This window comes from Brucella tritici (assembly GCF_008932285.1).
GTDB lineage: Bacteria > Pseudomonadota > Alphaproteobacteria > Rhizobiales > Rhizobiaceae > Brucella > Brucella tritici.
On record NZ_WBVY01000002.1, the window covers coordinates 918,152 to 974,474 of the forward strand.

A 56,323-nucleotide genomic window follows, 5' to 3' on the forward strand; every position below is an offset into this window, starting at 1 on the left:
ACCATCGTCACGCTTGCCAATCATCAGTCGACAATTGGCCCGATGGCCGATGCGCTGACCGCCGCATCAGTCCGGCTGGCGCGGCAATTGACGTAAGCCCACACTTTCAATGCTTGGAATTGAGGACAGTTCGATGTTCGATACAAAGACCGCCGATACATCGCTTTCGATGACGCACTACATCGATATCTGCAAGGCCGTAAAGCCCGCCGTCTCGCCGGACGGTGAGCTTCTGGTCTATCTCAGCGATGAAAGCGGCACGGCGCAGGTCTGGGGGCGCCCGCTTGCGGGCGGCGTGCCACGCCAGATCACCAATCTGCCGGAACCGGTCGGCAATCTTGCCTTCAATCCGAAAAGCCGTGATCTGCTTATCACTACCGACTGGGGTGGTGATGAGCGTCATCAGCTCTGGTTGATCGAAAACGCCGAAGGTGAGCCACGTCTCCTCACCACCGATACTACGGTGGTGCATGCCTGGGGTTGCTGGTCGCCGGACGGCACGCAGATCGCCTATGGTGCCAATTATCGCGATCGTTCGCACATGGACATTCATGTGATGACCGTTGCAACTGGCGAGACCAAGTGCGTCTACAAGGGTATCGGTTGGCGCACTCCCGCCGCTTTTGGGCCCGATGGCAAGTCGCTTCTGGTCAATGATTGCCGGCGTGCCATGACGGATCAGGATTTTTGCCGTCTCGATCTCGAAACAGGCGTTTATGAAAACATTCTGCCGCATGAAGGCCGGGCGCGTTATCAGGCACCGAAATTCTTCAAGGATGGTTCCGGCATTCTTTTGATTGCCGATCAGGAGCGCGAGTATCTCTCGGTCATGGTCAAGCCTAATGACGCGGCATCGCTGACCGAACTCGCGGCTTTCGAAGGGCAGGATGTCGAAGCGCTTGCAATCTCACCCGATCAAAGCAGGATGGCACTCGTCCTGAACCGTCAAGGCTGGAACGATGTGGTTCTGATTGACCGCGGTGGGGCTGTATTGCAGCAGCTAGAGATGCCCGTTGCCGGGGTCGTTGCTTCGATTGCGTGGACGCCGGATGGCATGTCGCTGATCATGCCTGTGGAAGGTGCAGCGACATCGGGCGACATCTGGCGCTGCGACGTTGAAGGCGGCGTTTTTACACGCCTGACTGATGCGCCAAAAGCCACAGTGAAATTGCCAGCCTTTATGGAACCTACGGTAACGAGCGTTGCAAGCTTCGACGGTCTGGATGTTCCGTACTTCGTCTACAAGCCGGAGCGTGCACCGGGTCGTGACGGCTATCCAGTTATGATCATTGTGCATGGCGGTCCTGAAGCTCAGTGGAAGCCGGACTTCCGTACCGATATCCAGTATATGCTTGCGCGGGGCATCATGGTCATCGCGCCCAATATTCGCGGCAGCACTGGCTATGGCCGCGCCTATCAGCATCTCGACGACCGTGAATTGCGCATGGACAGCGTCGCTGATCTCAAGGCTGTACGCATGGCGGTCGCGGCACGCGGCGATGTGGATGAGAGCCGTATCGGCGTGTTTGGCCGTTCCTATGGCGGGTTCATGGTCCTGTCTGCTATGACGGAATATCCCGACCTGTGGAAGCTTGGCGTCGAATATTACGGGATCGCCAATTTCCTCACCCTGCTGCAGACTACAGGACCATGGCGCAAGGAACTGCGCGCTATCGAATATGGTGATACCGAAACCATGCGCGATGAGCTGGAGCGGTTCTCCCCAATCAATGGCATCGGTAATATCGCCGCACCATTGATGATCGCGCATGGTCTGGAAGACCCGCGTGTCACGCCTTGCGAAAGCGAGATGGTCTATTCGTGCCTGCGCGGGCTCGGTAAACCGATCGAATATCTGCGTGTACCGCATGAGGGCCATGGCTTCGCGCGTATCGAAAATCGCCGCCGTGTGTTTGGCGCGCTTGCCCGTTTCATCGACGAGAATCTTTAAAAGCATTGTTGGGAGAGTACGCCGTGAAGAATGGTGAAGAGATCTGGGATCTTGTGGACGCGAAGAAGGCTGATTTTGAAGCCTTGAGTGATCGAGTCTGGGGCATGCCGGAGATCGCTTATACCGAATATCGGTCCTGTGCTGAGCATACTAAAATGCTGAAGGAACAGGGGTTCCGTATTGCCGAGAACGTGGCTGGCATTCCCACTGCCGTGATGGGCGAGGCCGGTGAGGGCGGACCAGTCATCGCAATCTTGGGCGAATACGATGCTCTTCCGGGCCTCAGCCAGGAAGCGGGTATCGCGGAACCGCGTCCGATCCCTGGTGCGGGACATGGCCATGGCTGCGGCCACAACCTTCTGGGTTCCGCTGCCATTCTGGCCGCGACGGCGGTCAAGGACTGGCTGGAACAGACCGGCAAGAAAGGCCGTGTACGCTATTACGGTTGCCCAGCAGAAGAAGGCGGCGCGGCCAAGTCGTTCATGGCGCGCGCTGGCGCTTTCGACGATGTCGACATCGCCATCTGCTGGCATCCGGCTTCGTTCACGCAGGTGGATGACGCACAGTCGCTCGCCAATACGCGTATGGATTTCGAATTCACCGGACGAGCCTCCCACGCCGCCGCGGCACCGCATCTGGGGCGTTCGGCTCTGGATGCGGTGGAGTTGATGAGTGTCGGCTGCAATTATCTGCGAGAACACATCCCTTCTGATTGCCGTCTTCACTATGCCTATCTCAATGCGGGCGGTATCGCGCCAAATGTCGTTCAGGCCAAAGCCAAGGTGCGCTATGCCATCCGCGCCACCGACCTGTCGGGCATGTTCGCCCTCAATGAACGAGTGAAGAAGGTTGCCGAGGGCGCTGCGATGATGACGGAAACGGCCGTCGATATCTCCATTATGAGCGCGGTTTCGAACCTGCTCGGTAATACGCCACTGGAAATTGCGATGCATTCGAACATGGAACGTCTGGGTGGTGTGCCGTTCGATGATGCAGATCGTGCATTCGCAGCCGAGATCCAGGCAACCTTGTCGAAGGAAGATATAGAAACTGATTATCTGCGCGTCGGCCAGCCGCTGGCGGAAAATGAACCGCTTTGCGACTACGTCTTGCCGCGTGAGCAGAAAGGTGTGCCGATGATCGGTTCCACTGATCTGGGTGATGTGAGCTGGGTCGTGCCAACCGTTCAGGCGCGCGTAGCAACGCATGCGATCGGTTCGCCTGGTCATTCGTGGCAGATCACCGCTCAAGGCAAAATGCCGGCCGCGCATAAGGGCATGGTCTATGCCGCCAAGGTAATGGCGGGCACTGCGCTTGATGTTCTTCAGAACGAAAAAATCCTTAGCAACGCCAAAGCTGATCACAAGGCCCGTACGGCAAAGACGCCCTACACTTGCCCGATCCCGCCGGAGGTCAATCCGCCACTTCAGCCCCGCCCGGCAAATTAGAGCACAAACCGACCGGAGTGAAACGAGGATCGATAAGATTTTGCTTTGGAAAGAAAAACTTAGAGCGCCGATCTGATCCTATCGGATCGAAACGCGCTCTAACTGGCAGAATGATTGCATTTCGTGCTGCGCGTCCGCGCGCAGCACATTTCGAAAATGCCCAACCATAAAAAGGGGACAGCAATGCAAAGACAGAAGACATCCATCCTGCGTCGCACGACAGCACTAGCGTTTGCCGCCGGTATGGGCGCTGCGACGTTCGCGGCTGAAGCCGCCTCACCGCCGAATGCGCTTGTCATGGCATGGAACATCGACGCTATCAGCACTTTTGATCCGGCGCAGATCGGCGAGGCGGCTACCAACGAGATCATCCAGAATATCTGTGACCCGATGGTGGATTTCGATCCGGCTGACGAAACCAAGATCGTGCCGCAACTCGCCAAAAGCTGGGATGTCTCGCAGGACGGCCTGCAGATCACGTTCCACATGCGCGATGATCTGAAGTTCGACAATGGCGACAAGGCGACGGCGGGCGATATGGCCTGGTCGCTCCAGCGCGCGGTCAAGCTCGGTTTCGGAAATGCTGCGACGCTGACAGAATATGGTTTCACCAAGGAGAATGTGGATCAGACCATCTCGGCGCCGGATGACAACACTGTCGTTTTCAAGCTGGACAAGCCCTATCCGGTCAATCTCATCCTGGCGGCCATTGCCGCCAACCGGGTTGCCAGCCTTCTTAATCAGAAGGTGTTGATGGAGAACCAGGTCGACAATGACATGGGCAACAAATATCTGGCCACGCGGTCGGAATGCGTCGGCCCCTACAAGTTGATGCGATGGAACCCCGCCGAAGTGGTTATCCTTCAGGCGACCGACAATTACTGGGGAGAAGCACCGAAGCTCAAGCAGGTACTGATCCGCCATGTTTCGGAAGCTGGGACTCAACGGCTGCTGCTTGAAAAAGGTGACATAGACATCGCCCGCGATCTGACGCCGGAGGACCTGCGCGATCTGGAAACCCAGGACAAGGTCACCGCTTCGCGCTCGTTGAAGCCTTCACTGTTCTACTGGAACTTCAACAATGCCGATCCGATCTTCGCCAATGAGAAGGTGCGCCTCGCGATGCGCTATCTCATCGACTATGATGGTCTTGGCAAGACGGTCATCAACAATGTCGGCGTGCCACGTGCTAGCTTCGTGCAACTCGGTGCCTTCGGCGCACTGGATGAGAAGGAAGGCCAGCCCTTCCAGCTCGACGTTGAAAAGGCTCGCGAGTTGTTGAAGGAAGCCGGTTACGAGAAGGGCTTTGAGACGACGATGTTTATCAGCACCGCGCCTTATGCGGCTCCGATTGCCCAGAGCATTCAGGATGCCGCTGCCAAGGTGGGCGTGAAGATCAAGATCGAGCGCATGGCCAATGCGCAATTGTTCAGCCGTATTCGCGGTCGTGAATTCCAGACCTCCCTGATGGGCTGGCAGACCACCGTTCCGGATGCCCATGGCAATGCTTCGCGTCAGATATTCAATCCCGACAATCGGACCGAAGCAAAGCAGACGATGTATCCGAGCTGGCGTGCAAGCTATTTCAATGAAGCAGTGAACAAGGAAGTCGACGCGGCTTTGTTTGAGAAAGACGAGGCCAAGCGCAAGCAGATGTATATCGATCTGCAGAAAGAGATGATGGAGAAGGGGCCGCACGCCTTCATTTTCCAGATCTACAATGTCGCTGGCGTCAACAAGGCCATGAAGAACTGGAGCTGGAACGGCTTCCGCGTCTATTACGATCTAGCCGCGAAATAGCGAAAATAGCTCTGCTGGCGGCTTCCCTCGAAGTCGCCGGGCGTTCTTCGATTTGATGGATGACCATATGGCCGCTTGTGGTTTACAGCGCGATCCCGGCCCGGCATCCCGTTTTTCTCTTTCGGGAATTTGCAGATGACGACGCACGAAATCATGGAAGACGTGGAGGAGGCCGACCGCGACAGGGAAGCCGGTCCAGTGCTTCAGTTTCTCGCCGCCACAGCGCGCCTGATTATCTCAGTGGCGATTACGCTTCTGGGGCTGATCACGCTGACCTTTTTCATCAGCCGCCTTTTGCCGCTCGATCCGGTTATCGCCATGCTGGGGGACAATGTTTCTCAGGAAGCCTATGACACGATGTATCGTAAGCTGGGTCTTGATCAGCCGTTGATCGTGCAATACGGCCTTTACCTCAAGAATGCGCTTATGTTCGATTTCGGCAATGCGCTGACTTCTGGCCGTCCGGTACTGGAAGATATCGCACGTGTCTTCCCCGCCACCATCGAACTGGCGACTGTGGCTATTGTCATTGGCACCACGCTTGGCATTCCGCTTGGTGTCTTCTCTGCCATGTATCGTAATTCGCCGCTGGACCATGCCGTTCGCATGGTGAGTCTGCTCGGCTATTCAACACCAAACTTCTGGCTCGGCTTGATGGCGCTTTTGATATTTTACGCCACACTCGGCTGGATCGGTGGGCCGGGACGGATAGATTTCATCTACGAATACTCCATCGAGCCGACGACCGGATTTCTGCTTGTGGACAGTACAATGCAGGGGCAGTGGGACGCATTTTGGAACGCCGTAAGCCATATCATCATGCCAGCCCTGATCCTCGCGTTTGGTTCAATGGCTTACATTAGCCGCATGACGCGCGGCTTCATGATCGAGCAGCTCAATCAGGAATATATCATCACTGCGCGCGTCAAGGGATTGTCCTGGGCGCGCACCGTCTGGGGCCACGCATTTCGCAATGTCGCGGTTCAGGTCGTGACGGTCGTGGCGCTGTCCTATGCCTTCCTGCTGGAAGGTGCGGTGCTGACCGAGACGGTGTTTGCATGGCCAGGCTTTGGGCGTTACCTCACCAATGCGCTTCTGGCAGGCGACATGAACGCGGTGGTCGGCTGTACGCTCGTCGTCGGCATTCTGTTTGTCGGCATTAATTTGATCAGCGATCTCCTGTATCGCGTTTTCGATCCCCGCACACGATAGGAACCTGCCGATGAACACGCACACCAGCACATCACCGGCGCAAACTTCCGGTTCCCTGCGGGCCTGGCTGACTGCGCCGGTACCTACTTCTGCCTTTCAGGCCAATATACAGCAGTTGCGCCGGTCCTGGTTCAAGCTGATGGCCAATACATCCGCCGTCTTCGGCATGGCAGTGATCGTGCTTCTGGTATTGATAGCAATTTTTGCACCTTTGATCGCCACACACGATATCGGCGCCAACAATCTCGCGAACCGTCTCCAACCACCGTCTATCGACCATTTTTTTGGCACCGACGAGTTGGGGCGCGATATTTTCAGTCGTCTTGTCTATGGCTCGCGCATCACACTTTACATCGTGACGCTGACCGCCGTTATCGCTGCGCCCATCGGTCTCGTCGTTGGCACCACCGCAGGCTATATGGGCGGCTGGGTCGATACAGCGCTGATGCGCATAGTCGACATCTTCCTTGCCTTTCCCAGTCTGGTACTGGCGCTAGCCTTCGCTGCGGCACTTGGGCCGGGTATTGAGAATGCGGTTATCGCCATCTCCCTCGCGGCATGGCCACCGATAGCACGCCTTGCCCGTGCCGAAACATTGACCATTCGCTCGTCCGATTACGTGGCCGCAATACGTCTGCAAGGGGCTTCCACGATACGGGTGATCGCGAAGCATGTCGTGCCCATGTGCATTCCCTCGGTGGTGATCCGCATCACACTCAACATGTCTTCGATCATTCTCACGGCCGCTGGTCTTGGCTTTCTTGGCCTTGGTGCTCAGCCACCAAGCCCTGAATGGGGTGCGATGCTTTCTAGTGGTCGGGAATTCATGATGACCTCGTGGTGGCTTGCCGCCGTACCCGGCACCGCAATCCTGCTCGCAAGCCTCGCCTTCAACCTTTTCGGTGATGGTTTGCGCGACGTGCTCGACCCCAGAAACGGATAAGATCAATGACGAAACCGTTGCTTGAAGTTGACGATCTTTGGGTGTCTTTTCCCGGCGCAGACCGCAACATCGATGTTGTTCGAGGTATCAGCTTTTCTATCGGGCGTGAAAAGGTCGGTATTGTAGGCGAATCCGGCTCCGGCAAATCAATGACCGGGCGCTCGATCCTCAAGCTGACGCCAAAGGTTGCACAAATCCGTGCCAAGCGCCTGTGTTTCGGCGAGATTGACCTGCTGTCAGCCAGCGAGCGCCAGATGCGCAGCGTGCGGGGCAACCGCATTTCGATGATCCTCCAGGACCCGAAATATTCACTCAACCCGCTGATCCGTATCGGCGATCAGATCATGGAAGCCTATCGGCTACACCATCGGGTGAAATCGGCAGAGGCGCGACAGAAGACAATTGCCATGCTGGAGGCCGTGCATATTCGCGATCCCGAACGTGTCATGCGTCTGTTCCCGCACGAAATTTCCGGCGGCATGGGACAGCGTGTGATGATCGCGATGATGCTGATTCCCGAACCGGACATGATTATTGCCGACGAGCCGACTTCCGCGCTCGACGTGACCGTGCGGCGCCAGGTTTTGACAATTCTCGATGAGCTGGTCAGCCGTTCAGGCACCGGGCTGATGTTCATCAGCCATGATCTCAATCTGGTGGCCGATTTCTGTGATCGAGTGCTGGTCATGTATGCGGGGCGCATCATGGAAGATCTGCCAGCCAAGGAGCTGCATAAGGCGCGTCATCCTTATACGCAGGCGCTTCTGGCGAGTCTTCCTCGGTTGGACCAGCCGGTCGATATGCTGAAGGTGCCCGAACGCGAGAAGAGCTGGCTCACCGAGCCGACGCTGGTGGGAGAAAACTTATGACACATGTGGCCAACTCTCCCTTTGTGGATGTTTCGGACCTTTCCATCAGTTTCGGCAAAGGGCGAAAGCGCGCCAACGTCGTCAGGAAGGTAAAATTTCATATCGAGCGCGGTGAAGCCTATGGCCTGATCGGCGAATCCGGTTGTGGCAAGTCCACGATCTTGCGCGCGCTAGCAGGTCTCATCCCGCATTATCAGGGCAACTTTGTCTTTGACGAACAGAAAATGGGTGGCGCGCGCGACAAGGCGTTTTTCCGTCGTGTGCAGATGGTGTTTCAGGACCCTTATGCTTCGCTGCACCCGCGCAAGCAGGTGCACATGGTGCTGGCGGAATCGCTTGCTATTCACGGCATGGATCGCAAGGACGAACGCATTCGTGACATATTGCAAGCGGTCGGTCTTGGTCCAAGCTTCCTCTATCGCTATCCGCATGAACTGTCCGGCGGCCAGCGTCAGCGCGTTGCCTTAGCGCGTGCGCTTATCATAGAGCCGGACGTACTGCTTCTCGATGAACCGACTTCCGCTCTCGATGTTTCAGTGCAAGCGGAAATTCTCAATTTGCTCAAGGTGCTGCGCCGCGAGCGCAATCTCACCTACCTTATGGTTTCACACGATCTCGCCGTAGTGGCCCATATCTGCGAGCGTGTCGGGGTTATGCACAAGGGCATCATTCTGGAAGAACTGACGGCGGACGATCTTCGTCATTCACGCGCCAAGGCCGAATATACGCAGGAATTCCTGCAGGCCAGCGTGGAAGCCGTCGCACATAATCAGGCTGGGGAAATACGGGTATGAATTATCATTCGGTGGCCAATCCTGGACAGGAATGGGAACGTTTGAAGAGCCCTGCTGCGGCGGGCTGGTCGGAAGCTGGATTACGTGCCGTCGATGCTTGCGCGGACCAACAAGAAACCGATGCGTTGATGATCGTCCAAGGTAACAAGATCGTCCACACATATGGCGACATCACGCACAAATATCTCTGCCATTCCATTCGCAAGAGCATCCTTGCCGCATTGATGGGGCAGGATGTGACTGATGGCACCATTGATCTCAGCCTGACACTTGAGCAGCTAGGCATTGATGACAATGAAGGCTTGAGCGAAGTTGAGAGACAGGCGACGGTTTATGATCTCCTGACCGCGCGTTCCGGCATTTATCATGCCGCGGGCTACGAGACCCCGTGGATGCGGATGATCAAGGAAAAGCGTCATTCCCATGCACCGGGCACCTTCTGGTGCTATAACAACTGGGATTTCAACGCACTAGGCACTATTTTCGAGCAGTTGACCGGCAAGACCGTGCACCAGGCTTTCGATGAGCGTATCGCAAAGCCGCTTGGCCTTGAGGATTTTAGACTCGACGGTGACAAGCCGGACGGCTGGCATGACCGTTTTATGGAAAGCCGACACGCCGCTTACCCGTTCCGTCTGTCGACACGCGATCTGGCCCGCTTCAGTCAGCTTTATCTACGCAATGGTCGCTGGAATGGTGCGTCCGTCCTACCTGATGGGTGGACGCAGGAATGTGTGATGCCTTACTCTCATGCCGGTGCACGTGGCGCTTATGGCTATATGTGGTGGCTGGAGCGAGACGGCGTGTTTTTCCCCGGTGTGGTGACACCGAAAGGCAGCTATGCAGGTTTCGGTGCCGGCGGCCATTTCTGTATCGTATTGCCCGCGCTCGACATGGTGATCGTGCATCGTGTGGATACGGACATTGCTGGGCGTCAGCTGAACCGACACAAGTTCGGGCGTCTCTTGAAGCTCATTCTGGATGCTTTTCAGGGGTAATGTCATGCAGCGGGAAAAAGTGACAGTCGCACTCGCGATTGCTTCAGCATGTGCAAAACCAGTGGTTAGCACCAATGCGCGGACACTCGCGCGTGACGCCATTTTAGATACGTTGGCCTGTATGGTGGCAGGCCGCGACGATATCAGCACGAAAAGCGTTGCAAAAGCCTTTGCAGAATTCAGCGCTGGCGGAACTGCTTTGTTGGCTGCGGGAGGAACAGGCAGCCCGATGTTCGCTGCGCTGGTCAATGGTACAGCAGCGCATGCGCTCGATTTCGACGATAATTTCCTGCCCGGCATGAGCCATGCTTCGGCAGTGATCGTGCCCGCTATCTTGGCACTGACCGATCTGGATGAAACCGCAGGAGGGCGTCTGATTGACGCCTATCTGGCAGGACTGCAGGCACAGGCTCTGGTAGGCGAGGGCCTGGGACAGGTACATTATACAGCTGGCTGGCACGGCACCTCAACGGTGGGGAGTATTGGCACGGCTGTCGCCACGGCTCATATGCTCGGTCTCGACATCGCGACGATTACACAGGCGATCACCATCGCTGCCAGTTTCGCATCCGGCACGAAAGGTCAGTTCGGCACGCTGATCAAGCCGTTTCATGCAGGCATGGCCGCGCGCAATGCCGTTGAAGCTGCATTGCTCGCAAAAGCCGGAATGGAGGCCCGGCACGATATTCTGGAAGGGGGGCAGGGTATTCGTGAGCTGTTTGCAGGGGATCCACGTCTCGGTTGGGATATCGAAGATATCCTCGCTGATAAGCCGCATGTGATAGAAACGGCCGGTGTCATGCCGAAGCGGCATCCCTGCTGTGGGTCCACCCATATGATCATCGACTTATTGCTTGATCTTAAGGAAGAGCACGGGTTTGATGCAGAAGATGTCGTGGCTGTAGATACATTGGTTGGGATCGCGAACTATCGCAATCTTGCCTATATGCAGCCGATCGACCAGATGCAGGCACGCTTCTCCATGCAATATTGCGTCGCACGCGCCCTGCGGCAGGGATATCTGGCACTTGCAGATTTCACCCCGGAGGCCGTGGGTGCTTTCCGGGGCGATCCACTGCTCGATGTTATCGCCATGCGAAGTTATTCAATGGAGGAAGAACGGGCATCAGCGGAAAAGCTGCCGCATGTCGCAACCGCTACACTGAAAAACGGGCGTGTTTTACAGGCGTCGCGCAGCTTCGCCGTCGGTACTCTGCAGCAACCGTTCAGCGCCGATGACCGGACGCGGAAATTTCTTGATTGTTGTGCGGCGATTCCGTCCGCGGACCAGATCTATGGGGATTTGCGTGATCTTGACGATGCAGAGAACCTGAAAGCTGTTGCGGCACTTTTCACCCGGCCTTGATGTCTTAGTTCGGCGTAAGACTTCCGGCGTTTTGGCCATTTTTCTGGGAAACCAGTTGCGAGGCGCGACGCCAGAAGAGTTCCGCCTGCTTGTTCCTGAATTGAGGTGTTCGGTAAACGCGGATTTCAATCAACAGATCGGTGTTTGTTTCACCGGCGCGGACGAGCACGCCACGCTTGAGTTCATCGTCGACAAGGCTTTCCGGTATCCATGCAACACCATGTCCAGAGACCGCCATTGCCTTGAGCGCAACAGACATTCCGTTTTCGTAAACCGTGTTCAATTCGAAACCATGTTTCTCAAACAACCAGGGTAGTGCGAGGGAAAAGAACGAGTTGCCACGATAGCTGAGGAAGTCGATCGGTAGCGACTTTTCCTTCAGGCTATGCAAGGCCTGTCCATTCGGCGCAGGAGCGGATACAGGGATGACCCTTTCGGTGCCCAGTGCCAAAAACGGATAACCGCCAAGATCATCCATCTGTGGAACTGCCGGATGCGCATAAGTCAGGAAGAAGTCGCAGTGCCCGCTGACAAGCGTGGAAATATTTCCGACGAATGATGAATGCGGATCGGCAAAACGGGCGCGAAATGAGGCGCCGGAGGCTTCAATCTGCGCCATCCAGTGTGGAAAGAATGTGAGTGACAGCGTATTGAGTGTAGCAAAAGAAATGATTTCCCACGATGCGCTATAACCGTCGCTGACGGTCTTACGGGCGGTGAGCAGCATTTCAAGAGCATCGTGTGCTCGCGGAAGAAAACACTCTCCCGCCTTCGTCAAGCCAATAGGATTCGAAGAGCGGTCGATCAGGGGGAGGCCAATCCAGTCTTCCAGTTGCTTGATGCGCTTGCTGAGGGCAGACTGCGTGATATTGCGGTCACCTGCCGCGCGAGAATAGCTCCTGTGCTCTGCAAGACTGACGAAATCTTCAAGCCATTTCAGTTCCATAGTCTGCACCGATACATCAGATAAGCAAAAAAGTTCCCAGCCTATCTATAACGCGATCCGATTGGATTGAGGTAGACTTCATCTGACGTTTTCGATCAAACGATGATCTGGCCGATAGCGGCGGACAGACAAACGAGATGTCCGATGCCTTTACATCGAGTCGCGTACGCGCTCCCATGCTTTGGTCAAATGGCGTCCCAGTACTTCCGACAGTCGGGTCGCGTCGCGGGCTTCCAGCGCCTCGATCATTTCCTGGTGCTCTGATACAGCCGCCGCCCATTTTTCGGCGCCTTCGTGGCCGACGAAACGGATTCGTTTCAATCGTGTCTGCAGCATCTGGTGAATGTCTGCCAGCGTGGGGTTTTTGGCAAGGCGAACGATGGCAAGATGAATCTGCTGGTTCAGTTTGTAATATTGCAGTCGGTCAGCATGCTTGTAGCGCTCGATCATTTCATCGTGCAGTGAACGAACCTCAGCAATTTCCTTGTCGGTAGCAAGCTCGCAGGCGAGTTTACCAGCAAGTTCTTCCAGCGTGCGCAGGACGGTGAGCATGTCCCTGACATCAGCTGCACTGAACCGTTTCACAACCGCGCCGCGGCTTGGAACAAGCTCAACCAATCCCTCGCTGGCCAGATACTTGATAGCTTCACGCAGCGGCGTCCGGGACACGCCGAGTTGCTCTCCAAGCTGACCTTCATGCAGGCGCGTGCCCGGCTCCAGCTGCCCTTCAATAATCATGTCGCGCAGATGGTTGACGAGCATATCGTGCAAGGCAGTACGGCGGAACGCTTGTGAGCCGTTTTCGGCTTGTTCGTTTTTCTGAATTTCGTCCATCGGCCTTTTTCTCAAAGAGTGAGCTCGAATCCTCACCTCACCGTTTGAGGCGAAGATGGCTGGCCTGCTCTCAACCGTCAATATAAAATGCTGCATACAGAATACAAAATGCTTGCGTCGTATATGAGACTGTCATATGCATGCTGCATACAGAATGCAGACGAGGAGGATGCTAATGACCGTTACTGGCGCTGAACCGAGCGTAATTGCGCTTGCAATGGGGGATCCAGCCGGTGTCAGTCCCGAGCTGACGGCGCGTCTCCTCGCTTTGCCGGATGTCAGAAAAGAAGCGCATATCGTCGTCTTTGGTGATCGCCGCGTTCTGGACGAAGGTGCGCGTATAGCGGGTGTTGAGCTTGATCTGCAGGATTCCACTCTCGAAAATGCGCCTAACATGCCGGTCGGCAAACACGTCTTCGTTGACTTGAAAAATCTCGATCCGAAGGATGTTGTGCGTAGTGAAGCCACGTTGGTCGGTGGAACTTTTGCCACTCAGAACTTTCGTACTGCATTGAAATTTGCTGATACCGGACATGCGCAGGCTGTTTGCTTTACGCCGTTCAACAAGCAGGCCATGCGGTTTGCCTATCCTGGTTACGACGACGAAATCCGCTTTGTTGCGGATGTGCTGAGCTTCACAGGCAAGGTGCGTGAGTTCAACGTTCTGGAGAAAGTCTGGAACGCGCGCGTGACGTCGCATATTCCGCTCAAGGATGTGGCCTCAACCCTGACTGTTGAAGGAGTTCTCGCCGAGTTGGAACTGGCCTGGATGTGCTTGAAGAAGGCAGGATATGACAATCCGAAGATTGCAGTGGCTGGGCTCAATCCACATGCTGGCGACGGCGGCAGCTTTGGCATGGAAGAAATCGACATCATCGAACCTGCCGTCAAGGCAGCGAGGACCAAGGGGTTCGATGTCGATGGTCCGTTCCCGGCAGACACGGTGTTCCTGCGTGCTCTGAAGGATGGCTTTCAGGCGGTACTGACCATGTATCACGATCAGGGGCAGATCGCGATGAAGCTGATGGGGTTCGACAAAGGCGTGACGATGATGGGTGGATTGCCGTTTCCGCTCTGCACGCCCGCCCATGGCACTGCCTACGATATTGCCGGGAAGGGCATCGCCGACGTGGGGGCCACGCGCGAAGCAATCCTGCTCGCGGCACGAATGGCGAAAAGAGCAGCTGCACTTTCAGACGCTGCCTGATTTTCGACATTTTGACACTATCGGCATGGGGGGAGGCCCGTGCCGCTTAACTGGGAGGATAGACCATGAAGAAGTCTCTACATATCGCATGCCTGGCAGCGGGGGTGGCAGTGATCGCGTCATCTGCCCTGGCATTTGAGCCGACGCGGCCCGTGGAGTTTGTCGTGACAGCCGGGCCGGGCGGCGGTACGGATATTTTCGCGCGTACGATCCAGTCGATAATCGGTAAATATGACCTGATGAGTGCGCCAATCGTCGTCACAAACAAGGGCAGCGCAGGCGGGGCGGAAGGCTTTGTCTATACTGCTGGCTATAAGGGCGATCCATACAAGCTCGCATTCGGCACGAACAACGCCTACCTTTTGCCAGTACGCGCCAAAGTTCCTTATAAATCGGCAGATTTGCTTCCAGTCTCGGCACTTGCTTCGGACGAATTCATTCTTTGGGTCAACGGAAAGTCTGACTTCAAGACAGCCGCAGAGTTTATCGCCAAGGCGAAAGATGATGCGGGCATGAAGGTTGGCGGCAGTCAGTCCAAAGACGTTGACCAGATTTTGACATCCATGATCAACGATGCCACGGGTTCGAAACTCGGCTATATCCCGTTCAAAAGCGGTGGCGAAGCCGCTGTTCAGCTCGCGGGCGAGCACATTGCAGCCAATGTCAACAATCCGAGTGAGAACCTCGGTCAATGGCAGGCGGGCATGGTGAAGCCGCTTTGCGTCTTCAAGGGCGAAAAACTCAAGGGTGATGGCAAGGTTGCTGGCGATATGGGATGGGGCGACATCCCGACCTGCAAGGAAGCAGGGATCGCTATCGAAAATTACTCCATGCCACGCACCGTATGGCTTCCCGCAGGTGTCGATCAGGACGTCGTCGATTACTATGCAGGCGTACTCAAGAAGGTTGCCGAGACACCTGAATGGGCGAAGTATCTTGCCGATAGTTCGCAATCTGCCGCCTATATGAGCGGTAATGAACTCTCATCCTTTATCAAGAACGATGAAACAGCGGTAACGGCCGTGTTGAAGCGAGAAGGTTGGCTTGCCAACTGACGTTTTGTGCATTCATGCAGACGCCAATGGCGTCTGCATCATTCATCGAAGGAGCTCATCCCATGAGTGAGAAAGGTGAAGGCGGCGTTTCCCGATTCGTCATCGAAGCGGGCGTTGCGCTCCTGACAGGCGCGCTGGGAGCGGCGGTCTGTTACGGCTCACAACAGGCTGGTACAGGCTGGACGGAAATGGGGCCGGATGCGGGTTATTTCCCGTTCTACATCGGACTGCTGATCATGTTCGGAAGTGCGGTCAATCTCGTTGTGGCATTTATAAAACATCGTGGTAGCGGGGAAGTCTTTGTTGAACTCTCCCGGTTGAAGCCGGTTCTCGGCTTCGCCTTGCCGCTGGTTGCCTTCGCTGCCATATCCACGGTTCTCGGACTTTATGTTGGCACGGCACTCTACATCGCTGGAGCGATGATGTTTCAGGGACGCTACAAGTGGTGGGCTTCCGTGCCAGCCGGTATTGCCGTTTCCCTCTTCTTTTTCGTCATTTTTGAAATCGGCTTCAAGGTTCCGCTCCTTAAAGGCCCGGTCGAGGCTTTCTTCGGCATTTATTGATACCGGAAAGTCCGATGTCTTTGGAGGAAAGACATGGAAAATTTCAGTCTCCTGATGGATGGCTTCGCCCACATACTCAGTTTCAATCATGTTCTGCTGATGATGCTGGGTGTGACGCTAGGAATTCTGGTAGGTGTCCTGCCGGGATTGGGCGCGCCTAACGGTGTTTCCCTGCTTTTGCCGCTGACATTCACGATGGACCCCATCTCCGCGATTATTCTGCTTTCCTGTATGTATTGGGGGGCATTGTTCGGTGGATCGACTACGTCCATTCTGTTCAATATTCCAGGTGAGCCTTCGTCCGTTGCCACCACTTTCGATGGATATCCGATGGCGAAGGCCGGACATGCGAGCCGCGCCCTGACGCTGGCATTCGTTTCGGCTGGTATCGGCGCACTGGCTGGCGTGGTGATGATTACACTGCTCTCCAGCTGGGTCGCCAATTTCGCCCTGCGGTTTTCATCACCGGAATATTTCGCTGTCTATTTTCTGGCTTTTGCCAGCTTCATATCCATGGGCGCTCAATCGCCTTTCAAGACACTCGTTTCCATGATGATCGGTTTTGCTTTTGCTTCGGTGGGCATGGACACGATCTCCGGTAATTTGCGCCTGACATTCGAAATACCGGAACTCATCAAGGGTATTTCCTTTCTGATTGCCGTGATGGGCCTGTTCGGGATCGGCGAACTGTTGCTGACGACGGAGGAGGGGTTACGCTTTGATGGCATCAAGGCACGGGTGCGTCTCGGTGAGATTGGGCGTACGCTTCTTGAAATGCCGCGCTACTGGTTCACGCTCGCGCGCTCAACGCTGATCGGTATCTGGATGGGCATAACGCCCGCCGGACCAACGGCTGCATCCTTTATGAGCTACGGTGTGGCTCGTCGTTCCGCTCGCGATAAATCGAAGTTCGGCAAGGGAGACCCACGCGGTATTGTGGCGCCGGAAACTGCGGACCATTCGGCGGGTACATCTGCGCTTCTCCCCATGCTGGCACTTGGTGTGCCGGGTTCGGCTACGGCTGCTGTGATGATGGGCGGCCTGATGATCTGGGGTCTCACTCCTGGCCCGACATTGTTCACGGATCGCCCGGATTTCGTCTGGGGCCTGATTGCCTCCATGTATCTCGGCAACATTGTTGCCGTCATTCTGGTGATTGCGACTGTGCCGCTCTACGCATCTATCCTGCGCGTGCCGTTCTCGATCATCGGACCGATTATTGTCGCGGTCATTTTCTCCGGCGCCTATCAGGTCGCCAATTCGATAACCGACGTCTGGCTGGTGATCGCATTTGGCGTGCTGGGCTATATCTTCAAGAAGCTCGACTATCCACTGGCACCGTTGGTTCTCGCCATGGTTCTAGGCGATAAGGCAGAGGATGCCTTCCGTCAGTCGATGATGATGTCTAACGGTGAGCTTTCGATATTCTGGTCGAATGGTTTGGTTGCGTCGCTGATGACGCTCGGCGTCTTCCTGCTTGTTTCACCCGCGATCTTCTGGGGCATTGGCAAACTGCGTAGCCGGAAACCCGAAATGCCCTCCGGCAACGGTAACGTGGCCTGATTTCGATGGATTACGCAAAAGAACGGGAATGTAAGTTGAAACAGACGACTTCGAAATGGACACGCAAAAACTGGCCAATTGCGGCAGCGATGATCCAGTATCCCAATATTCTGCCGGATGGCAGTTCGGTGCAGGATCAGTCGGCAGAAGATTGGGCTCGCACTTTGTCCGACGTTGCGGATGCAGGGTTTACCGAACTCGATCCGACTGACAGCTGGTTGCGGCTGGCGGATTTGCCACCCGCTCGTCTTGATGATTTTGTGGCGGTCGCCAAATCGCTCGATTTCACTATTCCTGCGATTTCGACTTCGAGGCGTAGCGTGATCGATGCACAACACGGCGACGAATATCTGGCCTATGGGCACAGGGTTATCGACACAGCAAAGGAAATCGGTGCCAGTTGCGTTTCCTTCGGGCTTTTTGAACCGCTGACAGACGCGCAGAAACAGGCATTATGGTTCTGGACGGTCGACGGAGCGAAAAATCCGGACGATCCTGCTGTATGGAACAAGGCTGTTGAACGAATTCGCGAACTCGGTCGCCATGCAGAGGAGCTTGGCATAGAGCTGTCGCTTGAAATGTATGAGGATACTTATCTCGGCACTGCGGACAGTGCGGTTCGTTTTGTCGAGGAAGTCGGCTTCGATAATGTCGGGATCAATGCTGATCTGGGCAATCTCATTCGTCTGCACCGTCCGGTCGAGCATTGGCAGCAGATGATGGAGAAGGTCGCGCCTTATGCAAAATTCTGGCACGTCAAGAACTACACCCGTGCAGAAGATCCAGCCTCCGGTGTCATCGTCACACATCCTGCACCCCTTGAAAGCGGGATCATCAATTATCGCGCAGCGATCAAAATGGCGCTGGATCAAGGATTTGCCAGCCCGTTTTTATGTGAACATTATGGTGGCGACGGGCTTTCCGTTTCGGCTACAAATCGTGACTACTTGCGCCGCATCCTGCCACGCGACTAATGACCCAGACCAAGGACTGTTTCAATGACGACGATTTTTGACGCGCCGGAGGAGTTTGCCTCGACCGCTCTTGCCGGGTTTGCCAGCATCTATAACCGCTATGTTCGTCACGTGCGTGGCGGCGTTGTTCGTTCCACAAAGGTCCCTCAAGGCAAGGTCGCTGTGGTTGTCGGAGGCGGCTCCGGTCATTACCCTGCATTTGCCGGATATGTCGGGCCCGGCCTCGCGGACGCAGCCGTTGCTGGTGACGTATTTGCTTCGCCTTCCACGGCGGCAGTGGCGCGTGTCTGCCGGCAGGCGCATAAGGGCGGTGGTGTTCTCTTGGGCTTTGGCAATTACGCCGGGGATGTCCTCAATTTTGGCGTTGCTGCCGAACGTCTGCGTGCAGAAGGTATCGACGTCCGTATCGTGCCTGTAACCGACGATGTGGCCAGCGCTCCGGCGGATATGCACGAAAAGCGACGTGGTATTGCTGGTGATCTGGTCGTGTTCAAGATTGCTGGTGCTGCTGCTGAGGCCGGTCTGTCACTGGACGAAGTCGAACGGCTTTCACGTCATGCAAATGCCAACACCGTGTCTTTTGGCGTTGCCTTCAAAGGCTGCACCTTGCCTGGCGCTCCGCACCCACTCTTTACCGTACCAGAAGGCCAGATGGCGCTTGGTCTCGGCATTCATGGTGAACCGGGGATCAAGGAAGAGGCGATCTTGCCTGCCTCTGGTCTGGCAAACCTGCTGGTGGAAAAGCTTCTGGCGGAGCGTCCCAAAGGAACGAAGAAAGTTGGTGTTATCCTGAACGGCCTTGGTGCAACCAAGTACGAAGAACTGTTTGTTCTGTGGACGGCGATTGCGTCGTTGCTGGAAAAAGCTGGTCTTGACGTTGTAGCTCCTGAAGCTGGTGAGTTTGTTACCAGTCTCGACATGCAAGGCTGTTCGCTGACCCTTCTTTGGCTTGATGATGAACTCGAGCGCTATTGGACGGCAGCTTGCGACACTCCGGTCCTGCGTCGCGGCGAAGCGATCGCAGTCGAGCCCGCGGACGATGTTATTGCCAACGAGGACGCGGCGCTCGATTTTGTTCAGGCGGATGAGGCCGGGCGTGCCGGTGGCGTTTGCATGCAGGGTATTTTGCACGCCGTCGCCGACGTGCTGGTCGAGGCCGAAGAAGAACTGGGTCGCATTGATGCCTTCGCAGGCGACGGCGATCATGGGCAAGGCATGCGACGTGGCTCTACGGCTGCAAAAGATGCAGCTGACCAGGCCGTCAAGGCCGGGGCGGGGGCCGCAAGCGTATTGGCTGTTGCAGGCGACGCTTGGGCAGACCGGGCCGGAGGAACATCCGGAGCGCTATGGGGACTTCTGCTGCGCTCATGGAGCGCAGAGCTTTCGGACAATGGCAACATTGATGATGGTGCGGTCGTTCGCGGTGGCAGGCGCGCGCTTGATTCAGTGACAACCCTTGGTCGGGCGAAACCCGGCGACAAGACACTGGTGGATGCGTTTGTTCCTTTTGTGGAAACGCTTGAAAGCGAATTTGCATCTGGCAAGACGCTGGCCGATGCTTGGAATAAAGCGGCGGAGACTGCAAAACTCGCAGCCGACGCGACGGCACCACTTGCTCCGAAACTCGGTCGGGCGAGACCATTGGCGGAAAAGAGCATCGGTCATCCCGATGCGGGAGCCATTTCGCTGGCGCTGGTCGCGGAGACCTTCGGCAAAAAGCTTAAGAACTGAATGGCCGATCAGGGAAACTGGCTTGAAGTCAGTCCCTGACAGGCAAAAGGTAGTTATTTGATTAGCAATTAGGCTGGGAGGATTTGATAGAAATTATCAAGTTTTCCTGGCTTCGTGTGTGCTACCAGCATGACCAGTTTTTCCCTGTCGAAAACGCGAAACCAATCTTCCCATTCCACGACTTCAAGTCCGCCTGCATCCAAGGGCCGTTCGACATCGGCAACGAATTCCGGCTCGAAAACAATTCGCAATACCGGCGCTGCATCGGGATCAATGGATGTGCTGACAAATGCTGGGTTTCCGTTGCGAGCGGCCACCCAGTCCCGAATGGCTTCATGCGTATCGAGGGTGATAGTTTCACTCATCGGGGGTATTCCTCCGGTTGCTGTCATTAAGGACATCTTTGGCTCGGTTGGCAGGTGAGCCAAATGGAAGCTTTTGTTATTTGCTATAGTAATCAGATAGGTCCGCTGGGGTTTCTGAAAAGGCGCTGCCTCATTCACTTTCTCCGTGAATCTGCAATTGGGGTAAAATCTTTCAACACATCCTGTTGACGACGGCTTTGCGTTCATTCATGTCGTAAACCGACTATCTGCTGTTACAGCCTGGAAATCCCCAAAATGACTGAACGTCTCTCACTCGCACGCGACCGCATCAATGTTCTTCTACTGGAGGGCATCAATCAAACGGCCGTCGATTACTTCAAAGCTTCCGGTTACACCAATGTCACGCATCTGCCGAAGGCGCTGGATAAAGCCGATCTGATTGAAGCGATTTCGTCCGCGCATATCGTTGGCATTCGTTCCCGGACGCAACTGACTGAAGAGATTTTTGCTGCGGCCAACCGCCTGATCGCAGTCGGTTGCTTCTCGGTTGGGACTAATCAGGTTGAGCTGAAAGCTGCACGAAAGCGCGGCATTCCGGTCTTCAATGCACCATTTTCGAACACTCGTTCGGTTGCAGAACTGGTGATTGGCGAAATCATCATGCTGATGCGCCGGATTTTCCCATGCTCCGTCTCCGCACATGCAGGTGGTTGGGACAAGACGGCAACTGGCAGCCGCGAAGTGCGTGGCAAGACGCTCGGTATCATCGGTTATGGCAATATCGGTTCGCAAGTCGGTAATCTGGCCGAGAGCCTCGGCATGACCGTGCGTTATTTCGATACGTCCGACAAGCTGCAATATGGCAATGTCAAACCGACTGCGAGCCTCGACGAACTGTTGAAGATTTCAGACGTTGTCAGCCTGCACGTGCCGTCAAATAAATCGACTTCGAAGCTGATTACCGAAGCGAAACTGCGCAAGATGAAGAAGGGAGCCTTTCTCATCAACAATGCGCGCGGTACGGTTGTTGATCTAGAAGCTCTGGCAAAGGTTCTGCAGGAAGGTCACCTCGCAGGTGCTGCCATCGACGTGTTCCCGGTTGAACCAGCCTCCAACAACGACAGGTTTGTTTCTCCGATTCAGGGTCTGGAGAACGTCATTCTCACGCCTCACATCGGTGGATCGACGGAAGAAGCGCAGGAACGTATCGGTTTGGAAGTCACCAGAAAACTGGTCGAATATTCTGATGTCGGTTCCACGCTGGGCGCTGTCAACTTCCCGCCAGTCCAGCTGCCGCCGCGCCCGACGGGCACGCGCTTTATGCACGTGCATGAAAACCGTCCGGGCATCCTCAACAGCCTCGTGAATGTTTTCTCGACGCATAACATCAACATCGCCAGCCAGTTTCTGCAAACCGACGGCGAAGTGGGCTATCTTGTGATGGAAGCAGACGGCGTCGGTGAGGCCAGCGAAACGGTGTTGCAGGCCATTCGCGAAATTCCCGGCACTATCCGCGCCCGTCTACTCTATTGAGTGTATTTCGCAGTGCCAACTATCTCTGGCGCTGCGATTTCTCATAACGTTTGATAAGGCGGTCTCGGCGTAATCGCGAAAGACGCTGAATCCAGAAAATACCATCAAGCTGGTCGATTTCGTGCTGATGGCAAACGGCAAGCAGACCTTCCGATTCCTCGGTTTGTTCGTTGCCATTGATATCCTGATAGCGAATTGTGATGCGGGCGTGGCGCTCGACCTCATCGACAACGCCTGGCATCGAGACGCTGCCTTCCTGATGATGGATTTTTTCTTCTGACGCCCAGACGATTTCCGGATTTACATAGAATTTCGGGACTGGTTCGGTTGGCAGTTCTAAAACCACCAAGCGTGTTGATATGCCGATATGCGGTGCGGTTATACCGATGCCCGGTGCTGCGCGCATTGTATCGAGAAGATCGGTGCCGAGCTCCTGCAAAGCGCCGTCGAACAGGGTGACTGGCTCGGCTGCGACGCGAAGCCGTTTATCCGGATAATTTACAATCGGGCGAATAGTCATCAGGCCTCACATTTTGCGTGCAGATATACCTCGTATCCGCACACGATCTTTTGGCCGATTTTCACCGCGACTTGCAAACATTATCGCAAGTGGCCTTCACATTCCTCGCGCAATTACAAGACGCTGCACGTCGCTGGTGCCTTCGTAAATCTGGCAGACGCGAACATCGCGATAAATACGCTCAACTGGATAATCAGCCAGATAACCGTAACCGCCATGAATCTGGATCGCGGCAGAGCAGACCTGTTCAGCCATTTCAGAGGCAACAAGTTTGGCCATTGATGCTTCAGTCAGGCACGGTTTGCCTGCCTCGCGCAGCGCAGCTGCATGGAGAACCATCTGACGGGCTGTCTCAATCTTCGTTGCCATGTCGGCAAGCCTGAAAGCGACGGCCTGATGCTCGATAATTGGCTTGCCGAATGTGATGCGCTCTTTGGCGTAAACACATGCAGCTTCGAATGCTGCGCGGGCCATGCCGACTGATTGCGCAGCAATGCCGATGCGCCCGCCCTCCAGATTGGCAAGCGCAATTTTGTAGCCCTGGCCCTCATCGCCCAGTCGGTTTTCTACCGGAATGCGCATATCGGTAAAAGCGAGGGCACAGGTATCCGATGAATGCTGGCCGAGCTTGTGTTCCACGGAAACAACTTCGTAGCCCGGAGTATCGGTCGGCACGATGAACGCCGAAATGCCTTTTTTGCCAGCCGATGGATCGGTAACGGCGAACACGATCACCACGCTGCCATTCTTGCCCGACGTGATGAACTGCTTGGAACCGTCGATTACGTAATGATCGCCGTCGCGGCGTGCGCGGGTTTTGAGCGCAGACGCATCCGAACCGGCCTGTGGTTCGGTCAATGCGAATCCGCCAATCCATACACCGGAAGCCATCTTGGGCAGGAAACGCTGTTTCTGCTCTTCGGTACCGAAACGCAGGATCGGAACGCAGCCGACAGACGAGTGGACCGAAACAATGGTCGAACATGCCCCATCGCCTGCAGCAATTTCTTCCAGCGCCAGAGCGTAAGCAACCGCTCCCAGATCGGAACCGCCCCATTCTTCCGGTACCAGCATTCCCATAAAGCCAAGCTCACCCATTTCGGCAAGCTGTGCGCCCGGGAAAGAGTGCTCCCTGTCGCGTGCGGCAGCACCCGGCGCGAGCCGTTCCTGTGCGAACTGTCGGGCGGCTTCGCGAATCTGCTCCTGCGTATCGTTCAAGAGCATCAGACGATCCTCTCAATGCCGACGGCAGTTGCTTCGCCACCGCCCAGACAGATGCCAGCAACGCCGCGCTTCAGGCCATGGGTTTCGAGGGCTGAAAGCAGGGTGACAAGAATACGTGCGCCGGACGCGCCGATAGGATGGCCAAGGGCGCAGGCGCCACCATGAATATTAACCTTGTCATGCGGCAGATCGAGATCACGCATCGCCGCCATGGTTACGACCGCAAAAGCCTCATTGATCTCAAAGAGATCGACATCTTTCAGGTTCCAGCCGATTTTCGCCGAAAGTTTGCTTATCGCGCCGATGGGCGCAGTCGGGTAGAGATTCGGTTTGTCGGCATGGGTCGCATGGCCGACCAGAACCGCACGCGGGGTGAGGCCGCGTTTTTCCGCTTCGGAAGCACGCATGAGAACGAGGGCTGCCGCACCGTCCGAAATCGAGGAGGAGTTGGCAGCCGTCACGGTGCCGCCGTCACGAAATGCCGGGCGAAGGGTCGGAATTTTGTCCAGTTTCGCCTTACCGGGCTGCTCATCGGTGGAGATGTCAACTTCGCTACGTCCGGTCCTCACGGTAACGGGCGTAATTTCGGCGGCGAAAAGACCATTCTTGATGGCATTCTGGGCGCGTGTCAGCGAGGCAATAGCGAACTCATCCTGAGCTTCCCGCGTGAACTGATAAGCTTCCGCGCAGTCTTCGGCAAAGGTGCCCATGAGGCGGCCTTTGTCGTAGGCGTCTTCGAGACCATCAATAGACATATGATCGATAATCTGTCCGTGCCCCATACGATAGCCGCCACGTGCCTTAGGCAGCAGATAGGGGGAGTTTGTCATGCTCTCCATGCCGCCGGAAACAATGACATCGGCAGAACCCGCCAGCAGCAGATCATGCGCCAGCATGGTTGCCTTCATGCCCGAACCGCACATCTTGTTGACCGTCGTTGCGCCGGTGGAAACAGGTATCCCGGCCTTGATCGAAGCCTGACGCGCCGGAGCCTGTCCCTGACCAGCAGGCAGGACGCAACCCATATAGACATCTTCTACTGCTTCCGGGGCAATGCCTGCGCCTGCAAGTGCGCCGCGAATGGCTGCAGCACCGAGATCGGTCGCCTGAGCATTGGCGAAATCGCCCTGAAAGTCACCCATGGGAGTACGGGAAGCACCGACAATGACAATAGGATCGCTGTTGGACATGATTGTTCCTCGTTACTTTGCTGCCATGCGAAGTGCGCCGTCCAGACGGATGACTTCACCGTTAAGCATCTGGTTTTCCACGATGTGGCGGGCAAGAGCCGCATATTCATCCGGTCGACCGAGGCGGGGCGGGAATGGCACGGAAGCGCCGAGGGCATCCTGCACTTCCTGCGGCATGCCAGCCATCATAGGTGTGGCGAATATTCCGGGCGCGATGGTCATGACGCGGATACCGTGACGCGCAAGTTCGCGGGCCACTGGCAATGTCATGGCAGCAACGCCGCCCTTGGAAGCTGAATATGCCGCTTGGCCGATCTGGCCGTCGAATGCTGCAACGGACGCCGTATTGATGATGACGCCTCGTTCTCCACCTTCGCCGGGCTCGTTCTTTGCCATGGCTTCGGCAGCGAGGCGCAGCATGTTGAATGTGCCAATGAGATTGATCGAAATTGCGCGCGTGAAGCTTTCCAGCCTATGCGCGCCATCACGTCCGAGAATCTTCTCACCCGGTGCCACACCGGCACAGTTGACGAGTGCATCGACGCGCCCGAAAGCCTCCAGTGCAGCAGCGATAGCAGCCTTGCCATCCGTGTCGCTGGTGACGTCGGTGCGGTGAAATTTTGCCATCGCGCCAAGTGCTTTGACCTGTGCTTCACCGGCTTCTGCGTTCACATCGAGAAGCATGACTTTCCCGCCGGCATCGATGGCCATTTTTGCAACCGCAGCACCGAGGCCAGAGCTTGCACCGGTAATAAGAAATACCCGATCTTTAATCTGCATATGCTTGTCCTCAGGCCTTCGTCTGTTGCTGTTTGTCGATTTCCGCCTTGCGAAGGAGGAAACGCTGGATTTTTCCACTTGGCGTCTTGGGAAGTTCGCTCAGGAAGTCAATTTCACGCGGGTAGGAATGGGCGGAGAGCCGCTTCTTCACATGTAATGCCAGCTCATCCTTCAGTTCTTGCGTACCTTCGAAACCGGGCGCAAGGATAACGAATGCCTTCACAATTTCGGTTCGCTGCGGGTCCGGTACACCGACAACCGCCGCTTCGTTGACGGCGGCGTGCTCAAGAAGAGCACTTTCGACGTCGAATGGTCCGATGCGATAACCGGATGATGTTATAACGTCATCAGCGCGACCAATGAAGCTGATCGAACCATCCGGCTCGAACTCCACCGTGTCTCCGGTGCGATAGTAGCCGCCCGCAATGGCTGGCGTTTCCTGCTTGTAATAGCCGGAAAACCAGAGAAGCGGCGATTTTGCTATATCCACAGCGAGGATACCGGGCTGGTTAGGGCCAAGTTCATTGCTCTCTTCATCTAGAACCGCGACACGATAGCCGGGCATTGCATAGCCAGCCGAACCATGCCGAACGGAATGTTCAAGGCCGTGATGATTATTCACGACCATGCCAAGCTCGGTCTGGCCGTAGTGATCGTAGATTGGTGTACCAAGATATGCGTCGAACCAGCGAATGACTTCTGGATTAAGTGGCTCTCCGGCACTGGAGACTACACGCAGGCGACCCTTGATACGTTTCGCAGCTTCCGGTCCCTCTGCCATCAGCAGACGGAAAGCAGTCGGCGAACCGGCGAGGCTGGTGACACCAAGGCGTTCGATGATGTCATAGGTGCTTTCAGCGGTGAAACCACCTTCGTAAAGCGTGGTTGACATGCCAAGCTGCAATGGCCCAGTCACGGCATAATAAAGGCCATAGGCCCAGCCTGGATCAGCAATGTTCCAGAAAATGTCGTCGGAACGCAGACCGATGGCTTCGCGCATATAGGCGCCGAATGCCATCAGCGCATAAAGCGGAACCGGTACGCCTTTCGGTAGACCCGCCGTACCGGAGGTCGACATCATCATGAACAGATCGCTACTCTCGCGAAGTACAGGCGTGCAATCAACCGAAGCGGAAGCCGTTACAGCACGAAAATCGATGTCATCGGCTGGCAAGTCTTCGCCGGGCGCCAGCACGATTGCGACGTTGGGGCAGTTTTCAACTTCTGTCAGTTTGGAGCGATTGGCTGTATTGGTAACCACCAGTTTTGCACCACTGGTCTTCAGACGGTGCTCGATTGCTTTCGGGCCAAAGGCGGTGAAAAGTGGCTGATAGATCGCGCCGATACGCCATGCGCCGAGAATGGTTGCAATGAGTTCCGGTGTGCGTGGCAACAGGCCTGCGACTACGTCGCCAGCGCCGATACCTGCATCTTTCAGTACATTACCGACACGAGCGGCCATATCCCTCAGGTTCTCGAAGGTGAATTCGGAAAGTTCGCCATTGGCTGCAATTGCACGGAGGGCTACGCGGTTATCGCCAGTGTGCCGGTCGCAGCATTCAACACAGGCATTGATGCCGGTTTCAGGATTGCCGTGAAGCTTTGCAATGGCATCTTCGATGCGAAATTGCGCAACGGCATCATCATAACGCGCCAGTCGCGCTGAAACGGACGTTTCAGTCATCCAGTTTAACCTCCCTGACAGCCACCTCCTCGTGGCCAACCATTCCTGAAGGTTAACGCGTCATGCATTGCAAACAATGACATTAGATGCATTAATGTGTGATCGATTTTACAATATAGAGAAACCATGGAACGCCATAATATTGCGCCGGGCTTCGTCGAGGATGCGCTCGAAAGCGTGCGTGTTAGGGGGATGGATACGGCTCCCCTGATGGTGAAGATCGGCCTGCCGGAAACAGTGGTGGAACCGATCACCAATGTGGAATATGGCCGTTTGTGGTGGCTGATTGCTGAAACGATCAACGACGAATTCTTCGGGCTGGCTGCAAGGCCGATGCGCCCCGGCAGCTTTAATCTGCTTTGTCATGCTGTGCTGCATGCCGGCACGCTGGAACGGGCTTTGCGACGGGCGTTGCAGTTTCTCAATGTGGTACTGGATGATCCGCAAGGTGAATTGCGGATCCGCGATGGCATGGCCCATATCGTTTTGACCGATGCCGGATCTCCAAGACCAGCCTTTGCCTATCGTGCCTATTGGCTGATCCTGATGGGGGTGGTCTGCTGGCTGATCGGGCGGCGTATCCCGTTGCGGACGCTTGACTTTGCTTGTCCAGCGCCGGTCCACCGGCAGGATTATCACAAGTTCTTCGGAGCACCGGTATTATTCGATCAGCCGGTGACGCGACTGGTTTTTTCATCGTCCTATCTATCGCTGCCGATTATCCGCAGCGATGTGGCGTTGGAGAGTTTTTTACGAGAGGCTCCGGCCAATATTCTGATCCGCTATCGTCATGATAATGATCTTTCCGCAAGGGTACGCGCACAGCTGAATGCTTTGCCATTCACAGACTGGCCGTCTTTTGAAGGGCTGGCGAAGGGACTTGGCATGTCCGGGCCGACTTTACGACGCAGGCTGCGCGGGGAGGGACAGAATTTCGGGACGATCAAGGACGAGTTGCGTTTCGTGATAGCCGAAAGGCTTTTGCGGGAAGACAAGCTAAGTGTAGCGGAAGTGGCTGCCGAACTTGGCTACAGTGAGCCAAGTGCCTTCTATCGCGCATTTCATAAATGGATGGGGCAAAGCCCAGGGCAGTTTCGGACTGTACAGCAAGAGGAATAAAAAAATGCCGGACCTAAGCCCGGCATCTTGTCGCTTGGGAGGCGATGTCAATCTTCCTTGATCATACTGTCCTTACTCGTATCCCGCATACGCAGATAAACGATCAGGGAAATGCCGATCATGATGGTGACGTACCAGTAGAAGCCACGTTCCCATCCGCCATTCTTGAAGCTCAATGCAACATATTCGGCAGTACCACCGAAGAGAGTGTTGGCCAGTGCGTAGGGCAGCGCTACGCCGAGTGCACGGATATGCGCCGGGAAAAGCTCCGCCTTCACTACTGCATTAATGGAGGTGTAGCCGGTGACGATGATGAGCGCGCCCATGACCAGCAGACCGGCCGTGATCGGATCGCGAGTTTGTTCCAGCGTCGTGAAGATCGGATAGGTGAAAAGAACACCTGCGGCACCGAAAGCGATCATCAATGGCTTGCGGCCGATCTTGTCCGACAAGGCACCAGCGATCGGCTGCAGGCACATGAAGACGAACAGCGTCACCGCGTTGATCTGACTTGCCACTTCGCGGCTGAAGCCAGACGTGTTTACGAGAAACTTCTGCATGTAAATCGAGTACGCATAGAATGCGAGCGTACCGCCAGCAGTCAGAAGCATGACAAGAGCGGTTTCCTTTGGATGATGCTTGATAAGCGTCCAGAAACCGGATTTCGGAGCGTTCTTAGCCTTTGCATTCTTGAAGCTCTCAGTTTCTGCAAGACCGCGACGCAGCCAGAATACGACTACTGCAAGCAAGGCGCCGATGAAGAACGGAATACGCCAGCCCCAGGATTCCAGCGCAGGGGTTTCCATGGTCGACTGAAGCACGATCAGAAGCAGGATTGCGAGAAGCTGCCCAGAAATGAGCGTGACATACTGGAACGACGAGAAGAAGCCGCGACGATCTTTGCCTGCCATTTCCGACAGATAGGTGGCGCTGGCGCCATATTCACCGCCAACCGACAGGCCTTGCATCAAACGTGCGAGTACGAGGAGGGCTGGGGCTGCAAGGCCGATGGTCTGGTAATCCGGTGTCAGTGCGATGATGAGCGAACCTGCACACATCAGTGTCACGGACAGCGCGAGGCCTGCCTTGCGACCCTTGCGGTCGGCATAAATCCCCATGATCCACGCACCGATAGGGCGCATGACAAAGCCAACGGCAAAGACTGCGGCGGCACTCATGAGTTGCGCGGTCTGGCTTTCGGACGGGAAGAAGTGGGGTGCAAAGTAAAGCGCAAATGCTGCATAAACGTACCAGTCGAACCATTCGACCAGATTGCCGGTTGAGCCACCGATAATGGATTTCAGGCGGCTATTGGTGCTTTGCACTTCACTCCGTTCGTTCGTAATTGAGACCATGGGTTGCTCCTTCAAATCTCTCGACTTATGAACTTCACCCCTTGTTGTGGAACCGGATCGACGAAACGGTTTCAGGGTGTTTTTCCGTTGCCTTCAACTCGTCTCTCTGCACTTCCGTTTGGGTACGTGAGGGAAGGTCTGTTTGGCGCTGGTGAATAATCTCAGTCCGTGCTCCGCTTCAGCTTCGAGCACGTAATTTCAGTGATCCGGTCGATGAGAGCGGTCCCGGAATTGGGTGCGATGCTGGGGCTATGTTGATGTGGTTCACGGGTAAACTCCTCCCTTCGAAACTCCCTTTTTCGAATTGGCGCTAACATGCGGTAGAGGAACATTGATCGCCAGAGAGCTGGGTTAAAAAGATTAAAATATTGAAATGAAAAGACTTTCAGTAGATTTCGATATATTCCCTTGTGAGTCTTGTGCAGGATTCTGCGTGACTCTTTGTATGAGTTTGCATAAATCAGCACAAATGAAGGTTCCATCGAAGATTGCAAAACTCCTGTTGGTTGCCCTCGCTTCCTTGCTGGCAATCGGTGTGTGGTTTTCCGCCCGACTGTGGGCTGAAAGCGGGGCGCTTGATGGTCTTCGTCAGGATGCGACGTTGATAGCGCGTCAGCAAACCCGCCTCATCGACAGCGAACTGGCAAAGTTCCGGTTATTGCCAGTGGTGTTAAAGGAATATAGCGATCTGCGCGATGTGCTCGCAGGTGGTTCGAAGGGCGCGACCGCTCGTTTGAACCAAAAGCTTGAACTTCTTGCACATCAGATCGGTTCGCCAATCATCTATGTGATCGCTCGTGATGGTACGGTTATCGCGTCATCTAATGCCAACACCCCGGAGAGCTTTGTCGGACGAAATTACGATTTCCGGCCTTACTTCAAGGGCGCGATGGCGGCAGGTTCGGCAGAGTATTACGCCATAGGTGATTTGAGTGGTCGCTTCGGTCTTTTTCTGGCGCGGCGCATCGGTGATCAGACTGAGCCGGTTGGTGTGGTCGTGATCAAATTTGAATTCCACAGACTGGTGCAAACATGGGCAAACGACCCTGGCCAGACCTTCGTCGTTGATCCTCGCGGAATCATACTGGCCTCCACCGATAAGGCCGAAGACCTTCGCTCCTTTCAGCCGATATCAACTACCGAACGCTCCAAGATTATCGAGAGTGGGCAGTTCAATGCGGCGGATATGAAACCCAGCAATTATCGCTTTGCGCCGGACGGGATGATGATCGAGCCTACCGGGCAATATTCAGTTTCTGTCGATGAGCCTATTGCCGAAACGTCTCTGAAGCTGGTTCATATCGAACCTACGGGGCGAGCCTTGCGCGCTGCCAACGACCTTGCGCGCCTGATAACGGTGGCAGCTATGCTTGTCTTCATCGTGGTTGCTGGTGCTGTTTACTGGCGAGTGAGCCGGGCAGCGCGTGCGGCAGCTTATCGTGCCGAGCTCGAAACCGCAGTTGAAGAGCGCACGGCGGCATTGAGCGCAGAAATGGCGGAACGTGAACTGGCTGACAAACGCTTTCGCGATGCGCGGGAAGAGCTTGCCCAGGCGAATAGGCTCGCATCTCTCGGATCGATTACCGCAGGGCTGGTGCATGAAATTAACCAACCCGTCGCGACTATTCGGACACTCGCCGAAAACGCGCAGCATCATCTTGCAAACGGCAAGCTCGATAGGGTCGCCAGTAACCTCGATACATCCGTGGAACTGACGGCGCGTATAGGCTCTATCACACAGGAAATGCGCCGATTTGCGCGCCGTCGCAGCGGTGTCATTCGCCCGCTCCGGCTAAATGAGCTGGTGGATGGCACGATGCTGCTGATGGGAGACCGGTTCCGCAACGCCAAGGTTCAACTGGATATACCGGGACGTTCCGACATGGTGATCCTTGCCTGCCGCGTCAGATCGGAGCAGGTGCTGGTGAATTTGCTGCAGAACGCATTGGATGCGGTCGTGAATATCGAGAACCCACGTGTTTCGTTCAGCGTCCGCGATGAGGGCGACCAGATTTCCCTTGTCGTGGACGATAACGGACCTGGCATTGATCCCCTATCGGCCGACGAGATTTTCAGCCCATTCGTAACGGGAAAGGCGGATGGCCTCGGTCTGGGACTGGGTATCGCAAGAGATCTCATGGCCGAACTGGAAGGTACGCTGCGAGTCATTCCATCACAGCTTGGCGGTGCAGCTTTTGCGGCAACTTTGAAGAGGGCAGAGCGCAATGGAAATTGAGCCTTTGCGGGTGATGCTGGTCGATGACGATGCAGCATTTCGTGCGGCCTTGGCCGATTCATTTGAGATCGCAGGTCTCGATATTGAAACCCATGGGGACGGTCAGTCCGCCTTGAGCAGTTTGACGCCCGATTACCCCGGCATCGTTGTAACCGATATCCGCATGCCGCGGGTCGATGGACATGCAGTGATGGAAGCATTGTTGGCGCGTGATCCGGAGTTGCCGGTTATTTTGATGACCGGACATGGTGATATCGGAATGGCTGTCGCTTCTCTCAAAAAGGGCGCGTTTGACTTCATAGCCAAACCATTTGCAGCCGATCACCTGATATCGAGCGTGCGTCGTGCACTGGAAATGCGTCGGCTGGTACTGGAAAACCGCCGTCTTCGTCGTGCTGCGGCAGATGCGGAACAGGACTACCCCCTGCTTGGCGAGACGCCGGTGATGGTACGGCTGCGTGACACGATCCGCCAGCTTGCCAGTGTCGATGTCGATGTATTGATAGAAGGTGAGACTGGGACCGGAAAAGAACTGGTGGCTCGCCTCCTGCACCGCTGGAGCACGCGTCACGCCCGCAGTTTTGTTGCCATTGATTGTGCCGCCTTGCCGGATGCTATCGCTGACGAGGTTCTTTTCGGCAGTCGCATTCAACGCGGAAGAATAGCTGATGCGGATCGAGGTACATTGTTTCTCGATGAAATTGACAGCATGTCGCCGTCCGTTCAGGGCAAGCTGCTACGTGTTGTTGAAGAGCGTGAGCTGCCCTCACTTACTGGAGAGCCCCGTGCAGTTAATCTAAGGATCATTGCGGCTGCGAAAGGCAATCTCGAGGAAGCTGTGGCCAGCAGCCGCTTTCGTTCCGATTTGTTTTATCGCCTTGAAACGGTCAGGTTACGTGTTCCGCCTCTGCGCGAGCGGCGAAAGGATATAGGTCTACTTTTCTCCTATTTCCTTGATGAAGCAGCAGCCCAATTCGGCCAAACGCGACCTGCAATCGACGCTGTAATGGAAGCGCGACTGAATTCCGATGAATGGTCGGGAAATGTCCGCGAATTGCGCAATTATGCAAAGCAAATGGTATTGGGCCTGCGTCACGACCAGATCACAGAGCCAAGCCCGTTTTCTCTGTCGGAACAGATGGATCGTTTTGAAGACGGTGTCATTCGCGCAACGCTGGATAGGTGCAACGGCGATGTTGGGGCGGCCTCGGCGTTGTTACAATTGCCGCGCCGAAGCCTCTACGCCCGCCTGCAAAAGCTGGCTATTGATGCATCGACCTTCAGGAAGCGTGATTAGTGTTTTCATTCCAGGTCCGATCTGGTAGCGATGTCAGCCAGTTCGCTGATATTGACGCCAATTTTTTGCCAGACGGCGGCTTGGCAATGAGGACGTAATGGCACTCCCCCTTAATAAAACGCATATCCGTTCGCTGTCAGTTTTCGCCGGTATGGATGATGCGAGTTTTGACCAGTTTCTTGGTCAGGCCACACAACGTATTGTGTCCAAAGGTACTGCTGTCTTCAATCAAGGTGACGATGCCCGCCATTTTTTTGTGTTATTGCACGGACGGTTAAAAGTTATGCAAGTTACCGCTGACGGGCAGCAGATTATAGTGCGGGTCGTCAATCCGGGAGAACTTTTCGGTTTTGCAGTGGCGCTTGGACGCAAGGACTACCCGGGTACGCCCCTGGCTGCCGTCGATAGCGCAGTACTTGCCTGGCCGATGGAAATGATGACTGATTTTATGGCGCGTAGTCCCGCACTCGCAGTCAATACGATGCAGATGATCGGGCGCAGGTTGGATGCCGCACACAATCGCATCAGAGAGATTTCAACACAGGAAGTCGAGCCACGTGTGGCACATGCAGTATTGAGGCTCGTTCGTGAAGCAGGGGTAAAAGAAGGCGGCGGCGTGCGTATCGATTTTCCGGTTTCCCGGCAGGATATTGCTGAATTGACCGGGACAACCCTGCATACAGTTTCGCGCATCATAAGCCAGTGGCAGGCTAAAGGCTGGGTGGAAGGTGGCAGGCAGTCGTTACTCGTTCGCGACCTTCGGCATTTGCAATCGATAGCCGACGGCGACAGCTAGAGAACGTCTGCTGAAAGTAGGAATTGCCTCATCTAGTGGTCTGATTCCGACATTTACGTCCCTCGGATATGAGCGCTGAGCAAATGTCGGAAGCAAAAGACCACTGGTAACTTTATGAATTTAGTGGATTTTTCGAATTTGACGTTTGAAACGAGATTCATATCGGATGGGTATCAAACGTCAAATTCAATCCACTAGTTTGCTGCGGCTGAACGTTGACGACTGATCCAAGCCGCACCGATACTACCGTGCAAAAAGCCATTCGAGAGCGGTACGCCCGGATAGACCTTTCGCAACCGTACGACCCCTTCGTCAGGACTGATAAATCGGTTCAGCACCTCGTCGTGGATGCGGGCTACTTCCACCATATCGCAATCCTGCGGTGACAGTCTGAAACGCCTGATGCCCGCTTCATGCAGGTCAGGCAGGTCCTCAATCAGTGACTGACAGGTATGCGAGAGTGTCTGCACGCCGTTAAGAGCCAGGAAGGGTTGGCTATCGAGTGTCTTGACAGGCAGCCCATCCGGTTCTTCGCCGCATACAAACTGGCAATTATCTTTTATGTGGCCCTTGGATCGCGCATGCGCACACCGGGCCGAAATGGCGAGCGGCACCCGTCCGAACGTGAATATCTCGAAAGCAATATCCGGAGCAGCTTTGACAATCTCGCGGATTGAACTGATCGGTAACTCCGGCGGAAGGCAGATCGACTGTGCGCCACGGGCCGCAAGAACCTTGGCGGTCGCAGCATTATAGACATTGACCAGTGGACCGACTATGTGCGGCACACCGGACAACAGCCCCAATGCCGACAGATCGTTTGCCTCCACCGGTAATGTCGCTTCCTTGATCGTTTGACGGACCTGTTTTGCTTCCCGCTCAAGCATGACGAGTGCCAGTGAACCGAGGCTCACTGTCTTTCCTGCGCGTTGCAGACGCTCGATTACAGCGTCTATATACGGTGTTAGGAAATGGAACCGTTTGGAGCAGACGATTTCACCGACCGTGACACGGTCGATTGGGGCTTCATCGGCGATACGGAAATAAAAATCCCGCCATTTCGGACCGTCCCACAGGAAGAGGACAGGACCAAGGCTGAGGCTGGGTGCTGACATATTTATCTCCAGCGTTTATCATAAGCGCCCGAGGTTGTCTGCTGGCCTTCGCTCAGCAGCCGGAGGCGGGACAAAAGAGCAGCGCGGCTTTCGGGGCTTGCGGAGAGTGTCTGACGAAGTGTCGAGACGACTTCGCCAACGTATGCCTTCCCGCGCTGGCGGCCTTCAATCTTGAGTGCCGAGACGCCCGCCGCTCGCAACTCGTCGATGTGATTCATGACATCAAGCGAAACTGGATCTTCAAACGCATAACCTTGATCGTCTGCGATATTAAACCGGCCTTTGCAGAGTGTCGGATAGCCGGTGGGCTCGCCCAAAGGAAAACGGTTGATCGTATAATCACCAAGTTCGGAAACGAGTTGCTCTCCGTCTTGACGGTAACGCACATGACTTGCTGGTGAGCAGACACCGTTCATGTTGGGTGATCTGCCGGTAGCGTAGGAAGACAAGGAGCATCGTCCTTCTGCCATCACGCATAGTCCACCGAATACGAATACTTCCATTTCGCAGCCGATCTTGCGGCCGAGTTTCGCAATATCGGCAATGGTCAGAACGCGTGGCAGTACGACTCGCTTTGCCTTGAACGCATCGACGAGAAACTGGATTGCATCTGCATTGGAGGCGGAGGCTTGTACGGATACATGAAGCCGCTGTGTTGGATGCTTCTCGGCGGTATAGGCCATCAGCCCGAAATCGGCGAGGATGACTGCGTCTGCACCAAGAGAGGATGCATCGTCTACGGCTTGGTACCAAATGTGCTCATCGCCTGCGCGCATGAACGTGTTAATGGCCACAAAAACCTGCGTTTTGCGAGCATGGGCAAACTTGATAGCATCGCGTAATTCGTCGCGGCTGAAGTTGAGGCCTGGAAAGTTGCGCGCATTCGTTTCGTCGCGAAAGCCGCAATAGACGGCATCCGCTCCCGCACCCACGGCTTCACGCAAGGCCGACGGGGTTCCTGCAGGACAAATCAGTTCCATCCGTTGGCTTCCTTGCCAAGAGCTTTGCTGCGTACGTAATTTGCGATGCCGCGAACCATCGGGGCAAATGGTCCTGCGCTTGTGCCGAGGTCGGATGGAAGGTCGATGTTGCAGTCATCCAGCGCATTGCGAAGCGCCAACATGGCTTCCATGTCCCCTGTCACGGTAATATCCCGGGAGAAGAACAGGGCATCTCCATCAAGCTTACCTTCGAGAAGCGCGAGCAGCATAATCAATGGCCCTTCAATGCCTGCGTCAACTTCCGCCGCTTCGTCTTCACGCACGATTGTGATGCGCGGCTTATCCGGCTCGATCACAAAAGCGAATGGTATGTCGGACGGGTGAAAGCGGAACCGCTTCGTCGCGTAGTCACCGAGACGCTCGAAAAGACCCGGATGGGAGCGCATTACCTGAAAGAAAATGCGCGAAACAAAAGGGGCGATCAGAAATGGCGGAACAAGCCGGGCTGGAACAGCCACGGCTGGAGGTATCTTCATCATCACTCAGCTCCGGTGAGCTTTATAAGGTGAATTCAGAAATAGGCGATTCAATACAAGGACAGTTTGATTCAGATCAAAGACGGCGAAAGAATTCGATATTCAAAGCTAGGGGCATGAAAATGGCCCAATCTCTTCCGTCACATTACGACTGCCTGCAAAGCTTTTTGTCGGAGCTTGAACGGCGTAATGATCTCATTCGGATCAAACGTCCGGTATCTCTTGTCCAGGAGATAACAGAGATCCATAAGCGTGTGCTTGAGGCGGATGGTCCGGCATTGATCTTCGAGCAACCGGTCGATGCAGACGGGCGGCTGCATTCAATCCCTCTCGTGGCCAATCTTTTCGGTTCCGAACGACGTATTGCATTGGGACTTGGTCGTGCTGTCGAGGAAATTCCTGACCTTGCCGAGATGCTTGCGGAACTGCGCGCACCAAAGCCGCCCCGTTCGGCAGGCGAAATATGGAACAAGCTGCCTTTGGCGAAGGCTGCGTTGAATATGCGCCCTCGGCAAGTCCGTCGCGCACCGGTGCAGGCGAATATACTGGAAGGCGAAGCCGTCAATCTCGATCTACTACCGATCCAATGGTGCTGGCCGGGAGAACCTGCGCCGCTTGTTACCTGGCCGTTGGTTATCACGCGGGCGCCAGACGATCCATCCGACGTAAATGTCGGAATTTACCGGATGCAGAAGCTTGGCCGGGATAAGTTGATCGTGCGCTGGCTCGCCCATCGCGGCGGTGCGCGTCATCACCGCATGTGGCAAAAGCGAGGCGAGGATATGCCTGTAGCCGTTGCTATCGGGGCTGATCCAGCGACAATCCTTGCAGCCGTTATGCCCTTGCCTGAAGGGATGAGCGAACTTGCCTTTTCGGGCCTGCTTGCTGGACGAAGGCCTTCCGTCGTTGATGCGGACACTGTGCCGCTCTCCGTACCCGCCAACGCTGAAATCATTTTGGAAGGGCGAGTTTCCGCATCAGTGACCGCGCCTGAAGGACCGTATGGCGATCATACCGGTTACTATAATAGCGTCGAGGAATTCCCGGTCATGCAGGTGACGGCGATCACCACGCGGAAAAACCCGGTCTATCTTTCGACCTATACCGGGCGCCCACCGGATGAACCCTCAAAACTTGGCGAAGTGATGAGCGAGCTGTTCGTGCCAATCGTGCGAAAGCAGTTTCCGGAAATTGCCGACTTATGGCTGCCTCCGGCGGCGTGTTCTTATCGTGCAATGGTGGTCTCGATCGACAAGCGCTATCCCGGTCAGGCGCGGCGGGTGATGATGGGGCTTTGGTCGATGCTGCCGCAGTTCAGTTATACGAAGCTCATAATCGCGGTCGATCCCGACATAAATGTTCGCAACTGGGATGATGTCATGTGGGCGCTCGCTACGCGTTTCGATGCGAGCCGCGACGTCATCACGCTTGCCGACACACCTGTGGATTATCTCGATTTCGCATCGCCGCGCTCAGGCTTGGGCGGAAAGCTTGGGCTTGATGCGACCAACAAGATCGGCTCCGAAACTGACCGGGAGTGGGGCGCCGTGCTGAAGATGAGCGAAGATGTGGTCGCCCGTGTAGATGCCATGTGGGGCGAGCTTGGGTTGAACAAGGAAAGCATGTGATGAAACGGGTTGTGGTCGGTATTTCCGGTGCATCGGGCGCCCTCATCCCGCTCAAGCTGCTGGAGCAGCTTTCCACTTTAAACGACGTTGAGACCCATTTGGTCGTGTCGGATGCTGCACAGCAGACCTTACGTCACGAGTTAGGCCCCGACGGTTATGCGCTTCTGCACAGGCTTGCGCACAGAAGCTATTCCGTCGGCGATATTGGTGCTTTGATTGCGAGCGGATCTGTCGCCACCGCCGGTATGATCGTTGCGCCGTGCTCCATGCGGACGCTCGCGGCGATCGCGACGGGGCACAGCGACAGTCTGTTAACCCGCGCCGCCGACGTTCATTTGAAGGAACGGCGCAGGCTGATCCTGATCGCACGAGAAACGCCACTGCATCTGGTCCATCTGCGCAATATGTGCACGGTGACAGAAATGGGCGCGATTGTGATGCCGCCGGTTCCAGCCTTTTACTTCAAACCGCAATCGGTCGATGAAGTGGCTGATCAGATCGCGGCGCGAGCCATCGATCTGATCGGTATTGGCGAAAAGCAATCGAAAAGTTGGGCGGGAATGCCCGGTAATTGATAGCAGCAGTGATGGCATTATGCGAAAGGTTCAGTTGGGCCTTTCGCTGGCTGGGTAAACCATTTCGGCCCGGTTGCCGTCATATGGATATGATCTTCCAGACGAATACCGAATTGGTCTGGAATCACAATCATCGGCTCGTTAGAGAAGCACATGCCTTCAGTCAGCGGGAGTGAATTTCCGCGAACGATGTATGGGGCCTCGTGAATTTCCAGACCAAGGCCATGACCGGCACGATGCGGAAGGCCTGGCAAAGCGTAATCTGGTCCCAGTCCATGCTTCACGAGTGTAGCGCGCGCCGCATCGTCAAGGGTTGAACAGGCCGCACCAAGCTTAGCCGCGTCGAAAACGGCCTGTTGCGCGTCACGTTCGATTGCCCAAATGCGTGAAAACTCTGCGCTTGGCTCTTCCAGCATGTAGGTGCGTGTAAGATCAGAATGGTAGCCATCGATACGGCATCCGGTATCGACAAGGATAACGTCACCGGGCTGATAAAACTGTTCTCCATCTGCACCATGCGGCAACGAGGTCGCTGCGCCGAAAGAGACAATGCAGAAAGTCGAACCGCCAGTAGCGCCGAGGGCACGGTGCTGTTCATCGATAAAGCGTACCACTTCGCTTGCGGCGATGCCGGGCTTTATCAATGCATGTGCGCGGCGATGGACTTCAAGCGTCAGATCCATTGCGTACTGGATGATCGCGATTTCATTGTCCGACTTGCAGATGCGCTGTTCACGGATCAGTTCGCCGCTGTCAAGCAAGCGCTCCGGCGAGATTTCGTGTTTAAGGGCATTATAGACGAACAGCGGCACGGCATCATCTACAGCAAGTGTAGCGCTTGCCGGAATGAGTGATGCTATCAGTTCAGCGCTACTTTCTTCTTCCTGCCATACGCGGATTTCCCCTGGCAGATGCGGCAGGCTCTCGACGCGGCTTTGTTCAAAGCCGGGGACGATATAAATGACTTCCGACGGTGTGACGAGGGCGCCCAGAAAACGTTCGCTGATGTGCCAGACAAGCCCGGTATAATAACGTAAACTTGCTGTTGGCCCGAGCAGAAGCCCGCCAATCCCGCGCTCTCTCAACTTGCCTTGCAACAATGCCAATCGTTCAAGACGTTCTGCCTGTTCGATGCGTGGAGGAGATGACGGTGAGGTCATTCTGCATACCTTTGTGACTGGTTTCTGGCAAAGCCTGCGTCCGAACGCAGCTTGCTTCCGGGCAGATATATCACGGCTTTAGCTATCTGAAAGCCATCTCTCCGCTATTGCGTTCAAAAGTTCAGGACGGTAAGGCTGATCTGCGAAACACGACACAAGGCACCATTCACTGGGACTTTTGTGGGATAACGGCGAGACCGTTGCCTGGACTGCCTGAGTTAGTGCACGATCACAAAGTGATGATAATCAGTCCGTTTTCTTCGTGGCACATTGCGAGCCGGAATTGAACTCATTAAGTGAGGTCACACTGCGGTAACAAAGTTTCGGTAAAAGGCCGTAGTTTCAAAAATGACTTTAGCGTCTGTGAGGTTTCATGCCTGAGTTGTGGCAGTGGGTTTCCGCTTTCGGTTTTTCGATTGTTATCATCGTTGCGGCGCTGGTCTATCTCAACATGTCTAACCGTGAAACGCCTGGTGATATGTTTAATCTCTTCACGAAAGTTGGTGCTGTCGCAGTAGCGTTCGTTGCGGCTTTCGCGAGCCTGGCCGCCGCCGCCATTATTGATTGATCTTGCGGCTCATATTTTCAGCGAAGACACTGCGGCTTCGCTCTTATGCACATAATCGTTCGCATCCTGTTGCCGTTGGAACAACAGGATAAAGAGTAAGTCCGTCAGAACCAGTTGTGCATCGCGTGCCGTGATTGACGACGAGCGAACCCGTTCTTCATCGGCAATTGTATATAGACGAATATCAGCGATCTTGTTGAGCGGGTTTTCGTTGAGGCCTGTAACAGCGATCACGGTCGCTCCCCACTTCTTGGCCTGCTCGGCGATGCGAAGGGTTTCGATGCTCGTTCCCGAATAGGAAAGGGCAAACAGAACGTCGCCCTCATGCAATGTGGAAACATTGGCCATCTGGATATGGCTATCGCTGTCGTGCATCACATTGCGCCCAAGCTTCATCAGCTTGTAGGAAAAATCGCGCGCAACGAGTGACGATGCGCCAACGCCGGCGAGATGAATGCGCCGGGCGCTGATCAGCGCTTGCAATGCGCCGTCGATACCTTGTTCATTGTTGACGGAAATCGTCTGCTGCATGGATTGCAGCTTGCTGCCGATCAGCTTTTGCAGAACCGTAATATAGCTGTCGCTGGTTTCGATGCTGCCGTGGACCATGCCTGCCGGAACCTGCCATTCCTTGGCCCGAGCCTCGCTGACTGCGAGTTTAAGTTCCTGATAGCCGTCAAAACCGAACTTCTGGCTGAATTTGACGACGCTCGATTGACTGCGGCCGGTCGCGACCGCGAGCGCGGAAGAGGAAAGCTTCAATACCTGTTCTGGATGATCGATGATGAACTGGCCGATTTTTCGGTCTGCAACGGTCAGCTCGTTCAGTTTAGCGTTGATCTTCTGTAGGATCGACATGCGCGATTAATCCCCATTCCGGCGCCGGAAGGCTCGATATTCGATTGCCTTGCCTCATAAGACAACCGAAATTGATTTGGAATATAAAATTCCAATCTTTTAAAATTTACGGAATGAGCTAACAATCCACAAGAGAGGACGTGGTGGAGAGACATGGAACGATTGCGAATTGTCGGTGGACGACCATTGCAGGGAGCGGTCAATATCTCCGGTGCGAAAAACGCTGCGCTGCCTCAGATCGCGGCTTCCTTGCTAAGTCCCCACCCCGTTGAATTTACCAACCTTCCAGCGGTGAGTGATGTTGAAAACATGCTCAATGTCGTGCAGACGCATGGGGCACAGGTCTCCCGCGTGCCGCATTCGACGACAATTGCCGCCACTGAACTTGTCGAAGGAGAAACGCCTTATGACACTGTGAGGCGAATGCGTGCGACGGTTCTGGTGCTGGCACCTTTATTGGCGAGACTGGGTAAAGTTCGTGTTTCCTTGCCGGGCGGATGCGCCATTGGCGCGCGGCCTGTCGATATGCACTTGAAAGCGCTCTCCACACTTGGCGCAGATGTTTCCATTGATCGCGGCTGGATCGTCGCTTCGACCGATAACGGCCTGATCGGAAGCCGGATTGTTTTGCCCGCACCGTCCGTTGGCGCGACGGCGACGGCGATGATGGCGGCAACCTCCGCTCGCGGTGAGACGGAAATATTGAACGCAGCTCGTGAACCGGAAATTGCTGACCTTGCAGCATGTCTTGGGGCCATGGGCGCGCAGATTGAAGGGGCGGGTACGCATCGCATTCTGATTCAGGGCGATACATCTTGGCGTCCTGCACGCCATCACAGCATACCGGATCGTATCGAAGCCGGAACTTATGCAGTTGCTGCGGCGATTACCGGCGGCACGCTCGAATTGACGCATGCTCGTCTTGAGCATCTCGCTTCTGTTGTGCAAATGCTTGAAACTATGGGCGTCAGTGTATGGCCGAGCGACCGCGGTCTGGTTATTTCGCGTAATGGCGCCTTGCGTGGCGCTGATTTGACGACCGAACCCTATCCCGGCTTCCCTACCGATTTGCAGGCCCAGTTCATGGCGTTGGCAACTTGTGCCGAAGGAGCATCGCTCATTCGCGAGACAGTGTTCGAAAGCCGGTTCATGCATGTGCCGGAACTGATGCGGCTTGGCGCTGACATCAAACTGCAGGGAACAACTGCCCTGGTACGCGGCGGGCGCCCGCTGCATGGCGCACAAGTCATGGCAACGGATTTGCGGGCGTCTGTGTCGCTTGTTCTCGCAGCACTGGTTGCAGAGGGAGAAACTGTCGTTAATCGCATCTACCATCTGGATCGCGGGTATGAACAGCTTGACCGCAAACTGAAGCTTTGCGGTGCAGATATAGAACGGCTGTCAGAATGATGTCGGACAGGGTTGGGAAAAATCAGTTCTATCTTGGGGTAGATGGCGGCGGTACGGGCTGTCGAGCCCGGTTGGAAGATGAGACCGGCGACGTGCTGGGACAAGGATTGTCTGGCCCGGCGACTACACGGCTCGGGATAGACAAGGCATGGGAATCCATTGCGCGCGCGTTTGACGCAGCGATCAGCGAGGCAGGTCTGGGGGCTGAAGAACTGGCCCGAACGCATGCCGGTATTGGGCTGGCGGGCATAGGCAGGCAAGGTGCGCTCGAAGCACTTCAGGCTATTCAGCATCCCTTTTCGAGCATTCATTTCATAAGCGACGGTAAAAGCGCCTGTCTCGGTGCACATTCGGGTAATGACGGGGCTATCGTTATTGCTGGGACCGGATCAATTGGCCTTGGCTTCGTGAATGGCACCGACATTCGTGTCGGCGGTTATGGCTTTCCAATTTCAGACGAGGGCAGTGGTGCCTTTCTGGGGCTGTCAGCAATTCAGCAGGCGCTTCAGGCCCATGATGACCGAATAGAGCGTACGTCGCTCCTCAACGAGGTCATGGACCGTTTTAATCAGACCCCGATGGAAGCTGTGGCGTGGATGGACCAAGCAACAGCTACGGAATATGCGTCGCTGGCACCCATGGTCATGCGTCATGCAGACCAGGGAGATGCGGCGGCACGTCGGATCGTCCAGACGGCTGCGAGCCACATCGATACGATTGTGCGTGCGCTTTTTGAAAAGGGAGCGCCGCGCGTCACCTTGCTTGGCGGGCTTGCTACCCCACTAGAACCGTGGTTGGCGCCCGATGTCCGCAGACGGTTGAAGCCTGCCGATGGCGATGCTGTTTCCGGTGCGATCATTCTTGCGCGAAACATGGCCTCTGCGAGTTGGGAATAAATTATTCCTTATTTTGATTGACGGTAGGAATTTATAATCCTAAAATTTATTAACCATAAGGCAGTGCGCTTTGAACGTTGCTCGACAAGCAGGTAGAAGCATGACGGAACAGGCGTTGTTATCTGAACTGGATAGGCTGGTTTCAGAAGAGCGAAATCCACGCACGATGGATATCGATCTCTTGTCGAGCCTTGCTATCGTGCGCCGCATCAATGATGAAGATCATCTAGTTCCCACCGCCGTCGAGCAAGTGCTGCCCCAGGTCGCGCGGGCCGTTGATAAGATTGTCGACTCATTTCGGGTCGGCGGTCGACTGGTTTATTTGGGCGCAGGAACAAGCGGGCGTCTTGGCGTTCTCGATGCATCGGAATGTCCGCCAACCTTCAGCGTGCCGGAAGGCATGGTGATCGGGCTGATTGCAGGCGGCGTGGATGCATTGCAACATGCAATCGAAGGGGCAGAAGATGATCCGTTGCTTGGGGAATCTGACCTACGCAACATAGGTCTGTCTTCACACGATGTTGTTGTGGGAATCGCGGTTAGTGGGCGCACGCCTTATGTGATAGGCGGTCTGGCTTACGCAGCCACCATCGGCGCCACGACCGTGGCGCTCTCCTGCAATCCCGATTCGACCATTGCAACCATGGCTGAAATCGCCATATCGCCGGTTGTCGGACCTGAAATACTGACAGGCTCAACACGCCTTAAGTCCGGTACAGCGCAGAAGCTCGTTCTTAATATGCTGACGACGGCGAGCATGATCCGAATCGGGAAAACTTACGAGAACCTCATGGTGGACGTCAGTGCCACCAACAATAAGCTTGTTGCGCGGGCATCGCGAATTGTCATGCAGGCAACCGGATGCGGGGCGGGGGAGGCGAAACGCGTTCTCGCTCTGACGGATAATGACGTCAAGCTTGCAATCCTCATCACGATCACTGGAATGCCAGTGGACGAGGCAAGAAAGGCATTAAAGGATGCTGGGGGATTTCTTAGACAGGCAATAAATGCCAATAAAGCGTGAGCCGAAGCGGGGAAGCAGTCGGACATCAGTGTTGCAGTAATTTGCGAGGGAAGAAAATGGGAGCGAGTTTCAAGAAAAGCCTTATTGCGGGCGCTGCCGCATTGGCGTTGAGCATTGGAAGCTTTGGCGGGTTAGGTGTTTCGTCGGCTTTTGCCGCGACGCTACGAATGGCTTGGTCGCAGGATGCCACCGGTCTCGATCCGCATAAGCAGCCGGCATTTTCATCGATTCGCCTGCTTGAGCTCATCTATGAACCGCTCGTTCGTCTTGATTCCAACCTTCAGATTGCGCCTGCCATTGCAAAAAGCTGGGAATTTTCCGATGGCGGAAAGGTTCTCACATTCAAGCTCGATAAGAATGCGAAATTTCAGAACGGTCAATCGGTGACGCCAGCCGATGTGAAAGCATCCTTCGAGCGCATTCTGGATGAAAAGACAGGCGCAGTGGCGCGTGCCAATTTCGGTTCTATTGCTGCTATTGAAACGCCGGACGCCGAAACGGTCGTCTTCAAACTCTCTCAGCCTGACGTTCCTCTATTGGCAGCCATTGCCAGCATCAATGCGGCAGTCGTTCCGGAAAGCGAGATCAAGGCTGGAAATATTGGGACGAAAGCAGTTGGATCAGGCCCATTCATCCTTGAGCGCTGGGAGCCGAACTCCAAGGAAGTGCTGAAAGCCAATCCCGATTGGGCGGGCGGTAAAGTAGCGATCGATGGGATCGACATCAGCGTCCTGCCGGACGAAACAGCAATTCTCGCGGCGCTTCGCGCCAAGCAGATCGACTTTGCATTTCTAAACGACCCGCTGGTTGCAACGATGGTTCCGCGTGAAAGCTCTCTGGAACTGGTGCGTACTCCAGCTCTTGCCTATCATGTCCTCCAGCTCAATCCTTCGCGCAAGCCAATGACAGAGCTGGCCGTGCGTCAGGCGATTTCCTGTGCCGTTGACCGTCAAGACGTGCTGGATACAGCATTGCTCGGCGAAGCCAAGGTGACAGGCCCGCTGACAATGCCTGCCTACGCAAGCGATCCGAACACGCTTTTCTGCTACAAGCGCGATGTCGAAAAAGCAAAGAAGTTGATGGCGGATGCCGGTTATGCGGATGGTTTTTCGGCGACGGTTATCGCTGCAAACGGAGAACCTGCAACCGCTGCTGCTGAAGCCCAGGTTCTCCAGTCGCAACTTGCCGAAATCGGCATCAAGCTCGATATCCGCATGATGGAACTCAACGTCTATGTCGATACGTGGTTGAAGGGCGACTTCGACATGGCGGTGGCGCTTAACGGTGGTTCGGCTGATCCCTATACAATGTATGGCCGTTACTGGACAAAGGCCGGTAATCTGCAGAAAGTCGCGCAGTATATTGACGATACGCTTGACGATCTGATGCAGAAGGGAAGAGCTGAGACAGACCCTGAAAAGCGCAAGGTTATCTTCTCCGACTTCGAAAAACATATAACGGAAATTTCTCCGTGGATATGGCTCTATACGGCCAACAACTATGTTGCCCACCAGAAGAACGTTCTCGGTTTTGAGCCTCGCGCTACCGGTTCGCTATTCGGCGTAACCAAGTTGCAGATCGGGCAGTGATGTCATGAAATCCGCCACGTCTTCAATATGGAGGCGTGGCTTTCCAGTGCCTGCCTCGATAGCAGGCCGTGAGTAATCTGACATGAATTATCTGACACGTCGGCTGCTGACATTTCCTCTGGTTATGCTGGGGGTGTCGATCCTTGTCTTCGTTGCGATCCGTATGGTTCCAGGCGATTCCATCACGGCTATGCTTGGAACTGAAGCAGGACTGCTGACGCCGGAACAGCGGCAGTCTCTGGCGCAATACTTTGGTATCGACCAAAGCTGGACCACTCAATACTGGCGCTGGCTCGGTGACGTGCTGCAAGGTAATCTGGGTGTCTCGGTCACGTTCGGAAAGCCGGTTTTGACGGTTATTCTGGAACGCTTCCCGCTGACACTGCAACTGGCATTGATGTCGATGATTATTGCGTTGCTCATTGGCCTTCCGGCTGGTGTTTATGCGGCAACGCGCAACGAGAAAATGTCCGATCTTGCCGTCCGTATTTTCGCAATGATCGGCCAATCGACCCCCAGCTTTGTTCTGGGCCTCCTCTTTATCTACATTCTGTCGGCCGGGTTTGGTGTGTTACCGACCATGGGCGAATTCACGCCTATATGGGTCAACCCGCGGCAGAATTTTTTGCAGATGATTTTGCCTGCCATAACACTCGGCTTTGCATTTGCTGCATCGGTCACACGCATATCGCGTTCGGCCATGCTGGATGTTCTCAGCGATGATTACGTTCGCACCGCTCGCAGCAAGGGAGCTTCGGCGCGCTCTGTCGTCTGGCGGCACGCATTGCCGAACGCACTTATCCCTGTGGTAACGCTGAGCGGCGTGGAATTCGGTTACCTTCTGGGCGGAGCTGTGCTGGTCGAGCAGATTTATGCTCTGCCGGGACTTGGACGCATGGTGCTCGACGCCATTTTGCAGCGGGATTATGCGTTGGTGCAGGGCAGTATTCTCTTCATCGCCTTCAACTTCATGATCGTCAATCTGCTTGTTGACCTCCTTTACGTAGCGCTCGATCCGCGTATTCGCCTGGGGGAAAACTGATGCAGATATTGCGTTCCGTTTTTGCTCATCCGAGCGGTCGTATCGGCGGGCTCATAGTATTGATCTATCTGATCGTCGCGTGTCTGGGGTATTTCGGTTTAACGCCGCATGACCCGCTGATGCAATACCGGATAGATAGGCTGCGTCCTCCAAGTGCTGCCCATTGGATGGGAACGGACCTCTTCGGACGGGACGTGATGAGCCGCCTGATGGCAGGCATAGCGCAATCATTTGTGGTGGGCTTTTCTGCTGTTGGAATTGCCGCCTTTAGTGGCACCATTATGGGATTGACCGCGGCATGGTTCGGGCGCTGGTGGGACGGCACGGTCATGCGCGTCATGGACGTGCTTTTGGCGTTTCCGGCTATCTTGCTTGCGCTTCTCATCATCGCCGTTGTTGGACCGGGCACTGGAACAAGTATCGCTGCCATCGCCATTGTTTACACCCCGATTTTTACGCGGGTTGTACGTGGCCCGGCCTTGTCGATTAAAACACGCGAATTCGTCGATGCGGCACGTACGTTCCACAGCAGCAACCATTATATCCTTTCGCGCCATCTGCTGCTTAATCTGGTCGCGCCTCTGACCGTGCAAATTACTTTGGCGCTGGCCTGGTCGCTGCTGACAGAGGCGGGCTTGAGCTTCCTCGGCCTCGGCACACAGCCACCTGCTTCGTCGCTTGGCCTCATGCTGGCAGATGCGCGCAATCTTATGGAAACCGCGCCATGGCTGCTGGCCTTTCCGGGGCTGGCAATCATGATCGGTATTCTTGGCTTTAATCTTCTGGGTGATGCCCTGCGCGACATTCTCGATCCCAGGATGCGGAGGGTAGCGGCATGAACAAGCTTCTGTCTGTCTCAAACCTTCGCGTTGGTTTCGGGCGGAATCCTGAAGCCAATGAGATCGTGCGCGGTGTGAGTTTCGATCTCGCCGCCGGGGAAACTCTGGCTATTGTCGGAGAAAGCGGTTCCGGTAAATCTGTAACGGCCTTGTCGATCAATCGCCTTGTGGATTTTGGCGGCGGGTGCATTATCGATGGAACGATCAAACTGAACCGCGCGAACGGCACTACCATTGATCTTGCAACTGCAAACGAAGCTGAGCTGACGAAAATCCGCGGTGCGGAAATCGGCATGATCTTTCAGGAGCCCATGACGTCGCTCAATCCAGTGCTCACAATCGGAACACAGATTGAGGAGTCGTTTCGTCTGCACCGTGGGCTTACCGGAAAGCAGGCAGCTTCCGCTGCCAAGGACGCACTTGATCGCGTACGCATTCCAGATGCTGCACGGCGTCTTAGATACTGCCCGAACCAGCTTTCGGGCGGTATGTTGCAGCGAGTGATGATTGCAACGGCGCTTGCCTGTAATCCGCGTCTCATGATCGCCGACGAGCCGAGCACGGCGCTCGATGTTACGGTACAGGCACAGATCATGGCGCTGCTGGCAGAGCTGAAGCGCGAAACTGGCATGGCGATGATCTTCATTACCCATGACATTGGCCTGGTCGCAGGGATGGCCGACAAGGTCATGGTGATGCAGCATGGTGAGGCGGTGGAGCAAGGTGAACTGAGTGCCGTCCTTGACCAGCCTCAGCATTCTTACACGCAACATCTTCTGAAAGCTGTGCCGCATTTTGAAAGCGGCAATGCGGTACGAACGGATAGCGTGCGAGCAGCCAAGCCCGGAACAAAGCCAATTCTGGCTGTTGAAGGGCTCACAGTCCGGTTTCCGGTTAGGGGAGGCATTCTGGGCCGCAGACTTGGTGCAGTTCATGCCGTGGAGAGTGTCGATTTCGATCTCGTTCCGGGCGAAACACTGGCGGTCGTAGGGGAGAGTGGTTCGGGTAAGTCGACGACTGCGCGGGCGATCCTCGGACTTGTCAAAGCTTCGGGCGGCAAGCTTGAAGTCGGCGTGGCAGATACAACTGATGCTCGAAACTCCTCCTCGGTGCAGATGGTTTTCCAGAATCCCTATGCATCGCTCAACCCGCGCCTGCGAATAGACAGCATCCTTGCCGAACCGGTTATCGCCGCTGGTGGGTGCGATGGGCCGGAAGCGCGGCACGAGATGCTGCAGTTGCTTGACCGTGTGGGCCTGCCCGCAAACAGTCTGGAGCGCTACCCTCACGAGTTTTCTGGCGGACAGCGCCAGCGACTTTGCATTGCCCGCGCGCTGATGTTGAACCCTTCGATTGTCGTTTTGGACGAAGCCGTTTCCGCACTGGATGTTTCCGTGCAGGCGAAAGTTCTGGAACTGCTGATTGATCTCCAGAAGGAACGCGGCCTCGCCTATCTGTTCGTGTCGCATGATATGGCGGTGGTGGAGCGTATCGCGCATCGCATCGCCGTCGTTTATGCTGGGCAGATCGTGGAAATAGGCGATGCCGCATCAATCCTGTCTGCGCCGAGACATTCTTATACGAAGCGGCTGATATCTGCTGTTCCAAGTATTGATCGGCGCAACGAGCATTTCACCCTCGACACGGGGCAGGTGCCGTCACTCGTACGCCCGTTGGGATATGAGCCCGCACCGGCAAACTGGCAGACATATGGTCATGATCACGTGGCCAGGACCGAGGTATAATCATGATGGCAGAACCAAATGTCCGCCACCCCGTGGATACCGCCTTTACGGCGCGTTTTGAAAGAGCTTTCAGCCTGTTAACAGGCGCGTGCGACTCAGGTCGAATTCCGGGAGGTGTGCTCGGAATGGTCGATCTCTCCGGCAACCGGGCTGTCCGGGCGACGGGCTATGCGCAGACTGTACCGGCCCGGCGCGCGATGACAACCGATACGTGGTTCGATCTCGCCTCGCTGACCAAAGTGATTTTCACGACACCTCGCATCCTTACGCTGGCTGAGGAAGGTGTCATTGACCTCGATGCACCATTGATCACGTTGCTTCCGGATCTTCGGCAATATGATAATGATGCTTGGGAGCGCAAAGTCACCTTTCGTGAATGTCTCGGCCACCAGACGCCATTTCCGTCGGTCGAACCGATCTACACATATGGACGGGATCCGGAATTGTTGCGCGCATTTGTATTGCAACGCGAATGGAGAGAATCCGCGCCGGTTTATTCAGACATCAATTTCATCCTGCTCGGTTTTGCGATGGAACGGCTTTACGGCAAGACCATTCGCGAGATGGACCCCGGCGAGGGCTTCGCCTTTTCCGCGGAGCCGGAGATCAGTGCCGCCACCGAAGATTGCACCTGGCGCAATCGCGTACTTTGCGGTGAGGTCCACGACGACAATTGTTCAGCGTTGCAGGGTGCTGCGCATGCGGGGCTGTTCGGCACGGCTGCATCCATACTCGATTTCGCAGTTGGTTTGCTCGACGGCACTGGCGCATCGCAACACGTTATAACGCAGATGCGCCAACCAATATCCGCGACCCGGACGCATGGCTGGGAACGGCCTTATGACAGCTGGTCGGGCGGCAATTTCAATTCGAAGGATACGATCGGCCATACCGGTTTCACGGGTACCGGTTTGTGGATCGATTTTGAAGCGGGCAGGGCGTGGACCTTGCTCACCAATCGCATTCATCCGACACGCCATTTCGACAGTGGTATTCTTTCGCTACGTCAGGGTGTCGGCGACGCAATTTCATTGGAATAGGAGACGTCTATGCAGCCAATATGGGCCGTTGGCCTGATGACCGGCACTGTTCTTGATGGGAACATCGATGTTGCCCTTTTGAAGACTGATGGCGAGACCATCACGGAATTCGGCGCTTATGCGCTGAAGCCTTATCCGCGCTGGATTCGTGATCTTCTGGAACGAGCGCAGGCGGAGGCTCGCGGCTGGAATTTTGAAGGCGCGGAACCTTCCGTGTTTAGCGAGGCTGAGGAAGCGCTGACGCGTGCACAGTCTGCGGCTGTGCGCGAACTGGTCGAGGAAAGCGGGCTGTCGATGGAGAATATCGGCGTTGTCGGTTTTCATGGACAGACGGTTTTGCATCGCGCGCCGCAGGCAGGCAAGCTTGGTGACACAAGGCAACTTGGTGACGGAAGGCTTATGAGCGAATTGCTCGGAACCAAGGTTGCTTATGATTTCCGGACAGCAGATATTCGCGCTGGCGGGCAGGGTGCTCCGCTTGCGGCCGTCTATCACGCTGCTTTGCTGCGCAGTGCCGATTCGAGTGGCAATACTGCGATTCTCAATCTTGGCGGCGTCGGCAATATCACATGGTGGGATGGCGATGATGCGCTTGTGGCATTCGATACGGGGCCAGCCAATGCACCCATCAACGATTTCATGAAGGCACATGGGTTGGGTGAGATGGATCGCGACGGAGCACTGGCGGCAAAGGGCAGGGTAGATGAAGCCCGGCTCGCGGAACTGCTCAAACACCCTTATCTGACTGCGCCATATCCGAAGTCATTGGATCGCTTCGATTTCACGGATGCAATGGCCGACGGTCTGAATGAGGCAGACGGCGCGGCAACATTGACCGCGTTCACCACTTCTGCTGTTGGGAAAGCCTTGGATATTTTGCCGCGTCGGCCAACGCGGCTGGCCGTCAGCGGTGGTGGTCGTCGCAATCCGACCATGATGCGCATGCTGGTCGAGCGCGCGAAAGTGGAACTCGTTCCCGTTGAAACACTTGGCTGGCGGGGCGATGCCGTGGAAGCTGAATGCTTTGCATTCCTCGCCGTACGGGTTCTGCGCGGACTACCCATAAGTTTTCCGAGCACGACCGGCGTTCCGGAAGCCATGACTGGTGGCAAACTAGCCGGTTGAAGACCTGATAATCATCCAACTTATCCAAAGGGCAGCGTCAACAACGTTGCCCTTTTTGCTTTAAAGGGCACGAATTGGGCCGGGTCACCACGTACTTAGCTGATATGGTGGATTAAAAGCGTTACTATCCGACAAAAGCGATCTAACATTAGGGCAATTCACTAACTGCGGTCGTTTGAAGTTACGTTGCGTCAAGATTGTCGTTGATATTTCATTTCTATTGCATATGAACACGAAAAAATACAAAACTCATGCAATCTTCACGTTGATTTAGGCAATTCTCTTTATTGGTCTAATTTATCATGGAGAAATGCAATGAAACTCGTTCGACTCTTTTTCTGTCTGATCGTGCCCTTTGTCTGGCTATCCGGGGCAGTGGCCGAACCTTTGGCCAAGCCAACGGGTAAACCCATTCTGGTCATATCCGGTAATATCTCGAATACAAATGTTGGCGATACGGCGCAATTCGACCGGGACATGCTGGAAGCCATCGGTTTGGTGACGGTGGAAACGGCCAATCCATGGTATGATGGCCGCGTGCGTTTCGAAGGCGTATCGCTGGACAAGCTTATGACGCTCGTCGGCGCCAAGGGAACGAAGGTGACTGCGGTAGCGTTGAATGATTACGTCAGCACGGTGCCGATGGAAGATTTCAAGAAGTTCAACGTTATTCTTGCCATGAAGCGAGATGGCAATTACATGCCGGTTCGCGACAAAGGACCATTGTTTATAATCTATCCGTATGACAGCGACCCACAGCTCCAAAGCCAGACCTATTACACACGTTCCGCGTGGCAGGTTGCCAAGCTGATAGTTGAATAGAGGCAAAGTGTGAGACGAATTCTAGGCGTTATAATCTGTTGTTTCGTGGTGGCAACGGCCTACATCGCCTATGTCATTGCTGAACGACAGACAGCGCTTCAGAAATTCTCCCGTTATAACGACTCTTGGGCTGTCGGTCAGACAGTGTCGGAATATATGCGGCTTGAGCATGTTCTGGCCGGATATGCCTTGAATATGAATGAGGATCGGCATGACGAAGTGCGACTTCGTCTCGATATCATGCTGGGGCGACTGGAACTGCTGCAGCAAGGTAATCTACGATCTTTCATCCAGAATGACCCGCAGCGACGCGATCTGTTTTTGAAGCTGAGCGATGTCCTGAAGGCACTCGATATTCAGCTTGATAAGCTGGACGCTGACAGTATCAAAACCGTTCTGCAATCAATGAGCGAGCTTGACGGGCCGATGACTGCGCTTGCATCGTCGGCTGTTGAGTATGACGTTGGGCTTATTGATGCTGCTCAGGCAGAAGTTCGTCAGCTGCATCTCATTTACACGGGATTGGCGGCCGGTCTCATCCTCTGCGGCGTGGTGCTGGTCATTCTCCTGCTCCGCCACAATAAGCTTCTCGACCGGGCGCATGGCAGCATGCAGCGCTTGACAAGTGATCTTCGGCAAGCAACGGGTGAATTGCAGTCGCAGAATTTTCGGCTTGAGCATGACGCACATCACGATGCCTTGACCGGTTTGCCCAATCGTGTTCTGTTCCGGCAGGATCTGGAGAAGAGGCTTGAAGCTGCACAGTCAGGAAGCCTGTCGGCGATCATTCTTCTTTTGGACCTCGATGGGTTCAAAGACGTCAATGACACACTCGGACATGATGTCGGCGACGCGCTTTTGCAGGCAGTCGCACGGCGCCTCACCAAACTTGGTGAGCGTGGCGATATGGTGTGTCGCTTAGGTGGCGACGAATTTGCTCTGCTTTCCACAGGACTGCAGGAAGAGGAAGCTTTAGAGCTTGCAGATCGTTTGATGGAAGCTATCAGCCAGCCTTATCATGTCGGCGAGCTGGAAATAAAAATTGGAACCTGTGTCGGCGTCGCGATCTCCGAGGGAGAACCGGATACGGAAGAGCTTTTCAAGCACGCAGATCTAGCACTATATGAAGCAAAGGCGCTCGGGCCTGGACATGCGAGCGTGTTCAAGTCTCAGATGCAGACGCGTTTGCGGGAGAAAAAGTCATTCGAAGCCGATCTTCAGAAGGCACTGGAGAACGGTGAGATGGAAGTTTACTACCAGCCGCAAGCCTGCACCATCACGCGCGAAATATGTGGCTATGAGGCATTGCTCCGCTGGACCCATCCTATCCGTGGGTCCGTTTCACCGGTTGAATTTATTCCGGTTGCCGAAAAGATCGGTTTTATTCATGCTCTTGGAGACTGGGTACTCAAGACTGCCTGTCTGGAAGCTGCCCATTGGAACAAGCCGCTCAAGATTGCGGTCAATCTCTCTCCTGTTCAGTTCCGTAGCCTTAACCTCATTCAGAGTGTGGTGGATGCACTTGAACAAAGCGGGCTTAATGCAGAGCGCCTCGAGCTCGAGATCACAGAATCAGTTCTGCTGGACAAGAATGAGCAGACCTTGAGTACGCTCCGGCAGTTGAAAGCATTAGGTATCCAGATCGCTATGGACGATTTCGGAACGGGCTATTCCTCGCTCGGCAGCCTCAGCGGATTTCCGTTTGACAAGATCAAGATCGACCGGTCTTTCGTGCGCGATGTGACGACGCGACCGGATGCTTTGGCGATTGTCGAACTCGTAACTGGGGTAGGGCGCAGCCTCAGAATGGTGACAATTGCAGAAGGCATTGAAACCGAGGAGCAGTTTGAGTGTCTGAAACGACTAGGGTGCGATCAGGTTCAAGGCTATCTCATAGGTAAGCCAATGCCTGCATCAAAGCTCAAACATCTGCATGCCCGCAGCGGACAGAACGCGAAGACGGTCGGTTTGGCTTCAGATCGTTGACGATATAGTGGCGTGACAACTGGCTTCAGAGACGCAAATCAGTTTATGTTCATACGCTAATCACATCGCAAAGTTACGTGTGATGCATTCAATAAGTTGGAGCGCATTTGAGTGTTCGTTCGGGCGTAATGCTCCGACATTGGGGAACTGGGGCGTAGGAATTGCTGAAAGTACATGAGATTAACGTGCCGATCGCATCTGATGAAGTTTCGCCGGTTATCTGGCAGGCTTTGACGAGCGGCAGCTATGAGGCCAAAGAAGCGCGTTCGATTTTCAAGGCAGTGAAGCCGGGGGACCGCGTGCTTGAACTCGGCTCAGGCATAGGAATTATCACATCTATTATTGCCAAGATTGCCGACGTGTCTGTCTGGGCTTTCGAGGCAAACCCCTCTACAGCGGCACTCGCCCGCCGAGTTATCGATGCTAACGGCCTGGATAATGTTGTCCTTTCGCAGGGGATTCTCACAGCCGGGGAACCTTGCTCGTTCCGCTTTTATGTGCGGCGCGATCTCTGGATGTCATCCATGGATGAGAATCAAGGACCGTACGAATACGCGATAGAGCTATCCTCCACGAATATTGACGAATTTATCGTTCAGCACGACATTAATGTTCTGGTCATGGATATTGAAGGTGCTGAACGCGACCTGTTGCAAAATGCCGATTTGACGGGTGTGCAGCGCATTTTCCTCGAACTGCATGATCATCTTTATGGCTTAGCGGGCATTCGAGACATGACGCATGCACTTGCGGTTAAGGGCTATGCCTATGATCCGCGTGGGTCCCAGGGGCCATGTGTGTTGTTTGCCAAGGACGACGGTGTTCGCGAATACGAACCCGAATAGAGTATTGCGCTCTTAATATAGGTGTTTTTGAAAAGAGTCGCTCAGAGCGGCTCTTTTCGGTTTTTGGCGTGTTGAAAGATTTTTTGGAAAAGTTTGGATTGGTCGTTGACAGATTTGTTTAGTGGGGTCTATATGGCGCCACAACGAGGGCGGCGACGCTGCTAGCGGCAGACTGGTTCGTCCCTTGAGTTGGTTGAAAGAGTTTGACAGCGATGTTTGGCTTGAGTAGATCGGCGGCATTGGCGGGATGAGAGTTCTGTTGATG

The 56,323-nt window shown here is 55.1% G+C and carries 50 protein-coding genes (1 of these 50 only partly in view); 36 read left to right on the forward strand and 14 right to left on the reverse strand.

What is annotated here, in order from left to right; translation table 11 throughout:
• From pip to F9K94_RS09645, 10 genes are all read left to right on the forward strand, one after another.
• Positions 1-96, forward strand: the 3' portion of a protein-coding gene (gene pip / locus F9K94_RS09600) for a prolyl aminopeptidase (RefSeq protein ID WP_151645223.1). The gene continues 942 nt to the left of window position 1, outside the view; 96 of the gene's 1,038 nt are visible here — the last part of the coding sequence; its start codon lies off the left edge, out of view; its stop codon occupies positions 94-96.
• 37 nt (positions 97-133) lie between these two features.
• Positions 134-1,951 carry a S9 family peptidase gene (locus F9K94_RS09605; protein WP_151645225.1) on the forward strand — a complete coding sequence of 606 codons (1,818 nt, stop codon included), beginning with the start codon at positions 134-136 and terminating at the stop codon, positions 1,949-1,951.
• A gap of 23 nt (positions 1,952-1,974) precedes the next feature.
• Entirely contained in the window at positions 1,975-3,399 is a 1,425-nt protein-coding gene (locus tag F9K94_RS09610) for a M20 family metallopeptidase (RefSeq protein ID WP_151645227.1), read from the forward strand.
• Between the two features lie 183 nt (positions 3,400-3,582).
• Positions 3,583-5,199 (forward strand): ABC transporter substrate-binding protein, encoded by a 1,617-nt coding sequence (locus tag F9K94_RS09615; RefSeq protein WP_151645229.1) that lies wholly within the window; start codon positions 3,583-3,585, stop codon positions 5,197-5,199.
• 135 nt (positions 5,200-5,334) lie between these two features.
• On the forward strand, positions 5,335-6,411 hold the full coding sequence (locus tag F9K94_RS09620) for an ABC transporter permease (RefSeq protein ID WP_151645231.1): 1,077 nt from the start codon (positions 5,335-5,337) through the stop codon (positions 6,409-6,411).
• A gap of 10 nt (positions 6,412-6,421) precedes the next feature.
• A complete protein-coding gene (nikC, locus tag F9K94_RS09625) occupies positions 6,422-7,354 on the forward strand; it encodes a nickel transporter permease (RefSeq protein WP_151645233.1) in 933 nt (310 codons plus the stop codon).
• A gap of 5 nt (positions 7,355-7,359) precedes the next feature.
• The gene (locus F9K94_RS09630; protein ID WP_151645235.1) at positions 7,360-8,223 is read left to right on the forward strand and encodes an ABC transporter ATP-binding protein; all 864 of its coding nucleotides are present in this window, start codon (positions 7,360-7,362) and stop codon (positions 8,221-8,223) included.
• Positions 8,220-9,017 (forward strand): ABC transporter ATP-binding protein, encoded by a 798-nt coding sequence (locus F9K94_RS09635; protein WP_151645237.1) that lies wholly within the window; start codon positions 8,220-8,222, stop codon positions 9,015-9,017. Before F9K94_RS09630 ends, F9K94_RS09635 begins: the two co-directional genes overlap by 4 nt.
• The gene (locus F9K94_RS09640; RefSeq protein WP_151645239.1) at positions 9,014-10,015 is read left to right on the forward strand and encodes a serine hydrolase domain-containing protein; all 1,002 of its coding nucleotides are present in this window, start codon (positions 9,014-9,016) and stop codon (positions 10,013-10,015) included. Before F9K94_RS09635 ends, F9K94_RS09640 begins: the two co-directional genes overlap by 4 nt.
• Positions 10,016-10,019: 4 nt before the next feature.
• Positions 10,020-11,381: an MmgE/PrpD family protein gene (locus F9K94_RS09645; protein WP_151645241.1), complete on the forward strand. Its 1,362-nt coding sequence runs from the start codon at positions 10,020-10,022 to the stop codon at positions 11,379-11,381.
• Between the two features lie 4 nt (positions 11,382-11,385).
• Here F9K94_RS09645 and F9K94_RS09650 read toward each other — a convergent pair whose 3' ends face one another.
• The gene (locus tag F9K94_RS09650; protein WP_151645243.1) at positions 11,386-12,327 is read right to left on the reverse strand and encodes a LysR family transcriptional regulator; all 942 of its coding nucleotides are present in this window, start codon (positions 12,325-12,327) and stop codon (positions 11,386-11,388) included.
• Between the two features lie 150 nt (positions 12,328-12,477).
• Positions 12,478-13,161: a GntR family transcriptional regulator gene (locus F9K94_RS09655; RefSeq protein WP_061346547.1), complete on the reverse strand. Its 684-nt coding sequence runs from the start codon at positions 13,159-13,161 to the stop codon at positions 12,478-12,480.
• A 175-nt stretch (positions 13,162-13,336) separates the two neighbouring features.
• On the opposite strand from F9K94_RS09655, the gene F9K94_RS09660 reads away from it, so the two are divergent.
• The 6 genes from F9K94_RS09660 to F9K94_RS09685 all read left to right on the forward strand — a co-directional run bounded on the left by F9K94_RS09660 (position 13,337) and on the right by F9K94_RS09685 (position 20,254).
• Positions 13,337-14,368, forward strand: a complete 1,032-nt coding sequence (locus tag F9K94_RS09660) for a 4-hydroxythreonine-4-phosphate dehydrogenase PdxA (protein WP_151645245.1) — start codon at positions 13,337-13,339, stop codon at positions 14,366-14,368.
• 65 nt (positions 14,369-14,433) lie between these two features.
• The gene (locus F9K94_RS09665; RefSeq protein ID WP_151645247.1) at positions 14,434-15,423 is read left to right on the forward strand and encodes a Bug family tripartite tricarboxylate transporter substrate binding protein; all 990 of its coding nucleotides are present in this window, start codon (positions 14,434-14,436) and stop codon (positions 15,421-15,423) included.
• A gap of 62 nt (positions 15,424-15,485) precedes the next feature.
• Positions 15,486-15,986 carry a tripartite tricarboxylate transporter TctB family protein gene (locus F9K94_RS09670; protein WP_151555152.1) on the forward strand — a complete coding sequence of 167 codons (501 nt, stop codon included), beginning with the start codon at positions 15,486-15,488 and terminating at the stop codon, positions 15,984-15,986.
• Between the two features lie 33 nt (positions 15,987-16,019).
• Positions 16,020-17,549 (forward strand): tripartite tricarboxylate transporter permease, encoded by a 1,530-nt coding sequence (locus F9K94_RS09675; RefSeq protein WP_151645249.1) that lies wholly within the window; start codon positions 16,020-16,022, stop codon positions 17,547-17,549.
• A 5-nt stretch (positions 17,550-17,554) separates the two neighbouring features.
• Complete coding sequence (locus F9K94_RS09680; RefSeq protein ID WP_192799481.1) at positions 17,555-18,523, forward strand: sugar phosphate isomerase/epimerase family protein; 969 nt, start codon at positions 17,555-17,557, stop codon at positions 18,521-18,523.
• Positions 18,524-18,547: 24 nt separating this feature from the next.
• Positions 18,548-20,254, forward strand: a complete 1,707-nt coding sequence (locus tag F9K94_RS09685) for a dihydroxyacetone kinase family protein (protein ID WP_061346542.1) — start codon at positions 18,548-18,550, stop codon at positions 20,252-20,254.
• Positions 20,255-20,322: 68 nt separating this feature from the next.
• Here F9K94_RS09685 and F9K94_RS09690 read toward each other — a convergent pair whose 3' ends face one another.
• The gene (locus F9K94_RS09690; RefSeq protein ID WP_061346541.1) at positions 20,323-20,619 is read right to left on the reverse strand and encodes a hypothetical protein; all 297 of its coding nucleotides are present in this window, start codon (positions 20,617-20,619) and stop codon (positions 20,323-20,325) included.
• Positions 20,620-20,874: 255 nt separating this feature from the next.
• Here F9K94_RS09690 and serA point away from each other — a divergent pair, with 255 nt between their 5' ends.
• On the forward strand, positions 20,875-22,113 hold the full coding sequence (gene serA, locus F9K94_RS09695; protein ID WP_151645252.1) for a phosphoglycerate dehydrogenase: 1,239 nt from the start codon (positions 20,875-20,877) through the stop codon (positions 22,111-22,113).
• Positions 22,114-22,132: 19 nt separating this feature from the next.
• On the opposite strand, the gene F9K94_RS09700 is transcribed toward serA, so the two are convergent.
• From F9K94_RS09700 to F9K94_RS09720, 5 genes are all read right to left on the reverse strand, one after another.
• On the reverse strand, positions 22,133-22,633 hold the full coding sequence (locus F9K94_RS09700; protein WP_061346539.1) for a peptide deformylase: 501 nt from the start codon (positions 22,631-22,633) through the stop codon (positions 22,133-22,135).
• Between the two features lie 96 nt (positions 22,634-22,729).
• Positions 22,730-23,857 (reverse strand): acyl-CoA dehydrogenase family protein, encoded by a 1,128-nt coding sequence (locus tag F9K94_RS09705; protein ID WP_061346538.1) that lies wholly within the window; start codon positions 23,855-23,857, stop codon positions 22,730-22,732.
• Positions 23,857-25,047 carry an acetyl-CoA C-acyltransferase gene (locus F9K94_RS09710; protein ID WP_151645254.1) on the reverse strand — a complete coding sequence of 397 codons (1,191 nt, stop codon included), beginning with the start codon at positions 25,045-25,047 and terminating at the stop codon, positions 23,857-23,859. The genes F9K94_RS09705 and F9K94_RS09710 overlap by 1 nt, the downstream gene beginning before the upstream one ends.
• Before the next feature lie 12 nt (positions 25,048-25,059).
• Positions 25,060-25,827, reverse strand: coding sequence for a 3-hydroxyacyl-CoA dehydrogenase (locus F9K94_RS09715; protein ID WP_151645256.1), 768 nt, complete (start codon positions 25,825-25,827; stop codon positions 25,060-25,062).
• Between the two features lie 10 nt (positions 25,828-25,837).
• Entirely contained in the window at positions 25,838-27,511 is a 1,674-nt protein-coding gene (locus F9K94_RS09720; RefSeq protein WP_061346535.1) for an acyl-CoA synthetase, read from the reverse strand.
• Between the two features lie 126 nt (positions 27,512-27,637).
• On the opposite strand from F9K94_RS09720, the gene F9K94_RS09725 reads away from it, so the two are divergent.
• Positions 27,638-28,630 carry an AraC family transcriptional regulator gene (locus F9K94_RS09725; protein WP_151645258.1) on the forward strand — a complete coding sequence of 331 codons (993 nt, stop codon included), beginning with the start codon at positions 27,638-27,640 and terminating at the stop codon, positions 28,628-28,630.
• Positions 28,631-28,677: 47 nt separating this feature from the next.
• Here F9K94_RS09725 and F9K94_RS09730 read toward each other — a convergent pair whose 3' ends face one another.
• Positions 28,678-29,985 (reverse strand): MFS transporter, encoded by a 1,308-nt coding sequence (locus F9K94_RS09730; RefSeq protein WP_061346533.1) that lies wholly within the window; start codon positions 29,983-29,985, stop codon positions 28,678-28,680.
• Positions 29,986-30,454: 469 nt separating this feature from the next.
• Between F9K94_RS09730 and F9K94_RS09735 the strand changes: the two genes are divergently transcribed.
• From F9K94_RS09735 to F9K94_RS09745, 3 genes are all read left to right on the forward strand, one after another.
• Positions 30,455-32,221 (forward strand): sensor histidine kinase, encoded by a 1,767-nt coding sequence (locus F9K94_RS09735; RefSeq protein ID WP_151645259.1) that lies wholly within the window; start codon positions 30,455-30,457, stop codon positions 32,219-32,221.
• The gene (locus F9K94_RS09740) at positions 32,211-33,518 is read left to right on the forward strand and encodes a sigma-54-dependent transcriptional regulator (RefSeq protein WP_151645261.1); all 1,308 of its coding nucleotides are present in this window, start codon (positions 32,211-32,213) and stop codon (positions 33,516-33,518) included. The genes F9K94_RS09735 and F9K94_RS09740 overlap by 11 nt, the downstream gene beginning before the upstream one ends.
• Before the next feature lie 97 nt (positions 33,519-33,615).
• Positions 33,616-34,314 carry a Crp/Fnr family transcriptional regulator gene (locus F9K94_RS09745; RefSeq protein ID WP_151645263.1) on the forward strand — a complete coding sequence of 233 codons (699 nt, stop codon included), beginning with the start codon at positions 33,616-33,618 and terminating at the stop codon, positions 34,312-34,314.
• Between the two features lie 194 nt (positions 34,315-34,508).
• Here F9K94_RS09745 and F9K94_RS09750 read toward each other — a convergent pair whose 3' ends face one another.
• Genes F9K94_RS09750 through ubiT form a run of 3 tightly spaced genes read right to left on the reverse strand, consistent with a single transcriptional unit; the run spans position 34,509 to position 36,909 of the window.
• Positions 34,509-35,429, reverse strand: a complete 921-nt coding sequence (locus F9K94_RS09750; protein WP_151645265.1) for a U32 family peptidase — start codon at positions 35,427-35,429, stop codon at positions 34,509-34,511.
• A 2-nt stretch (positions 35,430-35,431) separates the two neighbouring features.
• On the reverse strand, positions 35,432-36,409 hold the full coding sequence (ubiU, locus tag F9K94_RS09755; protein ID WP_151645267.1) for a ubiquinone anaerobic biosynthesis protein UbiU: 978 nt from the start codon (positions 36,407-36,409) through the stop codon (positions 35,432-35,434).
• Positions 36,400-36,909, reverse strand: a complete 510-nt coding sequence (ubiT, locus tag F9K94_RS09760; RefSeq protein ID WP_061346527.1) for a ubiquinone anaerobic biosynthesis accessory factor UbiT — start codon at positions 36,907-36,909, stop codon at positions 36,400-36,402. The genes ubiU and ubiT overlap by 10 nt, the downstream gene beginning before the upstream one ends.
• A 113-nt stretch (positions 36,910-37,022) precedes the next feature.
• Between ubiT and F9K94_RS09765 the strand changes: the two genes are divergently transcribed.
• Both F9K94_RS09765 and F9K94_RS09770 read left to right on the forward strand, forming a co-directional pair.
• Entirely contained in the window at positions 37,023-38,534 is a 1,512-nt protein-coding gene (locus F9K94_RS09765; protein WP_151645269.1) for a UbiD family decarboxylase, read from the forward strand.
• Positions 38,534-39,109 carry a UbiX family flavin prenyltransferase gene (locus F9K94_RS09770; protein ID WP_151645366.1) on the forward strand — a complete coding sequence of 192 codons (576 nt, stop codon included), beginning with the start codon at positions 38,534-38,536 and terminating at the stop codon, positions 39,107-39,109. Before F9K94_RS09765 ends, F9K94_RS09770 begins: the two co-directional genes overlap by 1 nt.
• 17 nt (positions 39,110-39,126) lie before the next feature.
• Here the strand turns inward: F9K94_RS09770 and F9K94_RS09775 are convergent, their stop codons facing one another.
• A complete protein-coding gene (locus F9K94_RS09775) occupies positions 39,127-40,269 on the reverse strand; it encodes a M24 family metallopeptidase (RefSeq protein ID WP_151645271.1) in 1,143 nt (380 codons plus the stop codon).
• A 373-nt stretch (positions 40,270-40,642) separates the two neighbouring features.
• Between F9K94_RS09775 and F9K94_RS09780 the strand changes: the two genes are divergently transcribed.
• Positions 40,643-40,837 carry a hypothetical protein gene (locus tag F9K94_RS09780; protein WP_061346523.1) on the forward strand — a complete coding sequence of 65 codons (195 nt, stop codon included), beginning with the start codon at positions 40,643-40,645 and terminating at the stop codon, positions 40,835-40,837.
• Positions 40,838-40,846: 9 nt separating this feature from the next.
• On the opposite strand, the gene F9K94_RS09785 is transcribed toward F9K94_RS09780, so the two are convergent.
• Positions 40,847-41,695, reverse strand: a complete 849-nt coding sequence (locus tag F9K94_RS09785; protein WP_151645273.1) for a MurR/RpiR family transcriptional regulator — start codon at positions 41,693-41,695, stop codon at positions 40,847-40,849.
• 153 nt (positions 41,696-41,848) lie between these two features.
• Here F9K94_RS09785 and murA point away from each other — a divergent pair, with 153 nt between their 5' ends.
• From murA to F9K94_RS09845, 12 genes are all read left to right on the forward strand, one after another.
• Positions 41,849-43,105 (forward strand): UDP-N-acetylglucosamine 1-carboxyvinyltransferase, encoded by a 1,257-nt coding sequence (murA, locus tag F9K94_RS09790; protein WP_151645275.1) that lies wholly within the window; start codon positions 41,849-41,851, stop codon positions 43,103-43,105.
• Entirely contained in the window at positions 43,102-44,001 is a 900-nt protein-coding gene (locus F9K94_RS09795) for an N-acetylglucosamine kinase (protein ID WP_151645277.1), read from the forward strand. Before murA ends, F9K94_RS09795 begins: the two co-directional genes overlap by 4 nt.
• A gap of 100 nt (positions 44,002-44,101) precedes the next feature.
• Positions 44,102-45,025, forward strand: coding sequence for an N-acetylmuramic acid 6-phosphate etherase (gene murQ / locus F9K94_RS09800; protein ID WP_061346520.1), 924 nt, complete (start codon positions 44,102-44,104; stop codon positions 45,023-45,025).
• Positions 45,026-45,081: 56 nt separating this feature from the next.
• A complete protein-coding gene (locus F9K94_RS09805) occupies positions 45,082-46,614 on the forward strand; it encodes an ABC transporter substrate-binding protein (RefSeq protein ID WP_151645279.1) in 1,533 nt (510 codons plus the stop codon).
• 82 nt (positions 46,615-46,696) lie between these two features.
• A complete protein-coding gene (locus tag F9K94_RS09810) occupies positions 46,697-47,656 on the forward strand; it encodes an ABC transporter permease (protein WP_151645281.1) in 960 nt (319 codons plus the stop codon).
• Complete coding sequence (locus F9K94_RS09815) at positions 47,656-48,495, forward strand: ABC transporter permease (protein WP_151645283.1); 840 nt, start codon at positions 47,656-47,658, stop codon at positions 48,493-48,495. Before F9K94_RS09810 ends, F9K94_RS09815 begins: the two co-directional genes overlap by 1 nt.
• A complete protein-coding gene (locus tag F9K94_RS09820) occupies positions 48,492-50,240 on the forward strand; it encodes an ABC transporter ATP-binding protein (RefSeq protein WP_151645284.1) in 1,749 nt (582 codons plus the stop codon). Before F9K94_RS09815 ends, F9K94_RS09820 begins: the two co-directional genes overlap by 4 nt.
• Before the next feature lie 5 nt (positions 50,241-50,245).
• Positions 50,246-51,280, forward strand: a complete 1,035-nt coding sequence (locus F9K94_RS09825; RefSeq protein WP_151645368.1) for a serine hydrolase domain-containing protein — start codon at positions 50,246-50,248, stop codon at positions 51,278-51,280.
• 9 nt (positions 51,281-51,289) lie between these two features.
• Complete coding sequence (locus F9K94_RS09830; RefSeq protein ID WP_151645286.1) at positions 51,290-52,405, forward strand: anhydro-N-acetylmuramic acid kinase; 1,116 nt, start codon at positions 51,290-51,292, stop codon at positions 52,403-52,405.
• A 315-nt stretch (positions 52,406-52,720) separates the two neighbouring features.
• On the forward strand, positions 52,721-53,227 hold the full coding sequence (locus F9K94_RS09835) for an oxidoreductase (RefSeq protein WP_151645288.1): 507 nt from the start codon (positions 52,721-52,723) through the stop codon (positions 53,225-53,227).
• A 9-nt stretch (positions 53,228-53,236) separates the two neighbouring features.
• Complete coding sequence (locus F9K94_RS09840; RefSeq protein WP_151645290.1) at positions 53,237-55,213, forward strand: putative bifunctional diguanylate cyclase/phosphodiesterase; 1,977 nt, start codon at positions 53,237-53,239, stop codon at positions 55,211-55,213.
• 161 nt (positions 55,214-55,374) lie between these two features.
• Positions 55,375-56,058: an FkbM family methyltransferase gene (locus F9K94_RS09845; RefSeq protein WP_151645292.1), complete on the forward strand. Its 684-nt coding sequence runs from the start codon at positions 55,375-55,377 to the stop codon at positions 56,056-56,058.
• Positions 56,059-56,323 lie beyond the last annotated feature (265 nt).

Bases quoted from the DNA above. Each gene is read 5' to 3' on its own strand.
- F9K94_RS09605 (WP_151645225.1), top strand. From the start codon at position 134: ATGTTCGATACAAAGACCGCCGATACATCGCTTTCGATGACGCACTAC.
- F9K94_RS09615 (WP_151645229.1), top strand. From the start codon at position 3,583: ATGCAAAGACAGAAGACATCCATCCTGCGTCGCACGACAGCACTAGCG.
- F9K94_RS09620 (WP_151645231.1), top strand. From the start codon at position 5,335: ATGACGACGCACGAAATCATGGAAGACGTGGAGGAGGCCGACCGCGAC.
- nikC (WP_151645233.1), top strand. From the start codon at position 6,422: ATGAACACGCACACCAGCACATCACCGGCGCAAACTTCCGGTTCCCTG.
- F9K94_RS09630 (WP_151645235.1), top strand. From the start codon at position 7,360: ATGACGAAACCGTTGCTTGAAGTTGACGATCTTTGGGTGTCTTTTCCC.
- F9K94_RS09635 (WP_151645237.1), top strand. From the start codon at position 8,220: ATGACACATGTGGCCAACTCTCCCTTTGTGGATGTTTCGGACCTTTCC.
- F9K94_RS09640 (WP_151645239.1), top strand. From the start codon at position 9,014: ATGAATTATCATTCGGTGGCCAATCCTGGACAGGAATGGGAACGTTTG.
- F9K94_RS09645 (WP_151645241.1), top strand. From the start codon at position 10,020: ATGCAGCGGGAAAAAGTGACAGTCGCACTCGCGATTGCTTCAGCATGT.
- F9K94_RS09650 (WP_151645243.1), bottom strand. From the start codon at position 12,327: ATGGAACTGAAATGGCTTGAAGATTTCGTCAGTCTTGCAGAGCACAGG.
- F9K94_RS09655 (WP_061346547.1), bottom strand. From the start codon at position 13,161: ATGGACGAAATTCAGAAAAACGAACAAGCCGAAAACGGCTCACAAGCG.
- F9K94_RS09660 (WP_151645245.1), top strand. From the start codon at position 13,337: ATGACCGTTACTGGCGCTGAACCGAGCGTAATTGCGCTTGCAATGGGG.
- F9K94_RS09665 (WP_151645247.1), top strand. From the start codon at position 14,434: ATGAAGAAGTCTCTACATATCGCATGCCTGGCAGCGGGGGTGGCAGTG.
- F9K94_RS09670 (WP_151555152.1), top strand. From the start codon at position 15,486: ATGAGTGAGAAAGGTGAAGGCGGCGTTTCCCGATTCGTCATCGAAGCG.
- F9K94_RS09675 (WP_151645249.1), top strand. From the start codon at position 16,020: ATGGAAAATTTCAGTCTCCTGATGGATGGCTTCGCCCACATACTCAGT.
- F9K94_RS09680 (WP_192799481.1), top strand. From the start codon at position 17,555: ATGGATTACGCAAAAGAACGGGAATGTAAGTTGAAACAGACGACTTCG.
- F9K94_RS09685 (WP_061346542.1), top strand. From the start codon at position 18,548: ATGACGACGATTTTTGACGCGCCGGAGGAGTTTGCCTCGACCGCTCTT.
- F9K94_RS09690 (WP_061346541.1), bottom strand. From the start codon at position 20,619: ATGAGTGAAACTATCACCCTCGATACGCATGAAGCCATTCGGGACTGG.
- serA (WP_151645252.1), top strand. From the start codon at position 20,875: ATGACTGAACGTCTCTCACTCGCACGCGACCGCATCAATGTTCTTCTA.
- F9K94_RS09700 (WP_061346539.1), bottom strand. From the start codon at position 22,633: ATGACTATTCGCCCGATTGTAAATTATCCGGATAAACGGCTTCGCGTC.
- F9K94_RS09705 (WP_061346538.1), bottom strand. From the start codon at position 23,857: ATGCTCTTGAACGATACGCAGGAGCAGATTCGCGAAGCCGCCCGACAG.
- F9K94_RS09710 (WP_151645254.1), bottom strand. From the start codon at position 25,047: ATGTCCAACAGCGATCCTATTGTCATTGTCGGTGCTTCCCGTACTCCC.
- F9K94_RS09715 (WP_151645256.1), bottom strand. From the start codon at position 25,827: ATGCAGATTAAAGATCGGGTATTTCTTATTACCGGTGCAAGCTCTGGC.
- F9K94_RS09720 (WP_061346535.1), bottom strand. From the start codon at position 27,511: ATGACTGAAACGTCCGTTTCAGCGCGACTGGCGCGTTATGATGATGCC.
- F9K94_RS09725 (WP_151645258.1), top strand. From the start codon at position 27,638: ATGGAACGCCATAATATTGCGCCGGGCTTCGTCGAGGATGCGCTCGAA.
- F9K94_RS09730 (WP_061346533.1), bottom strand. From the start codon at position 29,985: ATGGTCTCAATTACGAACGAACGGAGTGAAGTGCAAAGCACCAATAGC.
- F9K94_RS09735 (WP_151645259.1), top strand. From the start codon at position 30,455: ATGAAGGTTCCATCGAAGATTGCAAAACTCCTGTTGGTTGCCCTCGCT.
- F9K94_RS09740 (WP_151645261.1), top strand. From the start codon at position 32,211: ATGGAAATTGAGCCTTTGCGGGTGATGCTGGTCGATGACGATGCAGCA.
- F9K94_RS09745 (WP_151645263.1), top strand. From the start codon at position 33,616: ATGGCACTCCCCCTTAATAAAACGCATATCCGTTCGCTGTCAGTTTTC.
- F9K94_RS09750 (WP_151645265.1), bottom strand. From the start codon at position 35,429: ATGTCAGCACCCAGCCTCAGCCTTGGTCCTGTCCTCTTCCTGTGGGAC.
- ubiU (WP_151645267.1), bottom strand. From the start codon at position 36,409: ATGGAACTGATTTGTCCTGCAGGAACCCCGTCGGCCTTGCGTGAAGCC.
- ubiT (WP_061346527.1), bottom strand. From the start codon at position 36,909: ATGATGAAGATACCTCCAGCCGTGGCTGTTCCAGCCCGGCTTGTTCCG.
- F9K94_RS09765 (WP_151645269.1), top strand. From the start codon at position 37,023: ATGAAAATGGCCCAATCTCTTCCGTCACATTACGACTGCCTGCAAAGC.
- F9K94_RS09770 (WP_151645366.1), top strand. From the start codon at position 38,534: ATGAAACGGGTTGTGGTCGGTATTTCCGGTGCATCGGGCGCCCTCATC.
- F9K94_RS09775 (WP_151645271.1), bottom strand. From the start codon at position 40,269: ATGACCTCACCGTCATCTCCTCCACGCATCGAACAGGCAGAACGTCTT.
- F9K94_RS09780 (WP_061346523.1), top strand. From the start codon at position 40,643: ATGCCTGAGTTGTGGCAGTGGGTTTCCGCTTTCGGTTTTTCGATTGTT.
- F9K94_RS09785 (WP_151645273.1), bottom strand. From the start codon at position 41,695: ATGTCGATCCTACAGAAGATCAACGCTAAACTGAACGAGCTGACCGTT.
- murA (WP_151645275.1), top strand. From the start codon at position 41,849: ATGGAACGATTGCGAATTGTCGGTGGACGACCATTGCAGGGAGCGGTC.
- F9K94_RS09795 (WP_151645277.1), top strand. From the start codon at position 43,102: ATGATGTCGGACAGGGTTGGGAAAAATCAGTTCTATCTTGGGGTAGAT.
- murQ (WP_061346520.1), top strand. From the start codon at position 44,102: ATGACGGAACAGGCGTTGTTATCTGAACTGGATAGGCTGGTTTCAGAA.
- F9K94_RS09805 (WP_151645279.1), top strand. From the start codon at position 45,082: ATGGGAGCGAGTTTCAAGAAAAGCCTTATTGCGGGCGCTGCCGCATTG.
- F9K94_RS09810 (WP_151645281.1), top strand. From the start codon at position 46,697: ATGAATTATCTGACACGTCGGCTGCTGACATTTCCTCTGGTTATGCTG.
- F9K94_RS09815 (WP_151645283.1), top strand. From the start codon at position 47,656: ATGCAGATATTGCGTTCCGTTTTTGCTCATCCGAGCGGTCGTATCGGC.
- F9K94_RS09820 (WP_151645284.1), top strand. From the start codon at position 48,492: ATGAACAAGCTTCTGTCTGTCTCAAACCTTCGCGTTGGTTTCGGGCGG.
- F9K94_RS09825 (WP_151645368.1), top strand. From the start codon at position 50,246: ATGGCAGAACCAAATGTCCGCCACCCCGTGGATACCGCCTTTACGGCG.
- F9K94_RS09830 (WP_151645286.1), top strand. From the start codon at position 51,290: ATGCAGCCAATATGGGCCGTTGGCCTGATGACCGGCACTGTTCTTGAT.
- F9K94_RS09835 (WP_151645288.1), top strand. From the start codon at position 52,721: ATGAAACTCGTTCGACTCTTTTTCTGTCTGATCGTGCCCTTTGTCTGG.